This is a genomic window from Mesorhizobium sp. WSM3224, assembly GCF_000427725.1.
Classification (GTDB): domain Bacteria; phylum Pseudomonadota; class Alphaproteobacteria; order Rhizobiales; family Rhizobiaceae; genus Mesorhizobium.
Genome location: NZ_ATYO01000009.1, coordinates 64,192 through 119,659 on the forward strand (window position 1 = coordinate 64,192; position 55,468 = coordinate 119,659).

Genomic DNA, 55,468 nt, shown 5'->3' on the forward strand with positions numbered 1-55,468 from the left:
TATGTCACTGCCGCCGGCGACCGCGACCATGTAGTGGATCGCCGGTATTTTCCTGCCCATGATGGCGATCGTCGTGCAGTAGATCGGATGCGCGTGGACGACGGCGTTGACCTCGGGCCGCGCCTTCATGATGTCGAGATGGAAGCGCCATTCGCTGGATGGCGGCAGGCGCCCGTCGACCTCGCCACCCCAGCCCATGAAGACGATGTCCTGCGGCTCCAGCGTCTCGTAGGGCGTGCTGGTCGGCGAGATCAGCATGCCGTCGCCATGGCGCAGGCTGACGTTGCCGGACGTGCCCTGGTTGATGCCCAGCGCGTTCATCTCGATGCAGGCGTCGATGATTGCCTGGCGCGCCTCCAGGTCCGAAAGGGTCATGCGATATTCCAATCCTTGTCCGGCCCGTTTCCTGGCCAAAATCGTTACCAGGCCGTATAGCCGCCATCGATCGACAGGATCGCGCCGGTGACGTAGCTCGACGCCGGCGACGCAAGGAACAGAATCGCCGAGGCGATCTCCTGCGGCTCGCCCAGCCGGCCCATCGGCGTCATGTCGATCCAGGTGTTGAAGAGTTCGGGCCGCTCACGCATCTTCAGCGTCATCTCGGTGCCGACATAACCCGGCGCCAGCGCGTTGACGCGAACGCCGGATTTCGCCCATTCGACCGCAAGCGCCTTGGTCATCATGTGCACGGCGCCCTTGCTCACCATGTAGGACGGCGCCGTCTGCGGACGGTTGACGATCAGCCCCGACATCGAGCCGAGATTGACGATGGAACCCTTCTTGCGGGCGACCATTGCGCGGCCGAAGGCGCGCGAGGCCCAGTAGACGCCGTTGACGTTGACATCCATCACCAGGCGCCATTCCTCGTCCGGCGTGTCGAGCGCGGTGTTGAGGCGCGCGATGCCGGCGCTGTTGACCAGAATATCGACCTTGCCGAAATCGTCGGCGATCCGGGCGGCCATCGCCTCGACGGCTTGCGGATCCGTGACGTCGAGCACGCGGCCATCGACGCTTGCGACACCAGCGGCCTTGAGCGCCCCGGCAGCGGCTTTCAGCCCATCCGTATTCATGTCGAGCAGGACGATGCGCGCGCCGCACGTGCCGAGCGCCTTGGCGGCCTCGAGACCGATCCCGCTGGCGCCGCCGGTGACGACGGCAACCTCGCCCGTCAGGTCGAATTGCGACCGGTAATCCATGCACGTTCTCCATCAGGACGGACTTGAGCGCGGGCAAAACTCCGCCCTCGCCGCCGAAGCAGCGCCGCAAGCCGACCGGTCCTGATAATGCCTCCGGGGTCAGGCTCCTCCCGACCCCATGACGAGGACGTTACAGAAGCTTCCGGGGTCCGTCAATCTGGTTATAACCAGAAAACAGAATCTTTTTCGATGAGCACCGCTCAGGTGCGATCGACGCCGTTCACGGTCGCCGACGGCTGTTCGACCGCCATGTGGATGCGGGCGACGGAGGAGTTGTAGAAAGCCTCGTAATATTCGAGCGCGGCGCCGTCAGCGTCGTAGGCGATCGACTCGATCTCGATCAGCGGGGTGTTGGCGGCGACGCCCATCACATCGGCCTCTTCCTTGGTCGGAAGCGCAGCGCGCAGCCAGCGGTCGGCGCGCTTGACCGTCAGGCCGAAGACGGCGCGGATGGTGCCGAAGATGGACTGGTTTTCCGACAGGATGTTCTCAAGCCCCGGCACCCGGTGCCCAGGCAGGCTGATGCGCGTCATGGTGATCGGCGCGCCGTCGGTCATGTAGACGCGGCTGATCCGGACCACGCTGCCATTGGCGGGAATGCCGAAGACCTTGGACTCCTTGTCGCTCGGCGGACAGCGATAGATCTCCAGCGTGCGCGTCGAGACCTTGTGGCCCTTGGCGGTCAGGTCGTCGAACACGCCGAGATTGGCGGTCATGAAGTCGACATGCTCGCGCGGTGCCGCGACGAACATGCCTTTGCGCGGCATCTTGATGATGCGGCCCTCGTTGGAGAGCGAGCCGATCGCCGCGCGCACGACGGGGCGCGAGACGCCGAAGAAATCGCAAAGCGCCTGCTCCGAGGGGATGCGCGAATTGGCAGCCAGCAGGCCGGTGTTGATCGCTTCCTCGACCTGGTTGCGCAACTGGACCCAGAGCGGCGCCGCCTCGTCGCGGTTGAGCTGGACCTTTGAGCCGATCGAGCGGAAAGCCTCCGCCGCCCCGGCATCTTCCTGGTCGTAACGAGGACGCCCGCGCATTCTGGTTGCTTGTTCCATCATCGGTCCCGCCGCAAAATCATTTGCCGCGACTCAAAAGCGGCAGCGCCTCCCTAGCGGAGGCCGTCCGCCATTTTCACGCTCTCTGGCAAGTTTCGCAACCACAGCATGGCGATGGTCCCAAGAAGCGGCCCCGGAACCAGCAGCAGGAAGGCCCAGCGCCAGCCGCCGATGAAATCGGCGAAGCGCGGCGTCAGCCAGATGGCGAGCACCGTCAGCGCGAATCCGGCGCCGAGCTGCACCGACAGCGCGGTGCCGACGAAGCGGCGGTCGGCAAGCTCGGTGACGGCGGTGGAGAACTGCGCCGAATCGCCGACCACCGAAATGCCCCAGACGATGGCGACGAGCATGAACAGCCAGAGCGGTCCGGAGAAGAGAAAGCCCATCAGCAGCGCGCAGCTTCCCGAGACGATCATCATGCCGGCTGTGGTGGCGGTGCGGCCGACACGGTCCGACAGATAGCCTCCGAGCAGACACCCCAAAATGCCGGACGCGACGACGAAGAAGGTCGAGAGCGAGGCAGCCGCCGCTGTTCCGATCAACTGCGCTTCAAAAGCAGCGCGAGTATACGCAAGCAGCCAGGCCCACATGGCGTAGAGCTCCCACATGTGGCCGAGATAGCCGAGATTGGCGAGCAGCAGCGGACGCTCGCGAAACACCTGGCCGATGCGCGAAGGCTCGAACACCGCCTTGCCGAAGGGATAAGGGCCCTCCTTGGCGAATAGGAGAAAAAACAGCGCGCCGATGGCGGTGGCCACGCTGGCGGCGGCAACCACCGGACGCCAGTCCAGCGCGGTCGAGACGGCCCGGAAGAGATGCGGCAGCGCCGAGCCGATGGTAAGCGCGCCGATGACCGCGCCGAGCGCCAGCCCCCTGTCGCGCGTGAACCAGGTGGCCACCAGCTTCAGTGCCGGCGGATAGACGCCGGCCAGTGCAGCGCCGGTGACGATCCGCGCGGCGATCACGCCGCCCGGCCCAGGATGGAGCAGCAGCGTTGCATTGGCGAGCGCGGCGACAAGTGCCGCGGCCGCCATCAGCCGACTAAGCCGCACCAGATCGGGAAGATTGACCAGACTTGCAGCCAGCGCACCGATGACAAAGCCGACCTGAACGCCATTGGTCAGCCAGGCCTCGGCGCCCGCGCCGAGCGCGAGTTCCTGCTTCAGTTCGGGAAGAATCGCCGTCGCCGAAAACCAGGTGGTCAGCGACAGAACGACCGCCAGGCAAAGCAGCGACAGCACGCGCCAGCGTTCGCTGTCGGCCGCCATGCCAAGCCGGCCGTCATCTATCGTGCTCATGCGCCTTGCAGCGGAACGGTGAACACCGTGGCCGTGCCGGTGAGGCAAAGCTCGCCCTGGCCGTTGCGCACGCTGGTCTCGATCTTGCAGATCGGCTTGTCGGGGCGCACTTCCTTGACCTCCACGCGACCGGTGATTTCCTCATCAACGCCGACGGCCTTGACGAACTTCCAGGCCACTTCGAGGAACACGGTTCCGGGGCCGGGCAGATCTTCCGCGACCAGCGCGTTGAGGATTCCGGACGTGACGCCACCCTGGACGATCAGCTTGCCGAACACCGACTTCTCGGCCAGCGCGCGGTCGTAATGCAGCGGATTGCGATCGCCGGTGATATCGGTGAAGGCCTCGATGTCGCTCATCCTCGTGCGCCGTGTGCGCTCGGCGAAGGCGCCGACCTGCGGACGACCTTTCACCACACCAACCCAACCGTCCTTCGTTCCGGTGCTCATTGCGGCTTCTCCTCTGCTCTGGGTTCGACTGGTTTGAAGGCGGGCAGGACACGGCCGCCGATGGAGGTCGGCGCAAGAAGCAGCATGTCCCCGACCTGTAGCGGCCGTGTGCCGGGCAAGATGAAGCTCAGTATCGTCGGGCCTTCGGCGAGCTCGACCAGGCCGACCACGTAGGGTGCCGCCGGCAGCCAGCCGGGATGACCGGGCTTGTGCACCTCCGAAAAGGATTTGAGCCGCCCCCTGCCCGATGCGTCTTTCCAAACCAGACGCTTGCTCCAGCAGTGCGGGCAGATCGGGCGCGGATAGAAGACGGCCTTGCCGCAATCCTCGCAGTGTTGGATTTTCAGCCGGCCCTCGGCGGCGGCATCCCAGAACGGCTTGGTCAGCGCGGTGATCGTCGGGCCAGGGGTTTTCAGCATGTTGAGATCGACGGACATCAGGCGGCTCCCAGCACGATCGCGGTTGCCTCGCTCATCGTCGCGCCATTGCCGGTGACGAGTGCGAGTTCGGCCTTGCCGATCTGGCGTTCACCAGCCTCGCCGCGCAGCTGGCGCACCGCCTCGACGACATGGGTCATGCCGCCGGCAAGGTCCGGCTGGCCGAAGCCGAGCTGGCCGCCATGCGTGTTGAGCGGCTTGTCGCCCTTGTGCGAAAGATCGTGGTCGCGCAGCCACGCGCCGAACCCGCCCGGCGCGCACAGACCGGCGTCCTCGATCGTCGTCGCGACCATGATCGTGTAGCAATCGTAGAGCGACAGAAGGTCCATCTCGCGGGCTTGCGTGCCGGATTGCGCGAAGGCCCGCGCCATGGCGCTCTTCAACGGACCGGAGGTTAGGCTCGGCGCCTGGCTGACCGCGCGGTGCGTGACCTTCTCGCCGGCGCCGAGCAGGTGCACAGGGCGTTTGGCCATTGAGCGCGCGCGTTCGGCCGAGGTGACGACGACCGCTTCGCCGCCGGCCACCGGCATGACGATTTCGAGAAGATGCAGCGGCGAGGCGATCATCGGTGAGGCCAGCACCGCCTCCACATCGGCCGGCTTGCCGAAGAAGATCGCGTCGGGATTGAGCTGCGCATTGGCGCGCGCCGCGGCGGCGATCATGGCGAAGTCCCGCGCGGTCGAACCGTATTCAGCCATATGCGCCTGCATCAGCAACGCGTAGGAGATGTTGGCACCCGAGGCGCCGAACGGCACGTCGAACTCGCGGATCGGATTGCGGTTGGGCGAGCGCGGTGCAGCCTCCTCGCGGTTGTTGGCAAGCACGCACAAAACCGCCTCGCACATACCGGCCTCGATCGCCGCGGAAGCACGCCAGACCATGCCGGCGCCGGACGCGCCGCCGAGGTCGACGACATTGGCCATTGTCGGCGCCAGGCCGAGATATTCGGCGATGGTCGCCGGGACGTGCTGCGGCGTTTCGCCGACCTGCGGCCCGACCAGCAGTCCGTCGATCGCCGCCGGCTCCAGCCCGGCATCGAGCACGGCCAGACGCGAAACCTCGGCGATCATTTCCAGCGTCGTCACGCCGCTGGTCAGGCGTTGCGGCTTCAGCTCACCGATGCCGACGATTGATCCCCTGGCTCCGCTCATGCCGCCTTGCTCCGATCGAGCACGCGGTATTCTTCCAGGCATGCCGGATTGGCGAGCGAGGCCATGTTCTTGACCGGCTTGCCTTCGAGCGTGGTCCGGGCGGCGCCCTCCACGCGCTTGCCATTCAGCGTATAGGGCACGGCCTGCACCGCGTGGATGCGATGCGGCACGTGGCGTGGCGAGGCGCCCTCGCGGATCGCCCGGCGGATTTGCGCGGCAAGCCCGGGGGTCAGTTCAAAACCATCGTTCAGCTTGACGCAAAGCACGATCTCCTCGTCGCCTTCGACTGGCGCGCCGAAGACCAGGCAGTCCTCGATCTCGGCAAAACCTTCGCAGGCGGCATAAATCTCGGCCGTGCCGATGCGCACGCCGCCGGGTTTCAACGTGGTGTCCGAACGGCCATGGATGACGGCGGAACCATAAGGGGTCATCTCGGCGACATCGCCATGCGTCCAGATCTCGCTGCGCGCCGCGAAATAGGTGGCGTGATAGCGGGCATCGCCGTCCTTGCCCCAGAAAGTCAGCGGCATCGACGGGAATGGCTCGGTGCAGACAAGATCGCCTTGCCGGCCGATGACCGGCGCGTTGCGCTCGTCCATCACTCCCACCGCGAGGCCGAGCCCTTTCACGGTCAGTTCGCCTCGGCGAACGGCGTGGATCGGTGACCCCAGCAGGAAGCAGCCGATGATCTCGGTGCCACCCGAGATCGAGGCGAAGATCATGTCCTTTTTCACATGCTCGTAGACCCAGTCGAACTGGCCGGGAGAAACCGGCGCGCCAGCCGAAAGCAGCGAGCGCAGCGATGACAGGTCGTGCAAGCGGCCTGGCGCGTAGCCTTCGGCGGCAAGCGTCGCCAGATATTTCGGGCTGGTGCCGAAATGCGTGACGCGGGCACGCTCGGCCATTTTCCATAGCGGACTGGGGTCGAGGCCATCAGCCGATTTCAGGATCGGCGCACCGTCATAGAGCACCACCGTCGCGCCACAGGCGAGGCCGGAGATCAGCCAGTGATACATCATCCAGGCGGTGTTGGTGTACCAGCTCATGACGTCGCCCGGACGAACGTCGCCATGCAGCAGGTGCTCCTTCAGTTGCTGGAGCAGCACCCCGCCGGTGCGGTGGACGATCGCCTTCGGCGCGCCTGTCGTGCCGGAGGTGTAGAGCACGTAGCCCGGATGATCGAAGGGCACGCGTTGGAAAGCTAGAGCGCCCTCGCTCCCGAACTCCTCGAAGCGCACCGTCGGCGACGAGAAATCCGATCCGGTGCTTCCGTCACCGGTCAGCACCAGCACGCTGATCGTCGGCATCGCCGCGATGATCTCGGCCAGTCGGTGCGAGATGTCGTGCTCCTTGCCCGCATAGCGGTAGCGCGATGCCGCGAAGAGCACCTTGACATCGATCTGGCCGAGGCGGTCGACGATTGCGGCGGCGCCGAAATCCGGCGAGCAGGACGACCAGACGGCGCCGATCGACAGCGCCGCCAGGAGCGCAACGAGACCTTCGACGCGATTGGGCAGGATGCCGCCGACGCAATCGCCCTTGCCGACACCGGTCGCGCGCAGGCCATGCGCCGTCCGGGCGACGAGCCGGCGCAATTCGCCAAGCGTGATCGAACGGTAATGGCCGCTCTCGTCGGCCTCGATGACCGCGACTTTTGCCTCATCGCCGCCGCGCAGCAGGTTTTCCGCGAGATTGAGCGTTGCTTCTGGCAGGAAGCGGCTCCCGGTCATCGGCGCATTGTCGTCGCGCAGGAAGGAGATCGCGCCGGGTTCGCCGATGACGTCGGCGAAATCCCACACCGCGCGCCAGAACGCGCCGGGATCACCGATGGACCAGCGATGCAGCGTCTCGTAGTCGCGCGGGTCGAAGCCATTGGCTATCGAAAAACGCGCAAGGTTGGACGATTGGAACGCGGCCGGCGCCGGCGTCCAAAGCACGGATGACATGGATTTCCTCCCGCAACGCAGGCCCGGCTCGATGCCGCGACCTTGCCTGCCGATGCGTTTCATGATTATTGGTTATAACCAGAATGTCAAGCAGCGATCGCGTCTAAGCGAGCCGCGGTTCCGAAGGAGCAGACCATGGATGCCGTGCATATCGTTGCCGCCAAGCGGACACCCATCGGCAAGCTGAACGGCGCGTTTTCCGACCTTTCGGCGGCGGAGCTGGGCGGGCAGCTCATAGCGGCGATGCTTGCCGACGCGCAGCTGGCGCCCCATGCCGTCAGCGAGGTGATCATGGGCCAGGTGCTGACCGGCGGCGCCGGGCAGAACCCGGCCAGGCAGGCTGCTCTCAAAGCCGGTCTGCCGGTCAGCGTGCCGGCCATGACCGTGAACAAAGTGTGCGGTGCCGGCCAGAAATCAATTCATCTCGCCGCGCAGGCCATTTGCTGCGGCGATGCCGATTGCGTGATCGCCGGCGGACAGGATTCGATGACCTCGGCGCCGCACTTCATCCACGGTGTCCGCGGCGGCATTCGTATGGGCGACCGTATCGTCGAAGATTCCATGATCACCGACGGGCTGTGGGACGCCTTCCATCAGGTGCATATGGGCGTAACCGCCGAAGCGCTGGCGCAGCGCTACCAGATCACCCGCGAGGAACAGGACCGTTTCGCGCTGCGCTCGCAGGAGAAGGCGGACGCCGCCATCCGGGCCGGAAGGTTCGACGAAGAGATCGTCCCCGTGTCGATCAGGACCAGGCAAGGCGACGTCGTCATCGAGCGTGACCAGCACCCAAACCCCGCGACCAGCCTCGAAGGACTTGCCCGGCTGAAGCCGGTCTTCGATCCGGCGGGAACGATCACGGCCGGCAACTCCTCCGGTCTCAACGACGGCGCGGCGGCCGTACTGGTGATGTCGGAGAGGCGGATGAAGGCATTCGGGCTAAAGCCCCTCGCCCGCATCGCGTCCTATGCTTCGGCGGGTGTCGAGCCGATGGACATGGGACTGGGACCCGTCGCGGCATCACGCCTGGCTCTGGAGAAGGCCGGCTGGCAGGCGTCCGAGCTTGACGTCATGGAGATCAACGAAGCCTTCGCCGCACAGGCCATCGCGGTCAACCGCGAGATGGGCTGGAACGGGGAAATCATCAACATCAGCGGCGGCGCCATCGCGCTCGGTCATCCGCTGGCCGGATCCGGCTGCCGCATCGTGGTGACGCTGCTCCACGAGATGACGAGGCGCAAGGCCCGCAAGGGCCTGGCCTCACTGTGCATCGGCGGCGGCCAGGGCGTGGCGATCTGCCTGGAGCGATGAGGCTGAATCTCAGCGCAGTTTTAGGCTGGGAGAACTGGGCAGCTCTTGGCCACGCCGCCTACTGACGTCATACTCTGACGAGGCGTGTCGATCGGCTTTAGAGCAATTCCAGGAAAAGTGTGAGCGGTTTTCCGTCTGGAATTGCGTCAAAACAAAGAGATAGAGCGGTTCGCCGTTTCCGTGAAACGGTGAACCGCTCTAGCCTGGTGAACTGGCCGCCGAACGTGGCCTCTGGCCTGTTAGCGTCTTACTTCGTTGAGCCTGCCAGAAGCCCCGCAATCAGATACCTATTGAGGAAGACCACCAGGAGGCAAGGCACGACGATGGCGATCGAGCCACCGGCCATTATGAGCCCATAGTCGACGAAGTTCTTGCCGGCGAATTCGGGAATGAGAACGGTCAGCGGCTTTGCATTCTTGGGCGAGAAGACCAGCGGCACGACATATTGCCCCCACGCGCCGAGGAAGGTGAGGATCGCCGCCGCGGTCAGACCGGGCGCGGCGATAGGGGCGATGATCGAGAAGATGATGCGCAGATGGCTCGCGCCATCCATTCGCGCCGCTTCTTCCAGCGAGCGCGGCAGTGTGTCCATCACACCCTTCAGCAGCCACAGGCTAAGCGGCAGGAATGCCGACACATAGATCAGCGTTACGCCGAGATACGCATCGATCTGGCGAAGCGACACCATCAGTCGGAACAGCGGGATGAGCACGGCATAACCCGGCACCGCCATCGTCGCCACGACGGCGAAGAACAACAGGTCGCGGCCGGGGAATTCGAGCCGAGCAAAGGCGTATGCGCCAAGCAGCGACATCAATACGCAGATCACAGTGGCTACGCTGGAGGTCACCACGCTGTTGAACAGGGCAAGGCGGAAATCGCCGGCCACGTCGACGCCGCCAATGCGCTCGTTGACCACGCCGAGAAGGCGGAAATAATGCTCAAGCGTCGGGGCCTGTGGAAACAGGTGGATCGGCCGGGCGTTGAATTCGATAGTTGGTGTCAGGCTTGAGGCAAGTGTCCAGTAGATCGGCAGCAGCGACCACAGAAGCAGCAGCGTGATCCCTACCCAGACCGAGAGGCGGCTATACCAAGGCTCGGTCATCAATCGAGCCTCGTATTGCGGTGGATGCGTAGCACGTAACCCAGCGAGATGGTGAGCGACACGAGAGTGACCATCAGTGACAGCGCCATGCCGTAGGAGAAATTGAACTTCTTGAACGCCTCAAGGTAGATCTGCAGCAGGATCGGCCGCGTCTCGACACTGTTGCGCGCCAGCACGATCGCTTCGTCGAAAAGGTTGAATGCCTGCACGGTGGCGTTGGTCATCGCCACGGCAATTGCGCCACGCGTCAACGGCAAGGTGATTGAACGGAACATGCCGAGACGCGTTGCGCCGTCCATCCGCGCTGCCTCGTACAGTTCCGACGGGATGCTCTGCATCGCGGCCAGCACGATGACGATGGTCAGCGGCATCATGCGCCAGACATGCACGGTCGAGACAGCCAGCATGGCGCTGGTCGCGTCGTTGAACCAAAGGTGACCATCGTAGTCGAAACCCAGCATCACCAGCAGGCCGTTGAGCAGCCCGGGGCCGGGCGAGAATATCCATTGCCAGATGACGCCGCTCACCACGCCGGGCATTGCCCATGGAAGCACAATGGCAGCCAGCACCCAACGGCGACCTCGCTTCAATTGGTTGATCAGCGCGGCTGCCAGAACGCCGAGCACCGTCTCGGCAGCGACTGCGATGCCGACATATTTGAATGTGTTCAGCCAGGACTGCGTAACTTCCCTGTCGCCCAGCATGCGGGTGTAGTTCGAAAGGCCGATGAAGGGCGTTCCCGGCTGCATCGGGTTAACGCGGTGCAGACTGTCCCAACCGGTACTGACGAGAGGATAGAAGACGAGCCCGCCCATCGTCAGCAGAATGGGCAACACCAAGAGGAGGGCGGTCATGACGCCAGTGTTGCGGCCGGCGTCATGACCGTGCCGCGGGAGGATGAGATCTGCTTGCGACGTCACTGCTTCATTGCTTCGGTCACAGCCTGTGCGATGCGCTGCACGGCCTGGTCCACCGTGATTTCGCCCTTGGCGGCGCTGTTGATCGAGGTGTTAACGGCGAGCGAGAATTGAGGATACCAGGTCGGCGCGCCCGACGGGAACAGCGCTTCGACTGTCGGCGCCTGTTCGACAAGCGCCTCGCCGCTGACCAGCTTGCCTGCATTCTGCAACTCGGCCAGTGCGGATGTCCGCGTCGGCAGAACGCCGTTTCCATAATTGTGGATTTGATATTCCTTGGAGGTCATCCACTTGATGAATTCCTTGGCCGCTTCCGGGTTCTGGGCATTCTTTGGAATTCCCAGCCCTTCCAGCAGGCCGAAGCTGCGCGTCTTGCCTGAGATGGTGGCCACCGGGATCGCCTGGACCTGGCCGCCGACCGTCGACTGTGCGGGATCGTTGAACTGCCCCAGGCGGCCAGGCTCGCCGCTGATCATGATGCTGGTCAGGCCCTTGGCAAAGAGCGTTTCATTGATTTCGCTGTCCTTCAGGACAGTCGCGGACGGATCGACCAGCCCTTCCTTCAAAAGCATCAGTTCGAACGCCATCGCCTTGTAGCCGGCAGAGTCCGGCGAGACGAATTGCGGCTTCATATCCTTGTCGAAGAGATCGCCGCCGAAAGCCTTCGTAAGCAGATACCAACTGGTGGAAGCGCCCTCGGTTGGGGAGAGCGGCAGGCCGATCGGATATTTGACGTTGCCCTTGGCTTTGATGGCCTTGGCCGCTGCCACCAGCTCGTCCAGCGTCTTCGGAACGGCTTTCACGCCGGCATCGTCGAAATGCTTCTTGTTGATCAGCATGACGCGGAAATCGTTGGTGTAGGGAATGGCCAGAACTTGGCTGTTGACTGTGAAGATGGTGGAGCCCTTGATGTCCTCCAATGTCGCGGCGTCGATCGTGTCGTTGAGCGGTGTGTACCAGCCGGTGGCCGAAAACTGGCCGGTCCAGGACCAGTCGAACTCGGTCACGTCCGCAGGCGCGGTGCCGGCCAACAAGGCGGTCGAAACCTTCACCGACACATCGTCCCAGGAGGCCGTCTGGAGGTCGAGCTTGATGCCGGTGGCCTTCTCGAAGTCTGCCGCCATATTCGCATCCTGCGGCGATGGAAGCAGCACTGAGATCGACTGGCCGGCGAAGGGCTTGGCGTCCTCAGCCAAGGCGATCCCGCTGGCCGAGGTTATCAAAATGGCAGTGAAGGCAAGGATCAGTTCCGATTTTGGCAGGCGCATGATTTTCTCTCCGTGTCTTTGTTGAACGGGCGAAATTGTCCTTCTACTTGGTTCTCCTCACGCCCCCGCCGAGGCGGTAGATATGGACGCTATCGCTGGAAATCCTGATATTCTTGCCGATTTCATCGCAAGTTTTCAGCTTTTTAAGCGCAATGAGCCGCTAGTCGGCTCATTGTCGTTGCTAGGCGCGGAAGCGTCGCCGATAGTCCTTGGGCGTGCAGTGCACTTGGCGCTGGAAAGCATCGTAGAAGCGGCTGAGTGAGCCGTGCCCGCTCTCGAACGCAACCTCGATGATCGCCATGTCGGTGCCCGCCAATAGCTTCAGCGCATGATTGAGCCGTCGCTGGCGCAGATATTGAGCGATGGATTGCCCAAGAACCTTATGGAACATCGCGGTTGCGTTGGTTGGGTGAAGTCCGCCAATGCGAGCCACATCCGTGACGCTGATCGGCTTGGCGAAATCACTGTTGATGAAAGTGGTCATCTGCTGCACGCGGCCGATCACCCGACGGTCGGCGACCTGCGTCGCGCTACGCCTGTGCTCACCCTCGAAAGCGCCCTCGGCGACATCCGCCCGCCGCTGGTCGACTGCCAGCCGGCGAACGCGCAGGCGAACTTCGTCGCGCAACAGGTCAGCCATCTGTTCGGTGGTCACGTCCCAATCGCGCGCCCAGCGTCTGACCATCAGTGTATCTGCCGGGTCGACCGACGAAGCTGTCAAAACGTGACCCGCCATCAGGTCGTTCTTGAAATCGCTGGAGACGGCAAGCGACAACAGATCGGCAAAGGGCACATAGACGCAAACGAGTTCCGTGCCGTCGAGGGCAGCAACGACCTGATGTGGAGATGCGGCCCAGAAGCAATAGATGGCGCTCTCCTGCAACCTGATCTGCTTGCCGTTGATCAGATAGGTCATGCCGCCGCGCGTGATGACGTTGAGTTCCACATGGTCATGCCAGTGAGCCGCGGGCATGGGCTCCACGACGTGGGTTTCAGCCAGGAATTCATCGGGCTTCAGGAAACGGTTTCCGGTCTCATGCGGATCTAGCTGACGCGTGGCTGCCTCCTCGGTCTAGGCCGATTCACTTGCCGGGTTCCCGGTGAGATCACTTAGAAACCGGAAAAAACACCTTCAATCAAGCAAGCATTTTCTGGTTTCACATGGCAATGGATTTTCCACACCCGTCGACGTTGACCCATTGAATGGATGGCCGCAGTGACGAAGATCTGCCTTATCGGCGCTGGTAGCACCGTATTCGCCCGCAATATCCTGAGCGATGTCCTGTCCAACAAGGACCTCGCGCATTGCGAGATCGCGCTTCAGGATATCAACCCCGAGCGCCTAACCACCTCCGAAGTGATGACGCGCCGCATCTGCGAGGCGCTCGGCATCGCGGACCGTGTGAAGTTGGTGTGCACCGTCGATCGCGCCGCCGCCCTGAAGGATGCCGATTTCGTGATCCTGATGATGCAGGTGGGCGGCTACAAGCCGGCGACCGTTACCGACTTTGAGGTTCCCAAGACCCTTGGCTTGAGACAGACTATTGCCGATACGCTTGGCATCGGCGGTATCTTCCGCGCCCTTCGCACCATCCCCGTGATCTTCCAGATCGCCGATGACATGCGCCGCTACTGCCCGCAGGCGCTGATGATGAACTACGTGAACCCGATGGCGATGATCAGTTGGGCGATGGCAGAGGCCTATCCGGACATTCGCTATGTCGGCCTTTGCCATTCGGTGCAGGACACATCGCAGTTTCTGGCGCGCGTGCTGGGCGAAGACCCTGCCGATATCGACTATCAATGCGCCGGGCTCAACCACGTCGCCTTCTTCCTCAAGTTCGAAAAGCGGCTCGCCAATGGCGGGCGCGAGGATCTCTATCCCAGGCTGCAAAAGATCGCGCGCGACGGGACATTCCCGCCTGACGATGCGGTGCGCTTCGAGGTCATGAAACGGTTCGGCCATTTCGTGACTGAAAGCTCGATCCATTTTTCGGAGTACACGCCGTGGTTCATCAAGCGCGGGCGCGAGGACCTGTTAGAGCAGTTCCGGCTGCCGCTCGACGAATACATCACGCGTTGCGAGCGCCAGATCGCCGAGTGGCACGAATTGCGCCACGAGTTGGAGGACGAGAGCCGGCCTATCGAGGTCACGCCCAGTCGGGAATATGCGGCGGCGATCATCCATTCCTGTGTGACCGGCCAGCCGAGCCTCATCTACGGCAACGTGCGCAACAACGGCTTGATCGAAAACCTGCCGCCAAACGCCGCCGTGGAAGTTGCCTGCCATGTCGACCGCAACGGGATCCAGCCCATTCGGGTCGGGCGCATCCCGGTGCAGCTCGCGGCCATCATGCGCAGCAACATCAATGTGCAGGAACTGGCGGTCACGGCGGCGATCAGCGGCAAGCGCGAGCACATCTACCACGCCGCCGCGATGGACCCACACACCGCCGCCGAGCTATCGCTAGCCGAGATAGCGGCGCTGGTGGACGCCCTGGTCACGGCGCATGGTGACCTGTTGCCTGCCTATGCCAGGGCAGCCGCATGAGCGCCTTCGACCTGACAGGCAAGGTCGCGCTTGTCACCGGCGCCCAGCGCGGCATCGGCCTTGGCATCGCGACCGAGCTGGCGCACGCAGGCGCGCATGCCCTGCTGACCGGTATCATGGACGAGGACGGAGAGTGCGCCGCCGACAAGCTGCGCCGGGCCGGCTATCTTGCGTCCTACCGGCACATGGATACGCGGGAGGAGGCGCAAGTCTCGCAGACGGTGGCCGCTATTCACGCGGAAATGGGGCGCATCGACATCGCCGTCGCCAATGCCGCGATCTATCCCAATACGCCAATCGCCGCGATCTCGCCCTTTGAATGGGACGACGTGATGGCCGTCAATTTGAGGGGTGCCTTCCTGCTTGCCAAGACCTGCCTGCCTTATTTCCAAAGGCAGCGCAGTGGTCGGGTCATATTCCTCTCGTCGATCACGGGCACGCGCGTGTCGTCGCCGGGTTATGCCCATTATGCGGCGAGCAAGGCGGGCGTTCTGGGCTTCATGCGCACGGCTGCGCTCGAATTCGCGCCTTGGAATGTTACGTTGAACGCCGTGGAGCCAGGCAATATCCTGACCGAGGGCGTGGTGGAGCATCAACCGCAAAGTTTCGTCGACGCGCAGCGCGCCGCAGTGCCTCTGCGACGGCTCGGCACGCCGCATGATGTAGCGCACGCCGTGCGGTTCCTTGCGTCCGACGAGGCTTCCTACATCACCGGGCAAAGCATCGTCGTCGATGGCGGCCAGACCTTGCCTGAAATGGCGACCGCGATCCTGCCGGAGGCAGCACAGTGACGGGCGTTGTCGTCCAGAACCTTTCGAAATCGTTCGGTTCTGTCGGCGTCCTGCACAATGTCAGCGTGGAAGCGCGTGAAGGCGAGTTCATGGCCCTGGTCGGCCCTTCCGGCTGCGGCAAGTCAACGCTGCTGCGCTGCATAGCGGGGCTCGAAGCGATCAGTGGCGGGACGATTTCCATTGGCGGGCGCATCGTCAACAATCTGGATCCCAAAGAGCGCGGCGCGGCGATGGTGTTCCAGAACTACGCACTCTATCCGCACATGACTGTGCGCCAGAACATGGCGTTCTCGCTGAAACTGCGCGGCGGCAGCGCCGACGAGATCGCCATAGGCGTGTCGGACGCGGCAAGAATACTTGGGCTGACGGATTATCTCGACCGCTATCCGCGCCAGCTTTCCGGCGGCCAGCGCCAGCGCGTGGCGATGGGGCGCGCAATCGTGCGCAAGCCTTCCGTCTTCTTGTTCGACGAACCGCTGTCCAATCTCGATGCCGCGTTGCGCGTGCAGATGCGCGCCGAGATTCGGGCCTTGCACAAGCGCCTCGGCATCACCTCGATCTACGTCACACACGATCAGGTGGAAGCCATGACAATGGCCGACCGGATAGTCGTTATGCGCAACGGCGTTGTGGAACAGGCTGGCCCGCCGCTGGAACTCTATGACCGCCCCCGCAACGAGTTTGTCGCGACCTTTATCGGGTCGCCGGCGATGAACCTGCTCGAGGGCCAACTTGCGCAAGGCGTCTTCGCATTGGCAGATGGACAGCGCATCAACGTGCCAAATGCTAAATCGGTGGTGGCCCGCGCCAAGCTCGGTCTGCGCCCCGAACACATCGCGATTGCGGACAACGCTGCTGCCAATTCAATCCGCGCCACGGTCGAGACCTGCGAGTCCACCGGCGCGACGTCCTACCTCGCCTGCAAGCTCGCTGGCGCGCAAGTGATCGTGACTGTGCCGCATCGGATCATGCTGGAGACAGGCCAGCAGACGCATCTGACCATCGCGCCGGAAAACATGCATGTATTCGACGCAGCAACGGGAAGTAGCGTCGAGGTAGTGCTTTAGCGCACAGGAATGGGTCGGTGGGCTTGCCGTCGACCAAGCTGCCGAACAATCGCCTGACGACAGATGGGCAGCTGCCGTCGCCGACAAGTTCCCACTGGTGCCAAGCGAGTTATCGAATCGAAGTTGTGCTGTGAAGTATGCAGCCTCCCTGGAACAGGTTTGTTCGCGAATATGTTGATGCCACCTCGCATGGTTTCTAGTAGCCAGTATGAGGCGGATACCAGACATTAAACCGCTGATTGTCGACGCTCGGGTCGTATCATCCCGTCCAGATGGTCGATCGGAGAACAGCCTGCATATGCTCCGCGAGGTCCAGTTCGCCTCGCGCCTCGATCTCTAAAAGATATCGGACCTTGGCAAGGCGATCCCCTTCACAAACCGCAGCAAAGCTGCAGATAGCGAGCAGCGCCCTCTCCTCCTCCCGGCTGGCTATGGCGGCGCCGCATCTGCTGCCGCCTACTTTGTGTAAGACTTCGCCGAAGGACGAGTATGCTGTCTTGTGCACGTCGATCAGCGCTCGCAATTCATTAGACGGTTCTGGATCCTGGCCCGGAGAATCTTTGCCGAGTGCAGTTGCAGTAACCGTTGAGGCGACGACTGCGCTGCCAGAGTGGAAGAGCAAGGCGCGGCGATTTATCCTGGACATGGCGAACTCTCCATCTGCTTCGAGAGCTATCGAAACGGCGGCGTAGCGCCGTCAGACCGTAACATGCCGGTTCGCGCATTCCTGTCAGGATTGTTCGGTCCCCTTCGTGCACCTCGTCGGTCCCCTTCGTGCACCTCGCTAGCGGGATAATGTCCGCTTCAAGGCTGCGGCAAAGTTTACCTCAAAGGCCGATATGAGGCGCTGAACCGCTGGGCCTGACAGTGTGGCCACAGCCCGGGCGGTACTCACAAGGGCATACGGGGAATATGCGGTAAGGTGTTCAGGCGGCCTGCCACCCGAAACTCTCAAGGGTGGCCTACGATCCGCCAGCCTCGAAAACCTGATGCGACAAGCGCACGCGATGCTGACCATTATGGCAGCGGAACCGGCGCGTCGGCGAGCGTTCTGAGATAGGCAATCACATTCAGCCGGTCCGCCTCTTCGGGCACGCCTCGGACGTCCATGTTGACGCCGGGCGTGGTCAGCGTGGGACCGGCGAGGAAGATGTTCAAATCCTCATAAGTCCATGTTCCCTCCCAGCCCAACAGGGTCTTGGAGTAACGCTCGAACTTCGTCGAAGCCTTATCGCGTCCGACGACGTTCCAAAGGTTCGGCCCGATGGTGGAACTATCCTTCGGACGCACGACATGGCAGGGGGCGCAGGTAGTAGCAAAAAAAGCCGCGCCCTTGGTGGGGTCGCCTTTCACCAGCCGAGCGGAAATCGGCTCCGGCTTCAGGATGACGACCCCATGCGCCAAAAGGTAGACGGCGATGTCCTCATGGTCGTCGTGTTTTGCGAGATGATAGGCCGTGATGATACTCGGCCGTTCGTTTGGGTCGCCCTGGATCCAGATGGCGTTGACGTCGGCGCCGGCCTCGACAAACACCTTCACACAGTCGAGGCAGCCGTTGGCAGCGGCGAGGATCAACATGGGCTCGCCCCGCGTCTTGCCGTTCGCGTCCGCACCGTGCGCAAGCAGCAGCCGGATCATGTCGGCGGCGTTCTTCAGCACTGCGACCGTCATCGGCAGGCCGAGGACCGCTTCCTTGTTGACACCGGCACCACGCTTGATCAGCAGTTCCGCCGCCTCGACGTGGCCGCTGCGCACCGCTAAGAAGAGCGGCGTTGCCCCCTTCTCCTGCTCCTCGATGTCAGCGCCGGCATCAAGCGCCGCCGTGATTGCCGTGAGGTCGCCGCTCTTGGTCGCGTCGTGAAGCGCACCGCCATGCACTATTGTGACGGTACCTAGCACGATCAGCAAGCTTCCGAGCAAACGCCGCATTTCGGCATCCCTCTGCCGATACGGATGGAGATGCACCCGATATGCCCTCATCCATGATTGCTTTCAGATTACATTAGCACGAGCTAAAGGTATAGTGACGCTGACGACATCAGTCGCCGCTCGGGACCCATTCTGGTGCACGCGGTCGGAACAGGACAGATGACGTGCTTTGCAGGCGTGATAGCCACGGCTGCGGCACTTGAGGGAGGCGCGGCGTTAGCCCACGGCCCGGATCGGAATTGGGGCTATCCGTCAGCTTGCTGCCACGGTGATCCGGTCACTGGCGACTGCGGGAAAATTCCCGCCGCCACTGTGACGCCCCGCCCAGATGGCTACGTGATTATCCTGCGTCCGGGCGACCATCAAAAAGTCACTCATCAGAACCGCTACTTCGTGCCATACGATGTCGTCATCCCCTCGGGGGACGGCAACTTCCACATCTGCCTGCATCCCACGGAAGAAGACGAAAACTGCTTCTTCGCGCCAAACGACGCGATGTAGGTGGCGACCCCGACAGAGAACAGGTTGGGCTCCTCACACCTCCCGGAAATCCTTCAGCGACGCATGGCGAAGCTTCTCCTCACCCTTGAGGAACTTGACCGCCCTACCAATCCCGGCTTGAGCCATTGGGCCTTCTCTTTCGCGAGCCCTTTCGGAGGAGGTGCGCCGGTCTTGCCGGCCTCCCGCTCCACCCCGATGATGTCCATTTCCTTCTCGACGTAGCACTTGATCTTGCGCCAATTCATGGTCGAGCCGCTGCGAGAGGCTGTCGAGGCGTTTCGAGATGATGCCTTCAAGACCAGCTTCGCAAGCCAAGTGGCAAACGGCTTCGCCAGTGCCAGGCAGAGCCTCGCTGAACTGGATATGGCCGCCGGCAGGGATCAGCCAAAGTCCGTTCTGCCGCCCCGTGCACTCGGCCGTACCGCTTGATAGCCTCCTGCTCGCTCCCGTCGAGAGGCGCGACCAACTCACCCTTGCCGAGTATCTCCCGGAGCGGTTCGGGGACCTTGCGCCGATAGCGCCACGTCTGGCCGCGTTTCAAAACCAGTCTCATTCGATTTGTACCCCTTGGTGTACCTGAAAGTGTACAGCGGGGATGGCTGCAGCCCTTGCAATCCTTGGCTTTCAAGGTGTCTCGGGTGGGAAGTGGTGCCCCTAGCCGGGATCGAACCAGCACTCCTTGCGGAACTCGATTTTGAGTCGAGCGCGTCTACCAATTCCGCCATAGGGGCTCAGGCCGGGCGGCCTGGATGGGCGCGGACTATACGGTTGGACCGCCTTTCGTCAACTGGGCTGTTGCGGATTTGCCGACGCCACTTCGGCCGAACAGCGTCTTGCGGTTTCGCAAACACCGCCGCCATTGTGCGCCGCGAGAAATCTTTCTAGAGAGGCGAAAGTTTCAGTCGCCTGTCCAAAAACCACGGCTGCGGCGCTTTGGGTGCTTGTTTCGTGCTTGCCGGTGGCCGAAAACCGCTGCGCCGTTCCAGGCGATATGCACTAGGAGAGCCGATGCTTCGCGGACTTTACGACTGGACCCTGTCGCTGGCGGCGCGCAAATCCGCTGAATGGTGGCTGGCCTTCATCGCTTTCGTCGAAAGCTCGGTCTTCCTTGTGCCGGCCGACGTGCTCTTTCTGCCGATGGCGCTGGCCAAACCGCAGCGCGCCTATCGCTATGCGTTGATTGCCACTGCCGCCTCGGTGCTGGGGGGTATCGCCGGCTGGTTCATTGGCCATTACGCCTATGAGGCAGTCGCCAAGCCGATCCTCGAATTCTACGGCAAATATGACGAGTTCGAGCAGTTGCGCATCTCGTCCGGCGTCGGCTTCATTATCCTGATGCTGATAACCTCGGGCGCGGCGCATCTGCCGCCGATCAAGGTGGTGACGATCCTGTCCGGCGTCATCGGCGTCAATCTCTTGCTCTTCATCGGCCTTGCGATCGTGGCGCGCGGCGCCCGTTTCCTGCTGCTTGCCTGGCTGCTGCGCCGCTATGGCGAGGAGATCAAGGAGTTCATCGAAAAGCGCCTGGGATTGATCGTCGGCGCCGGCGCCGCTGCCCTGATTTTGCTCTATATCCTCGTCAGATACGCCCACGGATAACGACGCAACAACGGATCCCCATCGATGACAGCGACCATGACTGCCGACACCGGACGCCAGCGCACGCGCGCGGCGCTCTTTCTCGCCGTCGCGATGGCCGCGACCGTAGGCTCGGCGCTGGCCTTCCAATATATCGGCGGCTACATCCCCTGCCATCTCTGCCTGGAGCAGCGCACCCCCTACTATATCGGCGTGCCGCTGATGGTGCTGGCGGCGATCGCCTCGATGCTGCGCGCGCCGGCCTGGGTGACGCGCGGGCTGCTGGCGATCGGCGGCTTGCTCATGCTCTACGGCCTCTATCTCGGCGTCTATCATTCCGGCGTCGAATGGGCCTGGTGGCAGGGCCCGGCCGACTGCACCGCCGGCGCCGGCCCGGTCGACACCGGCGGCAAGGGCGTTCTCGACGCGCTCGACAAGTTCGTGCCGCCCTCCTGCGACAAGGCCGCGCTTCGCATCCTCGGCCTGTCGCTCGCCGGCTGGAACGCCATCGTCAGCCTCGTCCTCGCCACCGTCGCCTTCCGCAGCGCCTTGGCACGTGACTGAACCAGATTGAGCAGCACGACGCAGAGTTCGGACAAAATTCGGCAGGCTTGGTCGGATGGCGCGGCTTTCGACATCCGAGCCAGGTCGACCCCCACTCCGTCTCGGCTTCGCCGAGCCGCCACGCCACTCATGAGTGCTTCGGCCGGCGAAGGCCGGAAGCGCAAAAAAATCGCTTCAGGCGGCCAGCGTCCCGAATTCTCGAACGATCTCAGGGTTCCAGCTCGACATCCCAGTACAGATAATCCATCCAGCTTTCATGCAGATGGTTGGGCGGAAACAGCCGGCCGTTATTGTGCAGGTCGTGCACCGTCGGCTGATAAGGCTTCTGCAGCGGCCACATCTTGGCCTGCGCCGGCATCATGCCACCCTTGCGAAGATTGCAGGGCGAGCAGGCTGCGACGACGTTTTCCCAGGTCGTCGCCCCGCCGCGATGGCGCGGGATGACGTGGTCGAACGTCAAATCCTCCGGCGTGCCGCAATACTGGCACTGGAAGCGGTCGCGCAGGAAGACGTTGAAGCGGGTGAAGGCGGGATGCCGCGACGGCTTCACATAGGCCTTCAGGCTGACGACGCTCGGCAGCTTCATCGAGAAGGTCGGCGAGGAGACGGCGTGCTCGTATTCGGCGACGATGTTGACCCGGTCGAGGAAGACAGCCTTGATGGCGTCCTGCCACGACCAGAGCGACAGGGGGTAATAGCTGAGCGGACGGTAGTCCGCGTTCAGCACCAGCGCGGGAAGCCCATCCGGAGATACGGCAACCGTCACGTCCTTCGCCTCCTTGCTTCTAGAACCGAACGGCGCGGATACTGTAAGCCCGACATGACAGGGATGTGAAGCGGATTGTCTCTCGCTGAAACCCCTAAAAGCGCGTGATTTTCAGGCTTTTTTGGCCATTTCGACTGAAGGCGCCGCATCTTTGCCCTTCAATTCCCGGTAATAGGCCCAAAAAAGCCGCGACGCGACACCCCGCCAGGGGCTCCATGATTCGGCCAGCCGGATCAGCATTTTCTCCGGCGGACGCGGGTCGATGCCGAGCGCATGGCCGACCGCCGTCTGCAGCGCGACGTCACGCGCGGGGAACACGTCGGGGTGGCCGGCGGCAAACAGCAGGTAGCATTCGGCCGTCCATGGGCCGATGCCGGGCACGGCGACCATCGCCGCGATCGCCTCGCCTGCGTCGAGCCTACACAGGTGATCGAGGTCGAGCCCGCCGGCAACGGCCTCGGCGACGGCGAGCAGCCCGCGCTGTTTGGGCCGCGACAGCCCGGCCTCGCGAAATATGTCCTCGCCGGCGGCAAGGATCGCTTCCGGCGTCAGCGGATCGACCAGCTTGACCAACCGCCCGAAGATGGCGTCGGCGCTCGCGCGGGAAACTTGCTGTGAAACGATAATGGAAGCGAGGCTCGTGAACCCTGGTTCCGACAGCCTCAGCGGCACCTCGCCCGCCCTGCCGCGCACGGTCTCCAGCCGCGGATCGATCCGGCAGAGCGCGTCGAGCCCTGCCGCAATGTCGTCGAGCGAGGCGATGCGTTGCACGTTGCTTGTTCCCAGAGCGCCCGCGAAGTGGCAATTGATGGCTAGTTACCAACTCGCAAAAGCGCATGACAACCCGAATGCCGCCTCAGAGATGACGCTCCTGACATTCCGCTTCGCGCCGAGCCCCAATGGCGAATTGCATCTGGGCCATGCCTATTCGGCCCTGCTCAACCAGCAGATGGCGGCACGGGCCGGCGGGCGGCTGCTTTTGCGCATCGAGGACATCGACGTCATACGGTGCACACCGGAGTTCGAAGCCGGCATTTTCCGTGACCTCGAATGGCTGGGGTTGCACTGGGAACGGCCGGTGCGCCGCCAGTCCGAGCATTTTGCCCAATACCAGGCGGTGCTTGACCGGTTGATCGCCGAGGACCTCGTCTATCCGGCCTTCATGAGCCGGGGCGAGATCCGCGCCTTCATTGCCGAGACCGGAAACCGCGGCCGCGGCTGGCCGCGCGATCCGGACGGCGTGCCGCTCTACCCGCCGCTCGACAAGGCCCTGCCGGCCTCGGAACGCAAGCGGCGGATCGCCGAAAACATGCCTTTCGCCTGGCGGCTCGATGTCGAGGCGGCGATGGCGCGCGCCCCAGGTGCCCTGTCATGGACCGAATTCACCGACGAGACGATGTCTGCGACGCGAGCGATCGAAGCACAACCGCAGGATTGGGGCGATGTCATCGTCGCCCGCCGCGACGTCCCGACCAGCTACCATCTCGCCGTCGTTGTCGACGACGCGCTGCAAGGCGTCAGCCATGTCGTGCGCGGGCGGGACCTCTATTCGGCGACCGGGGTGCAGCGGCTGCTGCAGGAGTTGCTCGGCCTGCCGGTGCCACGCTATTTCCACCACCGCCTGATCCTCGGCCCTGACGGCAGGAAGCTGTCCAAGAGCTTCAAGGATACCGGCGTTGCCGCGCTGAGGCAGGCCGGCATGTCGCCGCAGGACGTCGCGCGATTGGTCGGACTATGACTAAAACCGCGCCATGCCGGCCTTGATCAGCGCCAGCACGCTGATGAAGGCAAAGGCCCCGCCGAGCCCCCAGGCAACCGCCATCTTGAGATCGCCCAGGCTGACGCCATGCTTGCTGGCGACCACCACCGCGACAAAAAAGCCGAAGATGAACAGCAGCGTGTTGCCGGTCGGGCCGAAGCCGCTCTCCTTCATGACCGCGTCGAGCGCCGTGCCGAAAAAGAAGCCGAAGCCGGCAATGATCGCGAAAGCGAACAAAAGCCAAGTCGTGTCGAGATGCACAGGCATGTCCCACCATGGCGCGGCGATGCGCCATGCCCCTCTTGGCACGGTTGTTGAATTCAATTTAGCTTATGGATCAACCGTTTCGTTTTGCTTGCGCGATTGAACGGCATTAGAGCAATAGCCGTCATCAACCGTTCACCCCGGCAGCCTCCCCCATGCAGAGCATCAAGCGGTTCATTCCCGCCTCCTTCGTCGTTCTGTGGGCGACGGGCTTCATCGGCGCGCGCTACGCCATGCCCTGGGCGGAACCCTTTACCTTCCTTGCCATTCGCTTCGTGATAGCGGCGATCCTGTTTGCCGGCCTCGTCGTGCTGCTTGGCTCGCGCAAGGCCACGCGCGAAGAAGCGCTGCACGCGACGGTGGCCGGCGTCCTCATGCACGGCGTCTATCTCGGCGCCGTCTTCTGGGCGATCCACAAGGGCATGCCGGCCGGCCTCTCTGCGCTGATCGTCGGCCTGCAGCCGCTGATCACGGCCGTGCTTGCCGGAAAGTTCCTGGGCGAAGCGATCCTGCCGCGCCATTGGGCCGGCCTTGCGGTCGGGCTGCTCGGCGTCGTCATCGTGCTCTGGCCAAAGCTGGGCATGATTGGCGGCGGCGTCACGCCGGCGACGCTGACCGCCTCGCTTGTCTCGGTGCTCGGCATGAGCGCCGGCACCATCTGGCAGAAGCGCTACGCCTCCGGCGGCGATCTGGTGTCGGCGACGATGTGGCAGTATGTCGGCGGCTCCGCCGTGATGATCCTAGGCTCGCTCGCCTTCGAGACGCGCGCCATCACCGTCAATGGCGAGCTGATCTTCGCTTTTGCTTGGCTGGTCCTGGTGCTGTCGATCGGCGCCATATTTCTGTTGATGGTAATGATCAGGGACGGCGAGATGTCGAAGGTCGCCTCGCTGTTCTACCTCGTGCCGGCCGTTACCGCGATCATCGCCTGGGCGCTTTTCAACGAGCAGCTCAACCTGCTGCAGATCGCCGGCATGGCGATCGCCACGCTCGGCGTCGCCCTGGCCACAGCGCGGCCTAAGGTCCTATCCGAGAATATCTCCGCCTGAGATGTGTTGAGATTCAGGTCAGGCCGAGCCGGAGTCGAAGACGGGCGCGAAGCGACCAAACTGGGCGGCTTCCGAGAACCGGAGCGGAGCGTACTGAAGTACGTGAGCACCGGCCTACGCCGGCCGTAGCCTTCATAGGACGGAGACATGTATGAGTGCTTCGGCCGGCGAAGGCCGGAAGCGCAGGAGGCCGCCATTTGCAGGCCGGCCTCACCTGAATATCGACACATCTCAACCAACTCTCGCGCGCGCCTCCAGATAGCGGCTGATCGCGGCGTTGAGCTCGCCGCCGAGAATGAAGATGGCCGAGATGATGTAGAGGAACACCACCGCGATCATGATCGAGGCGAGCCCGGCATAGGTCGTCACATAAGAGGAGAAGTGGTCGAGATAGGCGGCGAAGACGGTCGAGCCGGCCAGCCATGCGACCAGCGTGAAGACGATGCCCGGTATGATCGAGACGAAGCGGCGCTCGCCGGCCGGCAGCCAGATATGCACGGCGAACAGCCCGATGACGATGACCGTCGAGGCGATCACGTAGCGCCATATGGTGATCGTGCCCATGTACGGCTTGATCCATTCCAGATGCGCTTCCGCGAGTCGCGCCAAGAGCGGCGCAAACACCAGAAGCACGCTGACGGCAAGGAAGCAGGCGGTCGCAATCAGGACGAAGATGATGCTTTGCACCCTGCGGTGGATGATGCCGCGCGTCTCGGTGACCCGATAGGCGCGGTTGAGTGACGTGCGCAGCGCCTCGATGCCGTTCGAGGCGAAATAGGCCGCAAGCAGCACGCCATAGGTCAAAAGGTCGGTGCGCCGCACGGTGAGCACGTTCAGCACCTCATGCGCGATCGGCTTGGCGATCTGCTCCGGCCATGTGTCGAAGACCAGGTGCACCGCCGTGTCGGCGAAGGCGCGCGCGCCGAGGAAGCTGGCGAGCGTGGTGGCGAAGATCAGGAACGGAAACAGCGCCATCAGCGAGGTGATCGCCAGATGGCTGGCCATCGCCCAGCCGTCATCGGTGTTGAAATGGCCGATCGCATCGTAGAGCACGCGCTTGAGGGCAACGATATTCCGCAGCAAGGGCCCGCGCTCCGCTCGATTGTGTCGACGCCGCGAATATGGGAAGTGATTGCGGCAAATGGCAACCCCAGGTCTCACAACGCGCCCCGCCGCCAAAGAGTTGCGCACCGTCATCGTCACCGGAGCCTCCTCCGGCATCGGCGCCTATTGCGCGCGGGCGTTGAAGGCGGAAGGCTGGCGGGTGTTCGCCACGGCGCGCAAGCCGGCCGACATCTCGGCCCTTGAGGCGGACGGCATAGAGGCCTTCTACCTCGACTATCGCGAACCCCAGTCCATCGCATCACTGGTCGAGGCGGTGCTTGAACGCACCGGTGGCACGCTTGATGCGCTGTTCAACAATGGCGCCCACGCCCAGCCCGGCGCCGTCGAGGACCTGCCGGTCGCAGCACTTCGCGAGCAGTTCGAAGCCAATTTCTTCGGCTGGCATGATCTGACCCGCCGCGTCGTGCCGATCATGCGCCGCCAGGGACATGGCCGTCTCGTCCATTGTTCCTCGATCCTCGGACTGGCGCCTGTCCGCTTCCGTGGCGCCTATTCGGCATCCAAACACGCCGTCGAAGGCCTGATGCTGTGCATGCGCCAGGAGCTCGAAGGCAGCGGCATCCACCTCTCGCTCATCGAACCGGGACCGGTGACATCGAAGATCGCCAGTAACGGCCTGCCTTGGTTCCTCAGGAATATCGACGTCGAGAATTCCGTCCACCGCGCCGATTATCAAGCGCAGCTCGCCCGGCTTCAGGCCGGCGGCAGCGTGTCGAAGCTGAAACCGGGACCGGAGATCGTGCACAGGGCGCTCCGCCACGCGCTTCTGTCACAGCGCCCGCGCCCGCACTATGTGGTAACGGTGCCGGCTAAGATCGGCGCGGTGCTGAAACGCATACTGCCGGCATCCCTGCTGTACCGCCTGCTCGCCAGGCGCGCCTGACCGAAACCGAACCGGAGCCAGCCAGATGGTCATCGTCCTCAAGATCCTCGCCGTCATTGCGATGGCCGCGGTAGTGATCGTGCTGGTTCGCGGCCTGATCAACATGATGCGCGGCGGCTCCGGCATGACCTCGAACAAGCTGATGCAGACGCGCATCGTGCTGCAGGCCGTGGCATTGGCGCTGCTGTTGCTGGTGGTCTATTTCACGCGCAAATAGCGGTCTCAGGGGGACGGCGTGGTCAAGCTCAACAAGATCTACACCCGCACCGGCGACGACGGCACCACCGGGCTCGGCACCGGAGAGCGGCGGCTGAAATCAGACCTTCGCGTCGACGCCTATGGCACCATCGATGAGGCCAATGCCTGCATCGGCATGGCCCGCCTCCACACAGCCGCCGAGCACCCCGCGATCGACGCCATGCTGTCGCGCATCCAGAACGATCTGTTCGATCTGGGAGCTGATCTCGCCGTGCCTGACGACGGCAAGCCGCTGGAATATGAGCCGCTGCGCATCGTCGCCGCCCAGACCGCCCGCGTCGAACAGGACATCGACCTCCTCAACAAGGGCCTGCAGCCACTGAAATCCTTCGTGCTGAACGGCGGCACTCCGGCGGCGGCCGCGCTCCATCTCGCCCGCACCGTGGCGCGCCGCGCCGAGCGCCTCATGGTGGCGCTGGCCCAGGATCCGGCCGAGCGCGTCAACAGCGAGGCGCTGAGATACATCAACCGCGTCTCGGATTTCCTGTTCGTCGCCGCCCGCGCGGTCAATGACAATGGAAAGGCCGACGTGCTATGGGTTCCCGGCAAGAACCGCTGAATCCGAAGGCGGGAGGGTCCGATGTTCATCCCGCTTTACGACACCAACAGGCTGCGCCACATCCGCCTGCAATATGTGACGATCGGGCTGATCGTGGTGAATGCGCTGGTCTACCTGGCGACCACGCTTGGCGGTGAAAACTTCACCAATGCCGCGGTTCTCGGTCTCGGCTTCATCCCGTCGGTGGTTCATGACAAGGTCGAGCTGTCGCCCGAATTCGTCGTCATCCCCGAGAGCCTCAGCTACCTCACCTATTCCTTCCTGCATGCCGATATCTTCCATCTCGGCGGCAACATGCTGTTCCTATGGGTGTTCGGCGACAATGTCGAGGATGCGCTCGGCCACATACGCTATCTGATCTTCTATCTGCTCTGCGCCGTCGCCGGCGCCTTCTTCCAAGGGCTGGTGGCCTGGGATTCGCAGGTGCCGTTGATCGGCGCCTCGGGCGCCATTGCCGGCGTCGTCGCCGCCTATCTGATCCTTTATCCGCGGGTGAAAGTCTGGGTGCTGGCTTTTGCCCGCATTCCGCTGCGCATCCCGGCCTTCATCCCGCTGATCCTGTGGATCCTGTTCCAGGTCGTGATGTTTGCCGCCGGCGGCGAGGACCAGATCTCCTGGGCCTGCCATATCGGCGGCATCATCGCCGGTTCGATCCTGGTGCTGGTGCTGCGCAGCCGCGGCGTGCCGCTGCTGGCCGGCGCCGACGGCGAGCCCGACCCTACGCCGAATGTCCAGCAGCCGCCGGTTCCCGTCGAGCCGGCCGCAAGCGACGGCACTCCGGCGCAGCCGGCGTCGCAATGGGGCCGTGGAGCAGCGACGTCCAGGGACTGAACCGATTTGGGTGCGTCGTGGGATATTGACGCGCCGATTTGCCGCCACTACGGAAACGGCACCGTTGGGCGGATATTCCGTCCGTAATGTCGGCTTTCGACAACTCTGACAGGGCGCACGCTGCTATAGCGCCCCGACTATCTCAGGAGAGGTGACAGTAAAATGAAGATCCTTGTGCCCGTGAAGCGGGTTGTGGACGCCAACGTCAAGGTCCGGGTGAAAGCCGACGGGCTGGGCGTCGAGCTTGCCAACGTCAAGATGGCGCTGAACCCGTTCGACGAGATCGCGGTCGAGGAAGCGATCCGCATCAAGGAAGCCGGCAAGGCTGAAGAAATCATCGTCGTTTCGGTCGGTCCGCAGCAGGCGCAGGAAACCCTGCGCACCGCGCTCGCCATGGGCGCCGACCGCGCCATCCTGGTCAAGACCGACGAGCAGACCGAGCCGCTCGGCGTCGCCAAGGTGCTGAAGGGCGTCGTCGAGGCCGAGAAGCCCGGCCTCGTCATCCTCGGCAAGCAGGCGATCGACGACGATTCGAACCAGACCGGTCAAATGCTGGCCGCGCTGCTGGGCTGGGCGCAGGGCACCTTCGCCTCCAAGATCGTGCTCGAAGGCGACAAGGCCAAGGTGACGCGCGAAGTCGACGGCGGCCTGCAGACCGTCGAGCTGAAGATGCCAGCGATCGTGACGGCGGATTTGCGCCTGAACCAGCCGCGCTATGCCTCGCTGCCCAACATCATGAAGGCCAAGAAGAAGCAACTCGACGAAAAGAGCCCGGCCGACTACGGCGCCGACGTCAAGCCGCGCCTCAAAGTGGTCAAGACCGAGGAGCCAAGCGGCCGCAAGGCGGGCGTTAAGGTGAAGTCGGTGGCCGAACTGGTCGAGAAGCTGAAGAACGAAGCCGGCGTGCTCTGAGGAAATCCGATGAGGCCGGCCTGCAAACGGCTGGCTTCTGCGCTTCCGGTGCTCACGTACGGATGTACGCTCCGCTCCGGTTCTCGAAACCAACCATTTTCGGCTCGGCCTGACCGGATTTCAGGGAGCCTCGAAGACGAAAGTCAGGGATAAGACAATGGCAATTCTCCTCATCGCGGAACACGACAACGCAACCCTTTCCGACCAGACCGCCAAGGCGCTGTCGGCGGCCCTGCAGATCGGCTCTGATGTCGACGTGCTGGTGGCCGGCAAGGGCGCCAAGGGCGCGGCCGACGCCGCCGCCAGGCTGAAAGGCGTGCGCAAGGTGCTGCTCGCCGAAGCCGACGAGCTTGCCGAGCGCCTAGCCGAGCCGCTGGCGGCGCTGGTCGTTTCGCTCGCCGGCTCCTATGACACGATCGTCGCGCCGGCCACCTCGTCGGGCAAGAACGTCGCCCCGCGCGTGGCAGCACTCCTCGACGTCGCCCAGGTCTCGGAGATCATCGAGGTCGTTTCGCCCGACACGTTCAAGCGGCCGATCTATGCCGGCAACGCCATCCAGACCGTGCAGTCGACCGACGCCAAGAAGGTCATCACGGTGCGCACCGCCTCCTTCCAGGCCGCGCCCGAAGGCGGCTCGGCCTCGGTCGAAGCGGCGAACGCCGCCGCCAACCCCGGCCTCTCGTCCTTCGTCGAGAACAAGCTCTCGGAGAACGATCGTCCGGAGCTGACCTCGGCCAAGATCATCATCTCGGGCGGCCGCGCGCTCGGTTCCTCGGAGAAATTCCAGGAGGTCATCCTGCCGGTCGCCGACAAGCTCGGTGCAGCCGTTGGCGCCTCGCGCGCCGCGGTCGATGCCGGCTACGCGCCGAACGACTGGCAGGTCGGCCAGACTGGCAAGGTGGTCGCCCCCGATCTCTACATCGCCGTCGGCATCTCCGGCGCCATCCAGCACCTGGCCGGCATGAAGGATAGCAAGGTCATCGTCGCCATCAACAAGGACGAGGAAGCCCCGATCTTCCAGGTCGCCGACTACGGCCTGGTCGGCGATCTATTCGTCATCCTGCCGGAGTTGCAAAAGGCGCTTTGACGCGGCCGGTTCCGGCATATTAAAATCCGAAGGGTGGGGTAGACGAAGTCGCCCCGCCCTTTTAGTTTGCGCTGCACAAAAAGCGGGCCATCAAGGCCCGAAGCTGTCCGGCGGTTTTTGCATCCGGATGGCGGGAAAGAAACAAATAGGAGCGTTTCCGCACTTCAAAGAAGCGGAATGCTCCAGACGGGATCGGGGTATGAGCAAGATCGAGACGATCGGCATCGTCGGCGCGGGTCAGATGGGTGGCGGCATCGCCCATGTCTCGGCGCTGGGCGGCTACAAGGTCCTGATCCACGACGTGTCGCCCGACCGGATCGAGAAGGGCATCGCCACCATCAGCGGCAACATGGCTCGTCAGGTGGGCTCCGGCAAGCTCGAGGAAAAGGCGCGCAACGACGCGATGGCGCGCATCTCGGCAGCTCCGGCCATGGCCGACCTCGCCGCCGCCGATCTGGTGATCGAAGCGGCGACCGAGGACGAGACGGTCAAGCGCAAGATCTATGCGCAGCTCTGTCCGCAGCTCAATCCGGAAGCGATCCTGGCCACCAACACCTCGTCGATCTCGATCACCCGGCTGGCGGCGCAGACGGACCGGCCGGAACGCTTCATCGGCATACATTTCATGAACCCGGTGCCGGTGATGAAGCTGGTCGAACTGGTGCGCGGCATCGCCACCGAGGACCAGACCTTCGAGGCGGCCAAGAGTTACGTGAACCACCTCGACAAGACGATCACCGTCTCGGAGGATTTCCCGGCCTTCATCGTCAACCGCATCCTTTTGCCGATGATCAACGAGGCGATCTACACGCTCTACGAAGGCGTCGGCACGGTCGATGCCATCGACACCGCCATGCGGCTCGGCGCCAACCATCCGATGGGGCCGTTGCAGCTCGCCGACTTCATCGGCCTCGACACCTGCCTGTCGATCATGCAGGTGCTGCATGATGGCCTGTCGGATTCGAAATACCGCCCCTGCCCGCTGCTGGTGAAATATGTCGAGGCCGGCTGGCTCGGCCGCAAGACCGGGCGCGGCTTCTACGACTATCGCGGCGAGCATCCGGTGCCGACGCGCTGATCTTTTTCAGTTGAACGCCTAGAACAATTCCAGGAAAAGTGTGAGCGGTCAGGCTCGGCGGCTTGGCCGTAGCCTTCCGTCCGGAATTGTGTCAAAACAAAGAGATAGAGCGGGTCGCGTGAATCCTTTTTCACGCGACCCGCTTTAAGACGCCGCGGCGAGCGGCGGATGCGCCGCGCCGCCTTTCGAAATTTCGCCGGGCGGAACTTCGTCGGGCGCTGCGGAAACGCAGCCGCGGCCAGCCGCCTTGGCGGCGTAGCAAGCGGCGTCGGCGCGGGCGATGATCTCGTCCACTTCGCCGCAGCCGGCGCGGATCGGCGCGAGGCCGATGCTGGCACCTATCGAATGCGGGCGCCCGTCCCAGGCGAAGTTGAGGCTGCGGATGGCCTCGATGATCGAGCGCGCGGCGATCGGCCCGCGCGCCGCGGCGCCCGACTTGAGGATGACGGCGAACTCGTCGCCGCCGAGCCGCGCGACGATGTCTTCCGGACCGAGCACATTGCGCAGGGTGTCGGCCACGCGCTTGAGCAGCGCATCGCCCGCGGCGTGGCCGCCGGTGTCGTTGACTGCCTTGAAGTGGTCGAGGTCGACGAACATGAACTGATGCTCGCCGCCATTGAGGCGGCATTGGTCGACCAGCTCCTCCATCGTGAGGATGAAGCTTGAACGGTTGGCGAGCCCGGTCAGCGCGTCATGGGCGGCCGCGTAGGCCAGCTGGCGCTGCAGTGCGCGCGCGTCGGTGAAATCCTGGAAGACGATGACCAGGCCGCAGAACTCGTCGCGGTCGTTCATGATCGGCGACACCACCTGACGGATGCTGCAGCGCGTGTCGTCGCGCCGCACGAGGACCGCGCGCGTGTTCTGGTCGCAGTGAGGCTGTTCGCTCGCCGAAGGGCGCGTCAGCCCGATTCGCTGCCCGCTTTCCTCATCGACCGCCCAGTAGACATGGCCGAGCACCTTTCCCAAGGCCTCGTCGACTTCAACGCCGGTGAGCTTTTCCGCGACCGGGTTCATGAAGGTGACGCGGTTGGCGGCGTCGGTGCAGATCACCGCGTCGCCGATCGACTGCAGCGTCACCTTGAGACGCTCCTTCTCGTCGGCCAGCATGGCTGCCGAAACCATCAGCCGCGCCTCGGCCTCCTTGCGCTCGGTGATGTCGGTCAGGCTGCCGATGGCCCGGATCAGCCGGCCGTCCGCGTCGCGCTCGATCATCTTGCCGCGGTCGAGGATCCAGACCCAGTGGCCGTCCTTGTGACGCATCCGGAACTCAGCCTCGAAGAAAGGCGTCTCGCCGGCAAGATGCGCGCGATCCGCCTCGGCGACGCGTTCCCGATCGTCGGGATGGATCAGCGTCAGCCAGCGGTCGGGATCGCCGTCGAGCTCGCCATCGGCATAGCCCAGCATCTTCACCCAGGTTTCGGAGTAGGTCGTGCCGCCCTTGCGCATGTCGAGGCTCCAGACGCCCTGTCCGGCACTGGTGAGCGCGAAATTCCACCGGGTCTCGGCCTCGGCAATGCGCGCCTCTGCCTGTTTGCGAGCATCGATGTCCTCGATCTGCGACACGAGATAAAGCGGCTTGCCGGTGTCCTCGTCGCGGATGACCGAGCCGGCGAGCTGCGCCCAGACCGGGGTTCCGTCTTTCCTGAGATAGCGCTTTTCGAAATGGTAGGAGCTGATCCTGCCTTCGCTCACGCTCAGCATCGTCTCGCGGCCGATCAGCAGATCGTCTGGATGCGTGATCTGCGGGAAGGTCAGCGCCTCGATCTCCGCGCGGCTGTAGCCCAGCATGGCGGCGAAGGCAGGGTTGGCCTGCTGGATGCGACCGTCGAGCCCGACAATGGCGACGCCGATCGCCGAATCTTCCATGGCGCGGCGGAAGCGCTGCTCGCTCTCGGCGATCTGCCGGCGGTCATCGACGATGCGGTGAATGAAGAACGCGGACAAGAACAATGTCGCGGCGGTGATGGCGACCGATATCTGCAGGCAGAGCTGCAGCGTGACGGCACCGAACTCAAGGCCCGGCAACAGGATCGACACGACGGTGGCAACAAGGCCGACCGCCAGCAAACCCTGCGCAGCATGCCTGTCGGCACGAAGCCCTTTCCAGTTCGTCCACGCCACGAAGCGATCCCACCCAACACGCAACTGCACGTGCCACGACCCTGGCGGATCGGTTTTAAGGAATGGTTGCTTGGACGGTCGCGATCAACCTGCTAACCGGCAAACAATTGCCGGCATGATTAAGGGACTGTTTCGAAAATCCCTCCGGCGTCTACCAGCGCACGAAGAGCCGCCCGCCGATGGCCCCGAGCAGCGTGAGGAAGGCGATCGCGATCGTATACCAGGTGGCGACGAAGAGCGGCGAGTCGTCGAAGCAATGCGCGGCGTAGAAGGTCGCCGCGAGCCCGCCCGCGAGCAGGCCGGCGACCGCGCCGGCGAGCACGGGCCGCGTTGGCGCGCCGTAACGCAGCATGCCCAGGAAGATCGCCAGCGGGCCGATGCCGATCAGCGGGATGAAGCTCATGCAGATCATCATGTTCGAGCCGACGAACCGCTTGCCCCAGTCGGCCTCTGGCACGACAAAAAGCTCCAGAACCACCGCCAGCACGACCAGAAGCGGCGCCGCAGCCATCCAGGCCGTCGCCCGCCTGGTCGAAGCACCTGGCATCGACAGCCCGCGGATCAGCGCGAAGGCGCTGGCCGCAAGCACCAGCGTGAACACGAATTTCGACATGAAGCGCATCGTGTGCATGGCCAGCATGATGTCGGGACGCGGTCCGATGGTCGCAAAGAAAACTGCCGCCGCGATCGCCACGGCCACGCCGACGGCCAGCCACCAGGCCTTGCCGAGCGGCATCGCCTTCTCGCGGGCATCGGCGTCGAGCGCCTTGATGAGATCCTCGGTCCTCATGTCACTGTCGTCCAAATCTTTTGGCAATCGCGGCGAGGCCGCGATGCAGCGACACGCGCACCGCCGTCTCGCTGATGCCGAGCTTGATCGCCGTCTCGCCGATCGAATGGCCGTCGACCGAAATCGAAGAGACCACCGAACGTTGCGCCGGCGGCAGGCCGTCGAGCGCCCGGTTGATGTCGCGGTCGCTGACCGTTTCCGCCTCCGGCTCGGCAAAGGTTTCGGCGATCTCGTCGATCTCGACCTCGATGCGCCGCCCGCGCCGGCGAAACGCGTCGATCAGCTTGAATCGGGCGATCGCATAGATCCACGGCAACACCGGCGCGTCCGACCGCCAGGTGTGGCGTTTCACATGAATGGCCAGCAAGGTTTCCTGCACGACATCCTCGGGGTCGACCCCGCCCTGAACGATCTTGCGCCGGACAAAGCCGCGAACGAGCGCGGCTATCCGGTGCAGAAAGTCGGCGTAAGCCTTTTCGTCTCCCGCGATCGCGGCCCTGAGTAGCCCGGAGAGCTCGGCCTCATCCTTGCCGGTCACAAGAGTTTACCCCCGAAGTTCGCGTCTCGGCCCTGGTTTGTTACGTGGCCGACGAAATAATGTCCAAGCCAAACTACCGCAAAATCACGAAAGTTTGCGGCACGGCGACGGATTGAAGCAGCTTCGCAATGTTGACTATGGTATTCAGGTATTGGTAGGTGCAGCCGTACCCAAGCTCCTGTCTCCAGATTTGAGGACGATGCCCATGAAGATTGCCCTTTCCACGCTCGCCGGCGCCGCGCTGGCGCTCGGCCTGATCGCCGGCCCGGCCGTGGCCGCGGATCGAGGCATCGTCGTCTACAACGCCCAGCATGAGAGCCTCGCCAAGGAATGGGCGAAGGGCTTCACCAAGGAAACCGGCATCAAGGTCACGCTGCGAAATGGCGGCGACAGCGATTTCTCCAATCAGATCGTCGCCGAGGGCGCGGCCTCGCCGGCCGATGTGTTCCTGACCGAGAATTCTCCCGCCATGGCGCTGGTCGAGGCGGCCGGATTGTTCGCCCCGGTCGATGCCGACACCCTCGCCCAGGTTCCGCAGGACTACCAGCCGTCGAGCGGCAAGTGGGTCGGCGTCGCCGCCCGCAGCACCGTCTTTGCCTACAACAAGGACAAGCTCAAGGAAGACCAGTTGCCCAAGTCGCTGCTCGATCTCTCCGATCCGAGCTGGAAGGGTCGCTGGGCCGCCTCGCCGTCGGGCGCCGACTTCCAGGCCATCGTCAGCGCCATGCTGCAGCTGAAGGGCGAGGCGGCGACCGCCGGCTGGCTGAAGGCGATGAAGGAGAACTACACCGCCTACAAGGGCAACTCAACGGTGATGAAGGCGGTCAATGCCGGCGAGATCGATGGCGGCGTGATCTATCACTATTACTATTTCGGCGATCAGGCCAAGACCGGCGAGAACAGTGGGAATGTCGGCCTGCACTATTTCAAGAACCAGGACCCGGGCGCCTTCGTTTCGGTGTCGGGCGGCGGTGTGCTGGCTTCCAGCAAGCATTCGAAGGAAGCCCAGGCATTCCTGAAGTGGGTGACCGGCAAGGGCGGCCAGGACGTGCTGAAGACCGGCACATCGTATGAATATGCGGTCGGCAAGGGTGCCGAGTCCAACCCGAAGCTGGTGCCGCTGGCTGGCCTGCAGGCGCCGAAAGTCGATCCGGCGACGCTGAATTCCAAGAAGGTCATCGACCTGATGACGCAAGCCGGCTTGCTTTAGTTCGCGTTCGTCCTAAAAGGGCAAACGACCGTGCTCCCGCGGGAATTTGCTTCCGTGGGAGCGCTTTTGTTTTGGAGATGGCCTCGTCGATGACGATCATCTGCGTTTGCGGCCGCGCCCGCGGTTCATCACGTCGCTTCCAGGCGGCCTATTGCGACTGATGGCGTCCGCGATCCACCTCACGCGTTCCGGGCTGCCGGCGGCCGGGATGAAGAAGCGCCGGTCCACATCGTGGATCACGCTCGCCGCGGCTCTGATCTCCCTGATCGCGCTGCTGCCTCTCGCCTTCATCGTCTGGATCGCGATCCAGACCGGCTGGGATACCGTGGCGGCGCTGATCTTGCGCCCGCGCGTCGGCGAACTGCTGGTCAACACCGCACTCCTCGTCATCGTCACCGTGCCGATCGCCATCGCGCTGTCGGTGGCGCTGGCCTGGCTGACCGAGCGCAGCGACCTGCCGGGCAACCGGCTGTGGTCGTGGCTGTCGGTCGCGCCGCTCGCCATCCCCGCTTTCGTGCATTCCTATGCCTGGATCAGCCTTGTCCCAGGCCTGCACGGGCTCTGGGCCGGCGTTCTTGTCTCCGTCATCGCCTATTTCCCGTTCCTCTATCTGCCGATCGCCGCCGCGTTGCGCCGCCTCGACCCGGCGCTGGAGGATGCCGCCGCGGCGCTCGGTCTTGGCCCTTGGCGGGTTTTCTTGCGCGTCGTGCTGCCGCAGCTCAGACTCGCCATCTGCGGCGGCGCTCTGCTCGTCGGCCTGCATCTGATGGCCGAATACGGCCTCTATGTCTTCATCCGCTTCGACACCTTCACCACCGCGATCGTCGACCAGTTCCAGTCGACCTTCAACGGCCCGGCCGCCAACATGCTGGCCGCCGTGCTTGTGGCCTGCTGCCTTCTCCTGCTCGCCCTCGAGGTGATGATCCGCGGGGAGGAGCGCTATGCCCGGGTCGGTTCCGGTGCCGCGCGCAAGCAGCAACGCGCTCGCCTTGGCCGCGCCACCCTGCCGTGCCTGCTTTTGCCGGCGGGCGTCGCGCTGCTGTCGCTCGGTGTGCCCTTCGTCACCATAGGCCGCTGGCTGCTCGCCGGCGGGGCCGATGTATGGCGTTGGGATGAGATCGGCCTGGCGCTCGGCCAGACGCTGTTCCTCGCCATCGCCGGCGCGGTGCTTGCAACGATTGCCGCCATGCCGATGGCCTGGATTTCGATCCGCGCGCCGGGGCGGCTGCAGCGCCTGCTCGAGAGCTGCAACTACATCGTCGGCGCCTTGCCGGGCGTGGTCATCGCGCTGGCGCTGGTGACGATCACCGTGCGCGTCGCGCTGCCGCTCTACCAGACGCTGTTCACCATCCTGTTCGGTTACGCGCTGATGTTCCTGCCGCGCGCGCTGATAAGCCTGCGCGCCTCGATCGCGCAGGCGCCGGTGGAATTGGAACGCGCCGCTTCCAGCCTCGGCCGGCCGCCGGTCAAGGCGCTGTGGTCGACGACCATCCGCCTGTCGGCGCCGGGTGCGGCCGCCGGCATGGCGATGGTGGCGCTCGGCATCACCAACGAGCTTACCGCCACCCAGATGCTGGCGCCCAACGGCACCCGCACGCTGGCGATGGCCTTCTGGTCCTATAGCGGCGAGATCGACTACGCCTCCGCGGCTCCTTACGCGCTGATCATGGTGGCGATGTCCTTGCCGATGACCTGGCTGCTTTACGTCCAGTCGAAGCGGATGGCCGGACGATGAGCTTTCTCGAACTCAGCGGCGTCGCGAAAAGCTACGGCCCGGTGAAGGCGCTCGCCGGCGTCGACCTTACCGTCGAAAGCGGCAGCCGCACCGCGATCGTCGGCCCCTCCGGCTGCGGCAAGACCACCTTGCTCAGGCTGATTGCCGGCTTCGAGGCGCCGGACCGCGGCCGCATCGCGCTCGACGGCAAGGTGCTCGCCAATGGCGGGGCCGCGGTGCCGGCACACCGGCGCGGCATCGGCGTGGTGGCCCAGGATGGCGCCCTGTTCCCGCATCTCAGCATCGCCGACAACATCGGTTTCGGCATGGCGCGCGGCGAAGACAAGCGCATGGAGCGCATCGTCGAGCTCGCCTATATCGTCGGGCTGGACAAGGCGGTCCTGAAACGCCGGCCGCACGAGCTTTCCGGCGGCCAGCAGCAGCGCGTCGCGCTTGCCCGCGCCATGGCGATGAAGCCGAGGCTGATGCTGCTCGACGAGCCCTTCTCGGCCCTCGACACCGGACTTCGTGCTTCCATGCGCAAGGCAGTTGCCGAGCTTCTGGAAGAGGCGGGCATCACCACCATCCTGGTCACGCACGATCAAGCCGAGGCGCTGTCCTTCGCCAGCCAGGTCGCGGTGATGCGCGACGGCCTGTTCTCACAGGTCGGCACGCCGCGCGAGCTCTACTTCCAACCCAGGGACAGAATGGTCGCCGAGTTCCTCGGCGAAGCCATCATCGTACCCGCCAGGATCGCGGACGGCTTTGCCGTATCGCGGCTCGGCCGCATCGCCGTCGATACGAAGGAACGGCGCGATGTCGCGCGCATCATGCTCCGGCCCGAGCAGGTTCTGCTCAAGCTGACGTCTCGCGAAGGCATGTCGGGCACCCCGGACATGCTGTTCGGCGAAGTGACGGACTGCGAGTTCGCGGGCTCGGTCTGCACCGTCGCCGTGCGGCTGCTCAACAGTCCCGATCCGCCCGATGCGGCTGCGATCGGCAACACGCCGCTCGTCCTGCGCCGGACAGGCATGGACGCGCCGGCGATCGGCGAGATCGTACGCCTAACTGTCACCGGCAAGGCGCATGTCTTTGCTTGATCTTCGTCTTGAAAATAATGCAGTTTTGCATTATTTTGGCATCTGGAGGCCATATCATGACGACATTGACGGTTACGGCACGGGGCCAGGTCACGTTCCGGAAGGACGTGCTCAAACACCTCGGCATCCAGCCCGGCGACAAGATCAGGCTTGATCTTCTACCCGGTGGGCGAGCAGAGCTGAAATCCGACCAGGGCAAGGGCTCCTGGCAAGAGCTGAGCGGGATGCTCAAAAACAAAACGAACGGCGCACGGCTTTCGATCGAGGAGATCAACGATGCGATCGCCGACGCCGGCGCTTCGGCCGGGATGCGTGGAATCGAGCGCAAGTGAAGCTCAGCCTCGATACCAACGTGCTGTTGCGCCTTATCGTCGGAGATGACGCAGCGCAGCAACGGACAGCAGCCGAGACCCTGGAAGGGGCCGAGTTGGTCGCGATCAGTGTTCAAGCGCTCTGCGAGTTTGTTTGGGTGCTGGATAGAAGTTACCGGGTTGCGCGGCCTGATATATCCGCCTCGATCCGCCGCATTCTCGACATGCGCAACGTCGTGGCAAACCGACCGACGATCGAAGCGGGCCTTGCTGTACTCGACGCTGGTGGAGATTTCGCGGATGGCGTGATCGCGTTCGACGGTCAGTGGCTCGGTGGCGAAACCTTCGTGTCTTTCGATAGGAAAGCGGTAAAGCTCATCGAAGGGCAGGGAACGGCCACACTGTTGCTCGGGTGATTTCTACCGCACGCGCTGCCCCGTCGCCGGCGACCAGAGCGGCCATTGCTCCAGGAAATCGCAGCTGTGGATGACGACGCGCCGGCCGTCGATCAGGATGATCGAATAGGCGGGCGGCGCCTGCTCGACCATTTCGTCGCCAACGAGGTCGAGCATGAAGCGGGCATGCAGACCGCGCTGCACCGAGAACGGAATGCCGGCGACCGTACCGGCGATGTCGCGGTGGACATGGCCGAAGAAGATGTAGCGGACATTGCCGTGGCGGTTCAGCACATCGATCAGCCGCTGCGGCTGCTCGAGGCCGAGCGGGTCGAGCAGCGTCAGGCCAAGCTCGACCGGCGGATGGTGTAAGAAGATGTAAGCCGCTCTGCCGGCAGCCTCCGCGAGTTTCGCATCGAGCCAGGCCAGCCGGTCGTCGCACAACTCGCCGGTGACGCGGCCTTCGGCCAGGCTGTCGAGGAAAACGAGTCTCCCTTCCGGCGTATCGAAGACCGACTGCACGAAACCGTTGCCGTCGGTCCCGTTTTCCGGGAAGGCGGCGATGAGGTTGGCGCGCCGGTCGTGGTTTCCGGGCAGCAGCCGGTAAGGCACGGCAAGGCGGCTCAGCGCCGCCTTCAGGTCGGCATAGGCTTGCGTCTCGCCGGCATCGGTCAGATCGCCGGTGAAGATGCAGAGCGTCGCATCGCCATGGCGGGCATTGATGTGGTCGATGCAGCGGTCGAGCCGCTCATGCAGATCGGCGCCATAGCGGAGTTCACCCCGACGGCCGAGATGGACGTCGGTAACCTGGATGATCTTCATGCCATGAACCCTCAACCAAATTTCGCAAAGTCGGCGGCGAAGAAAACGCCTTACAGCGCCGGCTCCGGCACCGAAGCCTTGAACACATCGAGCCTGCCGCCTGTCTCCGCGGAGAAGAAATGCAGGTCCTGCTCGGCGAACTGCAGGCCGACCGTGCTGCCCGGTTCGGGGTGGACGGTCTCGGACGTCGCGATGGAGAACGGCGCGCCGTCGAGATCGACATAGACGACCCGGCCGGCGCCCAGCTCCTCGATGAGGTCGACAGTCGCCGCGAGCGCCCCGGCCGTGCCCGGCGCCACCATGCGCACCGCCTCCGGCCGAATGCCGACCGCGACTTTCGCGCCCACGGCAAGCCCGGTGCGCGACACGTTGAGTTTGCGGCTGTCGCCGAGCAGCGAAAGCCCGTCGAGCGTGACGGTGCCTTCGAGCATGTTCATCGCCGGCGCGCCGACGAAGGTGGCGACGAAGCGGCTCGCCGGCCGGCTGTAGACTTCCGCCGGCGTGCCCACCTGCTCGACACGGCCGCCATTCATCACCACCAGCCGGTCGGCCAGCGTCATCGCCTCGACCTGGTCATGCGTGACGAAGACCGAGGTGGCGCTGAGGCGCCGGTGCAGCTTGCGGATCTCGGAGCGCATCTGCACGCGCAGCTTGGCGTCGAGGTTGGAGAGCGGCTCATCGAAGAGGAACACCTTCGGCTCGCGGATCATCGCGCGGCCCATGGCGACGCGCTGGCGCTGGCCGCCGGACAGCGCCATCGGCTTGCGGTCGAGCAAGTGTTCCAGTTCCAGGACCCGCGCCACCGCCTGGATGCGCTGGGCGCGTTCGGCCGACGGAACGCCGGCCACCTTCAGCGAATAGCCGATGTTCTGGGCCACGCTCATATGCGGGTAGAGCGCGTAGTTCTGGAACACCATGGCGCAGCCGCGCTCGCGCGGCTCGAGCTTGTTGACCACTACGCCGTCAATCGCGATCGTACCGTCGGAAATCTCTTCCAGCCCGGCGATCATCCTGAGCAGCGTGGACTTGCCGCAGCCTGAAGGCCCGAGGATGACGACGAACTCGCCCGAGGCGAAGTCGAGGTCGACACCGTGCACGACCGGCGTCTTGGCGTAGTTCTTCTTGACGCCACGAATGGTGATGGAGGCCATTTTTTGTCTCCCTATTTTTCGGTGGCGATCAGGCCGCGCACGAACCAGCGCTGCATCAGCACCACGACGATCAGCGGCGGCAGCATGACGATCAGCGTGCCGGCCATGGCGATATGCCATTCCGGCGCGCCGCCGACATTGGGTATGAGCTGCTTCAACTCGGTCACCGCCATCGCGTGCGACTGGTCGGTGGTGATGAGCAACGGCCACAGATACTGGTTCCAGGCCCACAGGAACATGATGGTGCCGAGCGCCGCCATGTTGTTGCGCGACAGCGGCAAGAGGATATCGACGAAGAAGCGCATCGCGCCGGCACCGTCCATGCGCGCGGCCTCGGTCAATTCGTCCGGCACGGTCAGGAAGAACTGGCGGTAAAGGAACGTGCCGGTGGCGGTGGCGACCAGCGGCAGGATCAGGCCGCTATAGGAATTGAGCAGTCCCAGGCTGAGCGACACCTGCATGCCCGACAGCTTTTCGATCAGCCAGGAGAGGCCGGTCAGGTCCATGATCGCCTGATAGGGCTCGAGAACGTTGGCGACCACCGCGTAGGTCGGCACGATGCGCACTTCGAGCGGCAGCATCAGCGTGATGAAGATCAGCCAGAAGATCAGCATGCGGCCGGGATAGCGGAAATAGACGATCGAGAAGGCGGTCAGCGCCGAGATGATCACTTTGCCGGCGGCGACGCCAAACGCCATGATGAAGGAGTTGAGCAGCTTCGGGCCGAGATCGGCCGTCGTCCAGGCCGTCTTGATGTTGACCCAGAAATCGCTGCCCGGCAGCAGCGACATCGGCACGTCGTTGACGTCCTTCAGATTGTGCGAGGCGGCGATCGCCACGATGGCGAACGGCGCCACGCAGAATACAAAGCCGACGAACAGGATGAGATGCGTGAGAAAGTTGAGGATCGGTGTGCGCTCGACCATGGCCCGCCTCAACGATAATGCACGCGCCGCTCGATGAAGCGGAACTGAACGATGGTAAGGGCGATGATGAGCAGCATCAGGATGATGCTCTGCGCGGCGGCTCCCGAGTAATCCAGGCCTTTGAAGCCGTCGGAATAGATCTTGTAGACCATCAGATTGGTGGCGTTCGCCGGTCCGCCCGATGTCATGATGTCGACGATGCCGAAGGAATCCTGAAAACTCTCGGTGATGTTGATGACCAGCAGGAAGAAGATCGTCGGCGTGATCAGCGGGAACTGGATGTCCCAGAAACGCCTGATGACGCCGGAGCCGTCCATCGCGGCCGCTTCGATCAGCGAGCGCGGGATGGCCTGGAACGCGGCGAGGAAGAAGATGAAATTGTAGCCGACATATTTCCACGAGAAAGCGACGATGATCGAGGCCATGGCATCGGAGCCGTCGAGGCCGGGATCCCAGACGCCGGGCCAGACCTGGTTGACGACGGCCATGAAGCCGGCTTCCGGCGCCAGGATGAAGCGAAATGCCAGCGCCAGCGCGGGCGCGGCGATGCCATAAGGCCAGATCAGCACCACGCGATACAGCCATGAGCCGGCAAGCTGCCGGTCGGTCAAGGCGGCGAGCACAAGCGCGATGGACATCGCCAGGCCGGTGCTGATGCCGGCGAAGACAAGGCTGGCGCTGATCGAGTTCCAGTAGTCGGCGTTGGACAGGATCGAGCGGAAATTATCGAGGCCTACCCAGATGTTGCCGCCGCCCCAGGGCTGCTGCAGCGTGAGCGACCAGTAAACCGCCTGGCCGGCAGGCCAGTAGAAGAAAGTGAAGATCAGGATCAGTTGGGGCACCGCGAACAGGATGCCGATCGTCCATCTGCCGAAAGTGACGCGTTTTTCCATCGATCCGCCGATGCCGTTGAACCGTCAGAGCATGATGCCGAAAAGTGTGAAGCGGTTTTCGGGTGACATCATGCTCTATCTCTTTGATTTAGAGATCTGGCCGCCTTCTTCTCAACCTAGATGTGAAATGGCCGCCCGTCGATTCTCGGCGGGCGGCCGTTCCAGTATCCGGGATCAGGGCAGGGTCTTACCCGGATAGGTCTGCTGGAAGCGCGCGAGGATCGCGTCGCCGTTCTTGACCAGTGCGTCGAGGCCTTCCTGCACGCTGACCTTGTTGGCGAAGATCGCCTGCATCTGCGTGCCGAACTCGGCGCGGATCTGGGTGAAGTTGCCGAGGCGAACGCCGCGGGTGATCTCGGTCGGCTCCGACGCGGTCAGGCTCTCGATCGCCACTTCACGGCCCTTGTAGGGCGCCTTGTCGTAGAAGCCCTGGGATTTCATGAACTCGAAGCCCGACTTGGTCACCGGAATGTAGCCGGTGTTGGTCGACCAGAACAAAGCGGTCTTGGGGTCGTGGATGAAGTTGAGGAACGCGGCCGCGCCCTTGTATTCGGCGTCCGACTTGCCGGAGAGCACCCACAGCGATGCGCCGCCGACCAGCGAATTCTTGCGCTCGGTGCCGGCATAGACCGGCAGCTCGGCGACGTCCCAGTTCATGCCTTCCTTCTGGGTGCGGCCGACCGTGCCATGGTCGCCGACCGAGGTCAGGATGAGCTGACAGGTGCCGGTGGCGAAGGCCTGCACCATATCCTGGCCGAGATCCTTCGACTTGATCTTGATCAGGCCGGCGTCATACCACTTCTTGAGATCGGTGACGTACTGGACGAACTTGGTCTTGTTGACTTCGAGACGCGCGTCGAGACCGTCATAGCCGTTGTTCTTGGTGGCGACCGGCTGGTTATGCAGCGCCGAGAACTGCTCCATCAGCTGCCAGCTTTCATTGGCCGAGATGTTGATCGCCATCGGGCAATCATAGCCGGCGTCCTTCAGCGCCTTGAGGTCGGCGGCGACATCTTCCCAGGTCTTCGGCGCCTCGGTCTTGCCGATCTTGGCGAAGGCGTCCTTGTTCCAGTACATCAGCGGCGTGGACGAGTTGAACGGGAAGGACAGCATCTCGCCCTTCGAGGTCGCGTAATAGCGGGCGATGCCGGGGAAATAGTCGCTGTAGTCGATCTTGTAGCCGTTCTCCTCCATCAGCTTGTCGGCAGGCTTGTAAGCGCCCGACAGCATCATGGTGGCGGTGCCGACGTCATAGACCTGGACGACGGTGGGCTGCTTGCCGGCGCGGAAGGCGGCGATCGTGTTCTGCAGCGTGGCGTCGTAATTGCCCTGGCTGGTGCAGACGACCTCGTAGTCCTTCTGGGAATCGTTGAAGTTCTTGCACAGCGTATCGACGACGCGGGCGAGATCGCCCGAAAGACCGAACCAGAAATCGAATTTGACCGGCTCTGCAAAAGCAGGAACCGCAAGCGCGGTGCTGAGCGCGCCGGCGGCAAGGGCAGCAAAGCCCCGCTGGATGATCGTCATGGTTTTTCCCTCTTGAGTGGTAGTGTGACAAGGGTTTTGCGCAAGTCCTTGCCCGCTCTCATAGAGAAGGTATGTGACAGTTCTGTTGTGGCCCCTGGACCGGTAAGCAGCCCCTGTGGATAGCCAGTCTCTCCTCCCCTGGCAGCGGTCGCGCTGGCATGAAAACGTCACACCGGCGCTCTAGGAAGCTAGGGCGCGCCGACGCGGCGAAAAGATCTTCCGTGATTAACCGGCTAACTGGATGAGAAGAGACATGCTGGTCCCGCAGCTCACGCACGTGCCTGTCGCAGTACGCAACGCAATGCGGGACGGGCCACGCGACAGCGCCACCCATCTGCGTCACGCGGCCGCCATTCCCGCCCTCGGCGAGATCGAGATCGGCGGCCGGGCGTCGCGCCAGTGCGCCGGCGAGAGCTTGACCGTCATGGCCTGGAACGTCGAGCGGCTCCGTCATGTCGATGCCATCGCCGAAACGATCGCCGGCCAGGTGCCGGACGTCGTCTTGCTGTCCGAGGTCGACAAGGGCATGGCGCGCTCCGGCAACGGCCATCTGTTGAGCCGGCTTGCGGAACGGCTCGGCCACTCCTTCGCCTACGGCGTCGAATTCCTGGAGCTCGGCACCGGCAACGAAACGGAGCAGGCGTCAAATGGCGGCGCCGAGAACATCGAGGGCTTCCATGGCAATGCCGTAACCAGCGCCGTTCCGCTGCTGCGGCCTTTTCTTGTTCGCCTGGATGCGGCCGGCGCGTGGTTCCTGCCGGAGCACGGCCAGCCGCGTATCGGCGGCCGCATGGCGCTCGGCGGCCAGGTGATGGTCGGCGACCGCAGGGTGACCGTCGTTTCGGCGCATCTCGAGAACCGCACCGCGCCCGCCGGCCGTGCCGACCAGACACGCCACCTGCTCGACGCCATCGACAGATATGACGCGCAAGCGCCGGTCCTGATCGGCGGCGACTTCAACACGCTGACCGCAACCTATCCGGAACGCAATGACGACCCTGCGGCGTGGCTAAAGCGCATTGCCGCGGAGCCGGACCGTCTGATGCGCCCCGACCGCCACGAGCCCCTCTTCGCGATCATGGCCGAACGCGGTTACGACTGGCGCGACGCCAACGCGTTCGACAAGCCGACGCAGCGGCGCGCGGCCGGCGACGCCACGCCCGCAGGCCATATCGACTGGTTCTTCACGCGCGGCCTTGCGGCAAGCGCGCCGGCGACGCTGCCGGCGGTCTTGCCGGACGGCAGCCCGAGCGCCGACCACGAGGCGCTGGTGGTTACGGTGCGGGTGAAGTGACGGCCTCTCGGATCGACACGATCCCAATCGACACAATCCCAATCGACCCGGGCTAATCGATCCGAACAAATCGATCCGGCGCATAACCCTCCCGGCAATACAACCTGGAAAGCACGCAACGGTTGCGGGCGGCATAATCGATTCTTCAGTCGTCCGGCCCTAATCAATCAAGTTGCCTTGATTGATGCGGGTAGATCAGGTGAAGCAAGATGCTGACCGTCTATAATTGTATCGTGAATGAACACGATCTGAGACTGGTCGCACTGGCCGCGCTCATTTGCGGGATCTCATGTTTTTCCGCCGTCAACCTGCTTCGTCATGTCAACCAATCGACCAGTCGAAACCGTCACGCGTGGCTGCTGATTGCTGCGGCATCGACCGGTTTCGGCATCTGGGCGACGCACTTCATCGCCATGATCGCCTTCACGCCGGGAATACCCAACGCTTACAACGCCGAGCTTTCGGTGGCTTCGCTGGCGATGTCGGTCATTCTGACCGCGGCCGGCATGTGGATCGCGACCGTGCGCGGCGGCATCGACCACTACCTCGTTGGCGGCGCCGTGCTCGGTATCGGCATCGCAGCGATGCATTATACCGGCATGGCGGCCTTCGAGGTCGAAGGCCGGATCGTCTGGAACCAGCTGCTGGTCGCCGCCTCGCTGGCCTCGGGCATAATTCTTGCCGCGCTGTCCCTGCTTGTCGTGCTTCGCCGGCCGTCGATGCTGGCGACGGTCGCCGGCGCTATCCTGCTGACGCTGGCGATCTGCACGCTGCATTTCATCGCCATGGCTGCCGTCTCGATCTATCCGGATTCCTCGATCGAGGTCTCGAAATTCACGATCGCGCCGATGTCGCAGGCCTTCGCCGCCGCCGCGGCGAGCCTGGTCATCCTGGTGCTGGCGGCCGCGGCGCTGTGGATCGACCTGCGCTTTCGCCGTCACCGGATCGAAGCGGAACGCATGCACGGCCTCGCCAATGCCGCCGTCGAAGGCCTCATCGTCTGCGACGGCGACCGCATCGTCAGCGCCAATGACAGCATCGCAGCCCTGAGCGGCATCGCCGCCGCGGTGCTGAACACCATGACGCTGGGCGACCTGTTCGGGGAGCGGATTGCTTCGGCCGTCGCCGTCGGCAACGGACAGGCGCAGGAAGCCGGCCTCCGCGGCCAGGGCGACAGCCCGGTTCCGGTGGAGCTGATCGCCAGAAGCATCGACTATTGCGGCAGGCCGCATCTGGTCGTCGCCGTCCGCGACATCCGCGAGCGCAGGAAGGCCGAGCAGGAGATCATGCGCCTCGCGCATTACGACCCGCTCACCGGGCTTGCCAACCGCCGCAGCTTCACCGGCCGGTTGGAAGCCGAGATCGCCGCGGCCGCTCCAGGCGGCAAAGATGCCGGCAAGGGCGGCCAGCTGGCGCTCATGCTTCTCGATCTCGACCGCTTCAAGGAAGTGAACGACATCTACGGCCACGCCGCCGGCGATGCCGTGTTGCAGAAGGTAGCGCACTGCGCCTCTGGCGTGCTGCGCCACGGCCAGATGCTGGCCCGGCTCGGCGGCGACGAATTCGCCATCATCGCTCCCAACCTTCCCGATCCGCAGGCGGCAGGCCGTATCGCCGAAGCATTGCTTTCGGCGCTCCGCCAGGAAAACCGGCTATCGCCCGGCGGCATGGTATCGGCCAGCATCGGTATCGCGCTTTGCCCGCTCGATGCCGACGAGCCGGCTGCGCTGGTCAGCCATGCCGACACCGCGCTCTATCGCGCCAAGGCCGAAGGCAAGGACAGCTTCCGCTATTTCGAGGCCTCGATGGGCGCCGAGGCGCGCGATCGGCGCATCATGGAGCAGGACCTGCGCCAGGCGGTGGCGCGCGGCGAGTTCCGGCTCGTCTACCAGCCGCAGAAGGAAATCAGCAGCGGCAGGATGGTAGGCTTCGAGGCCTTGATCCGCTGGCAGCATCCGCAACGCGGCGACATCCCGCCTTCGGTGTTCATCCCCGTGGCCGAGGACAGCGGCTCGATCGCTCAGATCGGCGAATGGGTGCTGGCGACGGCCTGCGAGGAGGCCGCGAGCTGGAAGAACCCGCTGACGGTCGCCGTCAACGTCTCGGCGGTGCAGCTCCACAGTCCCGATTTCAGCCGCAAGGTGCATGAGGTGCTGCTTCGTTCGGGCCTGGCGGCCGGCAGGCTCGAGCTTGAGATCACCGAGACGGCGCTGGTCAAGGACATGCCGCGGGCACTGGCCACCTTGCGCCAGATCAAGGCGCTCGGCGTGCGCGTAGCGATGGACGATTTCGGCACCGGCTATTCGTCCTTGTCCAACCTGCGCGCCTTCCCTTTCGACAAGATCAAGATCGACGGATCCTTCATCAAATCGGTCGACCGCAACGATCAGGTCGCGACCATCGTGCGCGCCGTGCTTGGCCTTGGGCGCGGCCTCGGCCTGCCGGTACTGGCCGAAGGCGTCGAAACGCTGGACGAGCTGCGCTTTCTCGATGCCGAGGATTGCGACATCGGCCAGGGATATTTTCTAGGCAGACCCGGCCCGATCGAGGCGTTCGGCGAGCTGACGGGTGCTCCGGAAGCCAGTGACGGCATCAAGGCCGGCGGCGTCAGGGGCGGCGGCAGCATCCTGATGCTCGAGCCCGCCGCGGCCGCGCGCTCGGTCTAATGCATGTCGCCCAGAAGTGTGCAGCGGTTCTGGGACAACGACATGCATAAAAACAAAGACTTAAAGCGTGTCGCCTGAATCCGTTTCAGCGCGACACGCTTTAAGCAATTCCAGGAAAAGTGCGTAGCGGTTTTCCGTCCGGAATTGCGTCAATACAAAAGACTACACGATCAGGGTTCGAGCGCCGCTTCCACCAGCCGCTTGGCGTCGGGGCTCGACCATTCGGCCGGGCCGTTCATATGCGCGATCAGGCAGCCATCCGCGTCGATCAGCATGGTGACCGGGAGTCCAAGCGCCAGCCCGCGGGTCTTGGCCTCGTTGAACAGGGCGATCGTCGGATCCCGGTAATAGCCGAGCGTCTCGACGCCGATGTCCTTGAGGAACTTCTTCGGCTTCGTGTCGTCGCCGGTGTCCACATTGACCGCCACGACCTCGAAGGCATTGCTGCCCTTGTCCTTCTGCAGCGCGTCGAGCGCCGGCATCTCGGCGCGGCACGGCGCGCACCATGTTGCCCAGAGATTGAGCAGCACCGTCTTGCCGGCATGGTCGGCAAGCGTCATCGGCTTGCCGTCTGGGCCGTTGAAGGCCAGGCTTCTCAGCGATTGCGGCGGATCCGCCGGCTGCAGCGCCGCGACCTGGCCGACGGCTTTCGCGGCGACCTGCTTGGCCCGTGCGGCCTTGGCCGCGCAAGCGGCATCGTCCTTGCCGGCGGTAGCGGCGACCTTCTCCGGAGCATTGTTGCCAGAACCGCTCTCGCTGACATATACCGCGACCGCGCCGGCCAGCACGCCCGCCACCAGGGCGGCGAGGATGAGGCGGGTAGCCGGGAACAAAAATTTACTGCCGTCTGCCATTTTCAAAACTGCTCCGGAGCACGGGTTATAGCGATGAGCGACAAGAAGGCCAGCAACCAGATGTGGGGCGGACGTTTTGCCTCGGGTCCGGCCGCGATCATGGAAGCGATCAACGCGTCGATCGGCTTCGACCGCAAGCTCTATGCCCAGGACATAAGCGGATCGATCGCCCATAGCGAGATGTTGGCTGAAACGGGCATTATTTCGGCAGCCGATCAAGAAAAAATCGCTCACGGGCTGAACACGATTCTGAAAGAGATCGAGGCCGGCACGTTCGAATTCTCGACCAAGCTGGAAGACATCCACATGAATGTCGAGGCGCGGCTTGCCGACCTGATCGGCCCGGCGGCGGGACGCCTGCACACTGCCCGCTCGCGCAACGACCAGGTGGCGGTCGACCTGAGACTCTGGGTCAAGCAAGAATGCCAGCGCGTCGCCCGGGCGTTGAAGGACCTGATCGCCGCGTTGCTCGAACGCGCCGAGGAGCACGCGGCGAGCGTCATGCCCGGCTTCACCCATATGCAGGCCGCGCAGCCTGTGACCTTCGGCCACCATTGCATGGCCTATGTCGAGATGTTCGGCCGCGACCTCTCGCGCGTCCACGACGCCATCGAGCGCATGGATGAAAGCCCGCTGGGCGCGGCGGCCCTTGCCGGCACCAGCTTCGGCATCGATCGCCACATGACGGCGAAGGCGCTCGGTTTCCGCGAGCCGACGCGCAATTCCCTCGACAGCGTTTCGGACCGCGACTTTGCGCTCGAATTCCTGGGCCTTGCCGCGATCTGCGCGACCCACCTCTCCAGGCTCGCCGAGGAGATCATCATCTGGTCGACGCCGCAGTTCGGCTTCATCCGCCTGTCGGATTCATTCTCCACCGGCTCCTCGATCATGCCGCAGAAGAAGAACCCGGACGCCGCCGAACTGGTGCGCGGCAAGACCGGCCGCGTCTACGGCCATCTCGTCGGCCTTCTGACCGTCATGAAGGGCATGCCGTTGACCTATGGCAAGGACATGCAGGAGGACAAGGAAGCGGTCTTCGACGCCGCCGAGACGCTTGACCTGATGCTGGCTGCGACGACCGGCATGGCGCGCGACATGACCGTCAACGCCGCCGCCATGAAGAAGGCGGCCGGCGCCGGTCATGCGACCGCGACCGACCTTGCCGACTGGCTGGTGCGCAATCTCGGCCTGCCCTTCCGCGAAGCCCATCATGTCACCGGCCGCGCCGTGGCGCTCGCCGAGGAAAAGAAGGTCGGGCTGGAGAAGCTCTCGCTGGAGGACCTGCGTTCGATCCATCCCGGCATCACCGACGATATCTTCTCGGTGCTTGCCGTGCAGAATTCAGTGAAGAGCCGCACAAGCTTCGGCGGCACCGCGCCGTCGGAAGTGCGAAAGCAGATCCGCTACTGGAAAAAGCGGCTCGCCAAGGCTTAATGCATGTCGCCCAGAAGTGTGCAGCGGTTCTGGGACAACGACATGCATCAACACAATTGCCGGGATGCAATGCGCTGAAAACTCGGCTAAAAGCGGCGGCACGAGAAACAGTTTCGAACGGATGGATCGATGACCCGTGGCAGGATTTTGGTGACGCTCGCGCTGTTGGCGGCGGTTGTCACCGTCACGGCCTGCGGCAGGAAGACCGGGCTCGACACGCCTTATGAGGCGGCGGAGCAGGCGCGCAAGGATGCCGAACGCGCCAAGCAGCCGGTGCCGCCCGAGCCGGAGAAACCGGTCAAGGACAGGAAGTTCATCCTCGACCCCTTGCTCTAATGCATGTCGCCCAAAAGTGCGCAGCGGTTTTGGGAGAACGACATGCATCAAAACAAAAACTTAAAGCGCGTCGACTGGATCCGTTTCAGCGCGACGCGCTTTAAAGCCGATGGGATCGCTCGATCTCATCGTGCTCTAACTTTCCGGAACCGATCCTCGTGAACCATTTCGATTACCGCGACGGTGTGCTCCATGCCGAGGACGTCGCCATCCCCGATATCGCAGCCGAGGTCGGCACGCCGTTCTACTGCTATTCGACGGCGACGCTGACCAGGCATTTCCGCGTCTTCAAGGAAGCTTTCTCCGGCCTCGACGCGCTGGTCTGCTACGCCATGAAGGCGAACTCCAACCAGGCCGTTCTGAGGACGTTGGCCAAGCAGGGCGCAGGCGCCGACGTCGTCTCGGAAGGCGAGTTGCGCCGCGCCCTGGCCGCCGGCATCCCGGCCGACAGGATCCTGTTTTCCGGCGTCGGCAAGACGCCGCGCGAGATGGATTTCGCCCTTTCCGCCGGCATTCTCTGCTTCAACGTCGAATCCGAGCCGGAGCTGGAATTGCTGTCGGCGCGCGCCGTGGCGCTCTCCAAGGTGGCGCCCATCTCGCTGCGCATCAATCCGGATGTCGACGCCAGGACGCATAAGAAGATCTCGACCGGCAAGGCTGAGAACAAGTTCGGCATTCCCTGGCAGCGGGCACGGCAGGTCTATGCCCGTGCCGCGCACCTGCCAGGCATCAGGGTGACCGGCATCGACACCCATATCGGCAGCCAGATCACCGAGTTGCAGCCGTTCGACGATGCCTTCGCGCTGCTTGTCGAGTTGGTCGGGGCGCTGCGTGCCGACGGACACGCGATCGAGCATATCGATCTCGGCGGCGGCCTCGGCATTCCTTACCGCGTCGACAACAACCCGCCGCCGCTGCCAGACGCCTATGCCGACATCGTCAGGAAGCACGTCACCAAGCTTGGCCTGAAGGTGATGTTCGAGCCCGGCCGCCTGATCGTCGGCAATGCCGGCATCCTGGTGTCGCAGGTCATCTATGTGAAGGAAGGCGACGCGAAGAACTTCCTCGTCGTCGATGCCGCCATGAACGACCTGATCCGGCCGACGCTCTATGACGCCTTCCACGATATCAAGCCGGTGGTGCAGCAGCCGGCCTCGACGCCGCGCATGAAGGTCGATGTCGTCGGTCCGGTCTGCGAGACGGGCGACTTCATCGGTCTCGACCGCGACCTGCCGAGGCTGAAGGCCGGCGACCTGATCGCCGTTTCCACCGCCGGTGCCTATGGCGCGGTGCAGGCCGGCACATACAACACAAGGCTTTTGGTGCCGGAGGTTCTGGTCGACGGCGACCGCTTCCATGTCGTGCGGCCGCGTCAGACCTATGAGGAACTCCTGGGGCTGGATTCGATCCCGGACTGGCTGAAATAGCCTTCTCCGCTCGATGAGGCCCTATATCTTCTGCTGGATCAGCGCCTTGGCTTCGGCGATCCGACCTTCGTCGCGACGATAGAAGATCCATTGCTTGGTGCGCTTGGCGCTGAGCAGACCGGCCTGAGTCAGCACCCGCATATGTTCGCTGAGCGTCGCCTGGGTGATGCCGAGCTTTTCGGCGATCAGCAGCGCGCAGACGCCGTCCTCGACCAGGTCGCCATCGGCCTGGCGCGGAAAATGCGCGCGCGGATCCTTGAGCCAATCGAGTATCTGCAGCCTGCGCTCATTGGCGATCGCCTTGAAGATGTCGACCTCTTGCATTTAGCCATTTTGCTAAGTTACTAATTGAAGTCAACCCCGAGGAGCAGGCCATGCTGAACACCAGAACGATCACGCGCGAGCGCATCGCCGCCGTCGAGCCGCGCATCCGGCCGTATGTGCGCCACACACCGGTCATGCGCATCGACATGACGGACTTCGGCCGTCCCGCCTTCCCGGTCGATCTCAAGCTCGAATGCCTGCAGCATTCCGGCTCCTTCAAGGCGCGCGGCGCCTTCACCAACCTGCTCGAACGCCAGGTGCCCGAGGCCGGCGTGGTCGCCGCGTCCGGCGGCAATCACGGCGCCGCCGTCGCTTACGCCGCCATGAAGCTCGGGCACAAAGCCACCATCTTCGTGCCCGAGGTCAGCCCGCCGGCAAAGCTCGCGCGAATTCGCGGTTACGGCGCGGAGCTGGTGGTCGGCGGCGCACGCTACGCCGAAGCGCTGGCCGCCAGCGAAGACTTTGCGGCCAGGACCGGCGCGCTGCAGGTCCATGCCTTCAACCAGGAAGAAACGCTGCTCGGCCAGGGCACGCTCGGCCTCGAGATCGAGGCGGACTTGCCCGAAATCGACACGCTTCTGGTCGCCGTTGGCGGCGGCGGCCTGATCGGCGGCATCGCCGCCTGGTTCTCGGGCCGTATCCGCATCATCGCCATCGAGCCGGAGGGCGCGCCGACGCTTTACCGCGCTTTGGAGGCCGGTCGGCCGGTCGATGCCCCCGCCGAAGGCATTGCCGCCGACTCGCTGGCGCCCAAGCGCGTCGGCGAGATGATGTTCCCGATCGCCGAGGCCTTCGTCGAGCGCTCGATCCTGGTCAGCGACGACGACATCGTCGCAGCGCAGAAGGCGCTGTGGGATCGCGTGCGAATCATCGCCGAGCCGGGTGGCGCCGCGGCCTTCGCCGCCATGCTTTCCGGACGCTATGTGCCGTCGGACGGCGAGCGCGTGGCGGTCCTCGTCTGCGGTTCCAACACGAATCCCGCCAATTTCTGATCATAACCCGGCCAAACCACTTCACGTTTTTGGAACCCGCCTCGCCTTTGCCGTGTTTGTTGCTATCCTTCTAGCGATGACGTCCGGGCTATTGTGCCCTGGCAGGAAGGGCCGATGACGCAACGACCCATTTCCAGCGGCGAACGCGGCTTGGCCGGGCGCTTGGCGCTTAGCCGGTTGGCGACGCGCGTCTCGATGCTCTTCGAGCGCGCCTGGCCGCTTGTGCTGCCGTTGCTGGTCGTCATCAGCCTGTTCCTCAGCTTTTCATGGTTCGGCCTGTTCCCGCGCCTGCCGGACACGGCGCGCATCGGCCTTCTGATCCTGTTCACGCTGGCGGCGATCGCGGCGCTCTATCCGCTTCGCTTCTTCCGCATGCCGTCGGCCGCCGAGGTCGACAGGCGCATCGAGGCGGCGAACGAATTGCTGCACAGCCCGGTGCAGGTGCAGACCGACCGGCCGAGCGGTGCCGAGAGCATATTCTCGCAAGCCCTGTGGCGCGAGCACCAGAAGCGAATGGCCGCGAGGCTTTCGAGCCTCGGCGCCGACGGGCCGCGCACCGGCGTGCCGGACTATGACCGCTGGGGCCTGCGCGCCGTGGCGGGGCTGCTGTTCGTCACTGCCCTGGCCTTCTCCTTCGGACCTTTTGGCGGCAGGGTCGGCGACGGGTTTGTCGCCCGCGCCACGCGCGATGCGGTGCCGCCGCGCATCGACGCCTGGGTGACGCCACCCGCCTATACCGGCAAGGCGCCGCTGTTCCTGACCGCCGATGCCAATCAGGCGGTCCAGACCTTTTCCGTGCCGCAAGGCAGCGACGTTTCGCTGCGCGTCACCGGCGGTTCAGGCGAGGAAACGCTGAGCTACGCCGATGCCGGCGGCAATGCCCGCGCCATCGAGCCCGCGGCACCCAAGGGACCCGTCCCCGCCGCCGGCCAGACCGCGCCCAAAGTGCGCCAGTTCT

56 protein-coding genes and 1 tRNA gene (2 of these 57 running past the window's edge) are annotated in these 55,468 nt (G+C 64.0%); 28 read left to right on the top strand and 29 right to left on the bottom strand.

Translation table 11 applies throughout. The features are described from left to right. The 8 genes from YU3_RS0117235 to YU3_RS0117270 all read right to left on the bottom strand — a co-directional run. Nucleotides 1-375 carry the 5' portion of an L-fuculose-phosphate aldolase gene (locus YU3_RS0117235; RefSeq protein WP_027167417.1) on the bottom strand. Its footprint begins 285 nt before the window's first position, so only the first 375 of its 660 coding nucleotides appear in the window; the start codon lies at nucleotides 373-375; its stop codon lies beyond the left edge, outside the window. Between the two features lie 44 nt (nucleotides 376-419). Next, the gene (locus YU3_RS0117240; protein ID WP_027167418.1) at nucleotides 420-1,196 is read right to left on the bottom strand and encodes an SDR family oxidoreductase; all 777 of its coding nucleotides are present in this window, start codon (nucleotides 1,194-1,196) and stop codon (nucleotides 420-422) included. 200 nt (nucleotides 1,197-1,396) lie between these two features. Continuing rightward, complete coding sequence (locus YU3_RS0117245) at nucleotides 1,397-2,233, bottom strand: GntR family transcriptional regulator (RefSeq protein WP_027167419.1); 837 nt, start codon at nucleotides 2,231-2,233, stop codon at nucleotides 1,397-1,399. Between the two features lie 71 nt (nucleotides 2,234-2,304). After that, nucleotides 2,305-3,549 (bottom strand): MFS transporter, encoded by a 1,245-nt coding sequence (locus tag YU3_RS0117250; protein WP_036258754.1) that lies wholly within the window; start codon nucleotides 3,547-3,549, stop codon nucleotides 2,305-2,307. Continuing rightward, nucleotides 3,546-3,998: a MaoC family dehydratase gene (locus YU3_RS0117255; protein ID WP_027167421.1), complete on the bottom strand. Its 453-nt coding sequence runs from the start codon at nucleotides 3,996-3,998 to the stop codon at nucleotides 3,546-3,548. Before YU3_RS0117255 ends, YU3_RS0117250 begins: the two co-directional genes overlap by 4 nt. Next, a complete protein-coding gene (locus YU3_RS0117260; RefSeq protein ID WP_027167422.1) occupies nucleotides 3,995-4,435 on the bottom strand; it encodes a zinc ribbon domain-containing protein in 441 nt (146 codons plus the stop codon). Before YU3_RS0117260 ends, YU3_RS0117255 begins: the two co-directional genes overlap by 4 nt. Further along, nucleotides 4,435-5,586: a thiolase family protein gene (locus YU3_RS0117265; RefSeq protein ID WP_027167423.1), complete on the bottom strand. Its 1,152-nt coding sequence runs from the start codon at nucleotides 5,584-5,586 to the stop codon at nucleotides 4,435-4,437. Before YU3_RS0117265 ends, YU3_RS0117260 begins: the two co-directional genes overlap by 1 nt. Further along, nucleotides 5,583-7,532, bottom strand: a complete 1,950-nt coding sequence (locus YU3_RS0117270) for an acetoacetate--CoA ligase (protein WP_027167424.1) — start codon at nucleotides 7,530-7,532, stop codon at nucleotides 5,583-5,585. Before YU3_RS0117270 ends, YU3_RS0117265 begins: the two co-directional genes overlap by 4 nt. Before the next feature lie 135 nt (nucleotides 7,533-7,667). On the opposite strand from YU3_RS0117270, the gene YU3_RS0117275 reads away from it, so the two are divergent. Beyond that, a complete protein-coding gene (locus YU3_RS0117275; protein ID WP_027167425.1) occupies nucleotides 7,668-8,843 on the top strand; it encodes an acetyl-CoA C-acetyltransferase in 1,176 nt (391 codons plus the stop codon). A gap of 247 nt (nucleotides 8,844-9,090) precedes the next feature. On the opposite strand, the gene YU3_RS0117280 is transcribed toward YU3_RS0117275, so the two are convergent. The 4 genes from YU3_RS0117280 to YU3_RS0117295 all read right to left on the bottom strand — a co-directional run bounded on the left by YU3_RS0117280 (nucleotide 9,091) and on the right by YU3_RS0117295 (nucleotide 13,049). Beyond that, the gene (locus YU3_RS0117280; RefSeq protein WP_027167426.1) at nucleotides 9,091-9,948 is read right to left on the bottom strand and encodes a carbohydrate ABC transporter permease; all 858 of its coding nucleotides are present in this window, start codon (nucleotides 9,946-9,948) and stop codon (nucleotides 9,091-9,093) included. Then, nucleotides 9,948-10,802, bottom strand: coding sequence for a sugar ABC transporter permease (locus tag YU3_RS0117285; RefSeq protein ID WP_084508124.1), 855 nt, complete (start codon nucleotides 10,800-10,802; stop codon nucleotides 9,948-9,950). Before YU3_RS0117285 ends, YU3_RS0117280 begins: the two co-directional genes overlap by 1 nt. Nucleotides 10,803-10,864: 62 nt before the next feature. Further along, nucleotides 10,865-12,133 (bottom strand): sugar ABC transporter substrate-binding protein, encoded by a 1,269-nt coding sequence (locus YU3_RS0117290; protein ID WP_051333975.1) that lies wholly within the window; start codon nucleotides 12,131-12,133, stop codon nucleotides 10,865-10,867. Between the two features lie 181 nt (nucleotides 12,134-12,314). Continuing rightward, the gene (locus YU3_RS0117295; protein ID WP_198021674.1) at nucleotides 12,315-13,049 is read right to left on the bottom strand and encodes a helix-turn-helix domain-containing protein; all 735 of its coding nucleotides are present in this window, start codon (nucleotides 13,047-13,049) and stop codon (nucleotides 12,315-12,317) included. Between the two features lie 300 nt (nucleotides 13,050-13,349). On the opposite strand from YU3_RS0117295, the gene YU3_RS0117300 reads away from it, so the two are divergent. Genes YU3_RS0117300 through ugpC form a run of 3 tightly spaced genes read left to right on the top strand, consistent with a single transcriptional unit; the run spans nucleotide 13,350 to nucleotide 16,542 of the window. Further along, nucleotides 13,350-14,684, top strand: a complete 1,335-nt coding sequence (locus tag YU3_RS0117300; RefSeq protein WP_027167430.1) for an alpha-glucosidase/alpha-galactosidase — start codon at nucleotides 13,350-13,352, stop codon at nucleotides 14,682-14,684. Further along, nucleotides 14,681-15,475, top strand: a complete 795-nt coding sequence (locus YU3_RS0117305) for an SDR family NAD(P)-dependent oxidoreductase (protein ID WP_027167431.1) — start codon at nucleotides 14,681-14,683, stop codon at nucleotides 15,473-15,475. The genes YU3_RS0117300 and YU3_RS0117305 overlap by 4 nt, the downstream gene beginning before the upstream one ends. Beyond that, nucleotides 15,472-16,542: a sn-glycerol-3-phosphate ABC transporter ATP-binding protein UgpC gene (ugpC, locus tag YU3_RS0117310; RefSeq protein ID WP_027167432.1), complete on the top strand. Its 1,071-nt coding sequence runs from the start codon at nucleotides 15,472-15,474 to the stop codon at nucleotides 16,540-16,542. Before YU3_RS0117305 ends, ugpC begins: the two co-directional genes overlap by 4 nt. 259 nt (nucleotides 16,543-16,801) lie before the next feature. On the opposite strand, the gene YU3_RS0117315 is transcribed toward ugpC, so the two are convergent. Further along, complete coding sequence (locus tag YU3_RS0117315; RefSeq protein ID WP_027167433.1) at nucleotides 16,802-17,188, bottom strand: hypothetical protein; 387 nt, start codon at nucleotides 17,186-17,188, stop codon at nucleotides 16,802-16,804. A 371-nt stretch (nucleotides 17,189-17,559) separates the two neighbouring features. Next, complete coding sequence (locus YU3_RS0117320) at nucleotides 17,560-18,471, bottom strand: ankyrin repeat domain-containing protein (RefSeq protein ID WP_027167434.1); 912 nt, start codon at nucleotides 18,469-18,471, stop codon at nucleotides 17,560-17,562. 159 nt (nucleotides 18,472-18,630) lie between these two features. Between YU3_RS0117320 and YU3_RS40645 the strand changes: the two genes are divergently transcribed. Further along, on the top strand, nucleotides 18,631-18,972 hold the full coding sequence (locus YU3_RS40645; protein ID WP_027167435.1) for a hypothetical protein: 342 nt from the start codon (nucleotides 18,631-18,633) through the stop codon (nucleotides 18,970-18,972). A gap of 646 nt (nucleotides 18,973-19,618) precedes the next feature. Here YU3_RS40645 and YU3_RS0117340 read toward each other — a convergent pair. Then, nucleotides 19,619-19,703, bottom strand: a tRNA-Leu gene (locus YU3_RS0117340). Nucleotides 19,704-19,980: 277 nt separating this feature from the next. Here YU3_RS0117340 and YU3_RS0117345 point away from each other — a divergent pair. Both YU3_RS0117345 and YU3_RS0117350 read left to right on the top strand, forming a co-directional pair. After that, on the top strand, nucleotides 19,981-20,571 hold the full coding sequence (locus tag YU3_RS0117345) for a YqaA family protein (RefSeq protein ID WP_027167438.1): 591 nt from the start codon (nucleotides 19,981-19,983) through the stop codon (nucleotides 20,569-20,571). Nucleotides 20,572-20,595: 24 nt separating this feature from the next. Then, complete coding sequence (locus YU3_RS0117350; RefSeq protein ID WP_027167439.1) at nucleotides 20,596-21,114, top strand: disulfide bond formation protein B; 519 nt, start codon at nucleotides 20,596-20,598, stop codon at nucleotides 21,112-21,114. A gap of 208 nt (nucleotides 21,115-21,322) precedes the next feature. Here YU3_RS0117350 and YU3_RS0117355 read toward each other — a convergent pair whose 3' ends face one another. After that, entirely contained in the window at nucleotides 21,323-21,880 is a 558-nt protein-coding gene (locus tag YU3_RS0117355) for an HNH endonuclease (RefSeq protein ID WP_027167440.1), read from the bottom strand. A 111-nt stretch (nucleotides 21,881-21,991) separates the two neighbouring features. Continuing rightward, nucleotides 21,992-22,651, bottom strand: coding sequence for a DNA-3-methyladenine glycosylase (locus YU3_RS0117360; protein WP_027167441.1), 660 nt, complete (start codon nucleotides 22,649-22,651; stop codon nucleotides 21,992-21,994). Between the two features lie 91 nt (nucleotides 22,652-22,742). Here YU3_RS0117360 and gluQRS point away from each other — a divergent pair, with 91 nt between their 5' ends. Beyond that, nucleotides 22,743-23,618: a tRNA glutamyl-Q(34) synthetase GluQRS gene (gene gluQRS / locus YU3_RS0117365; protein ID WP_027167442.1), complete on the top strand. Its 876-nt coding sequence runs from the start codon at nucleotides 22,743-22,745 to the stop codon at nucleotides 23,616-23,618. On the opposite strand, the gene YU3_RS0117370 is transcribed toward gluQRS, so the two are convergent. Continuing rightward, a complete protein-coding gene (locus YU3_RS0117370; RefSeq protein WP_245273529.1) occupies nucleotides 23,619-23,948 on the bottom strand; it encodes a hypothetical protein in 330 nt (109 codons plus the stop codon). A gap of 110 nt (nucleotides 23,949-24,058) precedes the next feature. On the opposite strand from YU3_RS0117370, the gene YU3_RS0117375 reads away from it, so the two are divergent. Next, a complete protein-coding gene (locus tag YU3_RS0117375) occupies nucleotides 24,059-24,952 on the top strand; it encodes a DMT family transporter (protein WP_027167444.1) in 894 nt (297 codons plus the stop codon). A gap of 231 nt (nucleotides 24,953-25,183) precedes the next feature. Here the strand turns inward: YU3_RS0117375 and YU3_RS0117380 are convergent, their stop codons facing one another. Continuing rightward, nucleotides 25,184-26,035, bottom strand: a complete 852-nt coding sequence (locus YU3_RS0117380; RefSeq protein WP_027167445.1) for a YihY/virulence factor BrkB family protein — start codon at nucleotides 26,033-26,035, stop codon at nucleotides 25,184-25,186. A 58-nt stretch (nucleotides 26,036-26,093) separates the two neighbouring features. On the opposite strand from YU3_RS0117380, the gene YU3_RS0117385 reads away from it, so the two are divergent. From YU3_RS0117385 to YU3_RS0117415, 7 genes are all read left to right on the top strand, one after another. Then, on the top strand, nucleotides 26,094-26,960 hold the full coding sequence (locus YU3_RS0117385) for an SDR family oxidoreductase (protein WP_051333976.1): 867 nt from the start codon (nucleotides 26,094-26,096) through the stop codon (nucleotides 26,958-26,960). Nucleotides 26,961-26,985: 25 nt separating this feature from the next. Beyond that, the gene (locus YU3_RS0117390) at nucleotides 26,986-27,177 is read left to right on the top strand and encodes a twin transmembrane helix small protein (RefSeq protein ID WP_027167447.1); all 192 of its coding nucleotides are present in this window, start codon (nucleotides 26,986-26,988) and stop codon (nucleotides 27,175-27,177) included. A gap of 18 nt (nucleotides 27,178-27,195) precedes the next feature. Then, nucleotides 27,196-27,777 (top strand): cob(I)yrinic acid a,c-diamide adenosyltransferase, encoded by a 582-nt coding sequence (locus YU3_RS0117395; RefSeq protein ID WP_027167448.1) that lies wholly within the window; start codon nucleotides 27,196-27,198, stop codon nucleotides 27,775-27,777. Nucleotides 27,778-27,798: 21 nt separating this feature from the next. Beyond that, entirely contained in the window at nucleotides 27,799-28,608 is an 810-nt protein-coding gene (locus YU3_RS0117400) for a rhomboid family intramembrane serine protease (protein ID WP_027167449.1), read from the top strand. A 162-nt stretch (nucleotides 28,609-28,770) separates the two neighbouring features. After that, nucleotides 28,771-29,520 (top strand): electron transfer flavoprotein subunit beta/FixA family protein, encoded by a 750-nt coding sequence (locus YU3_RS0117405; protein WP_027167450.1) that lies wholly within the window; start codon nucleotides 28,771-28,773, stop codon nucleotides 29,518-29,520. A gap of 157 nt (nucleotides 29,521-29,677) precedes the next feature. Continuing rightward, nucleotides 29,678-30,607, top strand: coding sequence for an electron transfer flavoprotein subunit alpha/FixB family protein (locus YU3_RS0117410; protein ID WP_027167451.1), 930 nt, complete (start codon nucleotides 29,678-29,680; stop codon nucleotides 30,605-30,607). A gap of 199 nt (nucleotides 30,608-30,806) precedes the next feature. After that, complete coding sequence (locus YU3_RS0117415) at nucleotides 30,807-31,685, top strand: 3-hydroxybutyryl-CoA dehydrogenase (protein ID WP_027167452.1); 879 nt, start codon at nucleotides 30,807-30,809, stop codon at nucleotides 31,683-31,685. A gap of 144 nt (nucleotides 31,686-31,829) precedes the next feature. Here the strand turns inward: YU3_RS0117415 and YU3_RS0117420 are convergent, their stop codons facing one another. The 3 genes from YU3_RS0117420 to YU3_RS0117430 all read right to left on the bottom strand — a co-directional run bounded on the left by YU3_RS0117420 (nucleotide 31,830) and on the right by YU3_RS0117430 (nucleotide 35,134). After that, nucleotides 31,830-33,806: a PAS domain S-box protein gene (locus YU3_RS0117420; protein ID WP_027167453.1), complete on the bottom strand. Its 1,977-nt coding sequence runs from the start codon at nucleotides 33,804-33,806 to the stop codon at nucleotides 31,830-31,832. Between the two features lie 151 nt (nucleotides 33,807-33,957). Next, nucleotides 33,958-34,596 carry an NrsF family protein gene (locus tag YU3_RS0117425; protein WP_027167454.1) on the bottom strand — a complete coding sequence of 213 codons (639 nt, stop codon included), beginning with the start codon at nucleotides 34,594-34,596 and terminating at the stop codon, nucleotides 33,958-33,960. Between the two features lies 1 nt (nucleotide 34,597). Continuing rightward, nucleotides 34,598-35,134, bottom strand: a complete 537-nt coding sequence (locus tag YU3_RS0117430) for a sigma-70 family RNA polymerase sigma factor (RefSeq protein ID WP_027167455.1) — start codon at nucleotides 35,132-35,134, stop codon at nucleotides 34,598-34,600. A gap of 205 nt (nucleotides 35,135-35,339) precedes the next feature. Between YU3_RS0117430 and YU3_RS0117435 the strand changes: the two genes are divergently transcribed. From YU3_RS0117435 to YU3_RS0117455, 5 genes are all read left to right on the top strand, one after another. Beyond that, the gene (locus YU3_RS0117435) at nucleotides 35,340-36,344 is read left to right on the top strand and encodes an iron ABC transporter substrate-binding protein (protein ID WP_027167456.1); all 1,005 of its coding nucleotides are present in this window, start codon (nucleotides 35,340-35,342) and stop codon (nucleotides 36,342-36,344) included. 208 nt (nucleotides 36,345-36,552) lie between these two features. Then, nucleotides 36,553-38,079, top strand: coding sequence for an iron ABC transporter permease (locus YU3_RS0117440; RefSeq protein WP_245273530.1), 1,527 nt, complete (start codon nucleotides 36,553-36,555; stop codon nucleotides 38,077-38,079). Next, entirely contained in the window at nucleotides 38,076-39,158 is a 1,083-nt protein-coding gene (locus YU3_RS0117445) for an ABC transporter ATP-binding protein (RefSeq protein ID WP_027167458.1), read from the top strand. Before YU3_RS0117440 ends, YU3_RS0117445 begins: the two co-directional genes overlap by 4 nt. A 56-nt stretch (nucleotides 39,159-39,214) precedes the next feature. After that, nucleotides 39,215-39,490: an AbrB/MazE/SpoVT family DNA-binding domain-containing protein gene (locus YU3_RS36715; protein WP_036258761.1), complete on the top strand. Its 276-nt coding sequence runs from the start codon at nucleotides 39,215-39,217 to the stop codon at nucleotides 39,488-39,490. Next, nucleotides 39,487-39,885: a type II toxin-antitoxin system VapC family toxin gene (locus tag YU3_RS0117455; protein ID WP_027167459.1), complete on the top strand. Its 399-nt coding sequence runs from the start codon at nucleotides 39,487-39,489 to the stop codon at nucleotides 39,883-39,885. Before YU3_RS36715 ends, YU3_RS0117455 begins: the two co-directional genes overlap by 4 nt. Before the next feature lie 3 nt (nucleotides 39,886-39,888). Here the strand turns inward: YU3_RS0117455 and YU3_RS0117460 are convergent, their stop codons facing one another. From YU3_RS0117460 to YU3_RS0117480, 5 genes are all read right to left on the bottom strand, one after another. Next, nucleotides 39,889-40,686, bottom strand: a complete 798-nt coding sequence (locus tag YU3_RS0117460; RefSeq protein ID WP_027167460.1) for a phosphodiesterase — start codon at nucleotides 40,684-40,686, stop codon at nucleotides 39,889-39,891. A gap of 50 nt (nucleotides 40,687-40,736) precedes the next feature. Next, the gene (locus tag YU3_RS0117465; RefSeq protein WP_027167461.1) at nucleotides 40,737-41,837 is read right to left on the bottom strand and encodes a sn-glycerol-3-phosphate import ATP-binding protein UgpC; all 1,101 of its coding nucleotides are present in this window, start codon (nucleotides 41,835-41,837) and stop codon (nucleotides 40,737-40,739) included. Nucleotides 41,838-41,848: 11 nt separating this feature from the next. Continuing rightward, nucleotides 41,849-42,763: an ABC transporter permease subunit gene (locus YU3_RS0117470; RefSeq protein ID WP_027167462.1), complete on the bottom strand. Its 915-nt coding sequence runs from the start codon at nucleotides 42,761-42,763 to the stop codon at nucleotides 41,849-41,851. A gap of 8 nt (nucleotides 42,764-42,771) precedes the next feature. Next, entirely contained in the window at nucleotides 42,772-43,656 is an 885-nt protein-coding gene (locus YU3_RS0117475; RefSeq protein ID WP_027167463.1) for a sugar ABC transporter permease, read from the bottom strand. 174 nt (nucleotides 43,657-43,830) lie between these two features. Next, nucleotides 43,831-45,183, bottom strand: a complete 1,353-nt coding sequence (locus YU3_RS0117480; protein ID WP_027167464.1) for an extracellular solute-binding protein — start codon at nucleotides 45,181-45,183, stop codon at nucleotides 43,831-43,833. A gap of 253 nt (nucleotides 45,184-45,436) precedes the next feature. Between YU3_RS0117480 and YU3_RS0117485 the strand changes: the two genes are divergently transcribed. Both YU3_RS0117485 and YU3_RS0117490 read left to right on the top strand, forming a co-directional pair. Continuing rightward, nucleotides 45,437-46,477: an endonuclease/exonuclease/phosphatase family protein gene (locus YU3_RS0117485; RefSeq protein WP_027167465.1), complete on the top strand. Its 1,041-nt coding sequence runs from the start codon at nucleotides 45,437-45,439 to the stop codon at nucleotides 46,475-46,477. 209 nt (nucleotides 46,478-46,686) lie between these two features. Then, on the top strand, nucleotides 46,687-49,143 hold the full coding sequence (locus YU3_RS0117490) for an EAL domain-containing protein (protein WP_027167466.1): 2,457 nt from the start codon (nucleotides 46,687-46,689) through the stop codon (nucleotides 49,141-49,143). A 170-nt stretch (nucleotides 49,144-49,313) separates the two neighbouring features. Here YU3_RS0117490 and YU3_RS0117495 read toward each other — a convergent pair whose 3' ends face one another. After that, nucleotides 49,314-49,997, bottom strand: coding sequence for a TlpA disulfide reductase family protein (locus YU3_RS0117495; protein ID WP_027167467.1), 684 nt, complete (start codon nucleotides 49,995-49,997; stop codon nucleotides 49,314-49,316). Between the two features lie 33 nt (nucleotides 49,998-50,030). Between YU3_RS0117495 and argH the strand changes: the two genes are divergently transcribed. From argH to lysA, 3 genes are all read left to right on the top strand, one after another. Then, entirely contained in the window at nucleotides 50,031-51,431 is a 1,401-nt protein-coding gene (argH, locus tag YU3_RS0117500) for an argininosuccinate lyase (protein WP_027167468.1), read from the top strand. Nucleotides 51,432-51,560: 129 nt separating this feature from the next. Next, a complete protein-coding gene (locus YU3_RS0117505) occupies nucleotides 51,561-51,767 on the top strand; it encodes a lipoprotein (protein ID WP_027167469.1) in 207 nt (68 codons plus the stop codon). A gap of 158 nt (nucleotides 51,768-51,925) precedes the next feature. Continuing rightward, a complete protein-coding gene (gene lysA / locus YU3_RS0117510) occupies nucleotides 51,926-53,194 on the top strand; it encodes a diaminopimelate decarboxylase (protein WP_027167470.1) in 1,269 nt (422 codons plus the stop codon). 21 nt (nucleotides 53,195-53,215) lie between these two features. Here lysA and YU3_RS0117515 read toward each other — a convergent pair whose 3' ends face one another. Beyond that, nucleotides 53,216-53,518: a metalloregulator ArsR/SmtB family transcription factor gene (locus YU3_RS0117515; protein WP_027167471.1), complete on the bottom strand. Its 303-nt coding sequence runs from the start codon at nucleotides 53,516-53,518 to the stop codon at nucleotides 53,216-53,218. A 50-nt stretch (nucleotides 53,519-53,568) separates the two neighbouring features. Here YU3_RS0117515 and YU3_RS0117520 point away from each other — a divergent pair, with 50 nt between their 5' ends. Beyond that, a complete protein-coding gene (locus tag YU3_RS0117520) occupies nucleotides 53,569-54,510 on the top strand; it encodes a threonine/serine dehydratase (protein WP_027167472.1) in 942 nt (313 codons plus the stop codon). 114 nt (nucleotides 54,511-54,624) lie between these two features. Then, nucleotides 54,625-55,468: the 5' portion of a TIGR02302 family protein gene (locus YU3_RS0117525; RefSeq protein WP_027167473.1), read on the top strand. The gene runs 1,751 nt beyond the window's last position; only the first 844 of its 2,595 coding nucleotides appear in the window; the start codon lies at nucleotides 54,625-54,627; its stop codon lies beyond the right edge, outside the window.

Bases quoted from the DNA above. Each gene is read 5' to 3' on its own strand.
- YU3_RS0117345 (WP_027167438.1), top strand. From the start codon at position 19,981: ATGCTTCGCGGACTTTACGACTGGACCCTGTCGCTGGCGGCGCGCAAA.
- YU3_RS0117265 (WP_027167423.1), bottom strand. From the start codon at position 5,586: ATGAGCGGAGCCAGGGGATCAATCGTCGGCATCGGTGAGCTGAAGCCG.
- YU3_RS40645 (WP_027167435.1), top strand. From the start codon at position 18,631: ATGACGTGCTTTGCAGGCGTGATAGCCACGGCTGCGGCACTTGAGGGA.
- YU3_RS0117245 (WP_027167419.1), bottom strand. From the start codon at position 2,233: ATGCGCGGGCGTCCTCGTTACGACCAGGAAGATGCCGGGGCGGCGGAG.
- YU3_RS0117415 (WP_027167452.1), top strand. From the start codon at position 30,807: ATGAGCAAGATCGAGACGATCGGCATCGTCGGCGCGGGTCAGATGGGT.
- YU3_RS0117270 (WP_027167424.1), bottom strand. From the start codon at position 7,532: ATGTCATCCGTGCTTTGGACGCCGGCGCCGGCCGCGTTCCAATCGTCC.
- YU3_RS0117390 (WP_027167447.1), top strand. From the start codon at position 26,986: ATGGTCATCGTCCTCAAGATCCTCGCCGTCATTGCGATGGCCGCGGTA.
- YU3_RS0117445 (WP_027167458.1), top strand. From the start codon at position 38,076: ATGAGCTTTCTCGAACTCAGCGGCGTCGCGAAAAGCTACGGCCCGGTG.
- YU3_RS0117515 (WP_027167471.1), bottom strand. From the start codon at position 53,518: ATGCAAGAGGTCGACATCTTCAAGGCGATCGCCAATGAGCGCAGGCTG.
- YU3_RS0117465 (WP_027167461.1), bottom strand. From the start codon at position 41,837: ATGGCCTCCATCACCATTCGTGGCGTCAAGAAGAACTACGCCAAGACG.
- YU3_RS0117475 (WP_027167463.1), bottom strand. From the start codon at position 43,656: ATGGAAAAACGCGTCACTTTCGGCAGATGGACGATCGGCATCCTGTTC.
- YU3_RS0117320 (WP_027167434.1), bottom strand. From the start codon at position 18,471: ATGCGGCGTTTGCTCGGAAGCTTGCTGATCGTGCTAGGTACCGTCACA.
- argH (WP_027167468.1), top strand. From the start codon at position 50,031: ATGAGCGACAAGAAGGCCAGCAACCAGATGTGGGGCGGACGTTTTGCC.
- YU3_RS0117255 (WP_027167421.1), bottom strand. From the start codon at position 3,998: ATGAGCACCGGAACGAAGGACGGTTGGGTTGGTGTGGTGAAAGGTCGT.
- YU3_RS0117470 (WP_027167462.1), bottom strand. From the start codon at position 42,763: ATGGTCGAGCGCACACCGATCCTCAACTTTCTCACGCATCTCATCCTG.
- YU3_RS0117405 (WP_027167450.1), top strand. From the start codon at position 28,771: ATGAAGATCCTTGTGCCCGTGAAGCGGGTTGTGGACGCCAACGTCAAG.
- YU3_RS0117285 (WP_084508124.1), bottom strand. From the start codon at position 10,802: ATGACCGCCCTCCTCTTGGTGTTGCCCATTCTGCTGACGATGGGCGGG.
- YU3_RS36715 (WP_036258761.1), top strand. From the start codon at position 39,215: ATGACGACATTGACGGTTACGGCACGGGGCCAGGTCACGTTCCGGAAG.
- YU3_RS0117275 (WP_027167425.1), top strand. From the start codon at position 7,668: ATGGATGCCGTGCATATCGTTGCCGCCAAGCGGACACCCATCGGCAAG.
- YU3_RS0117315 (WP_027167433.1), bottom strand. From the start codon at position 17,188: ATGTCCAGGATAAATCGCCGCGCCTTGCTCTTCCACTCTGGCAGCGCA.
- YU3_RS0117250 (WP_036258754.1), bottom strand. From the start codon at position 3,549: ATGAGCACGATAGATGACGGCCGGCTTGGCATGGCGGCCGACAGCGAA.
- YU3_RS0117295 (WP_198021674.1), bottom strand. From the start codon at position 13,049: ATGACCTATCTGATCAACGGCAAGCAGATCAGGTTGCAGGAGAGCGCC.
- YU3_RS0117490 (WP_027167466.1), top strand. From the start codon at position 46,687: ATGCTGACCGTCTATAATTGTATCGTGAATGAACACGATCTGAGACTG.
- YU3_RS0117260 (WP_027167422.1), bottom strand. From the start codon at position 4,435: ATGTCCGTCGATCTCAACATGCTGAAAACCCCTGGCCCGACGATCACC.
- YU3_RS0117460 (WP_027167460.1), bottom strand. From the start codon at position 40,686: ATGAAGATCATCCAGGTTACCGACGTCCATCTCGGCCGTCGGGGTGAA.
- YU3_RS0117280 (WP_027167426.1), bottom strand. From the start codon at position 9,948: ATGACCGAGCCTTGGTATAGCCGCCTCTCGGTCTGGGTAGGGATCACG.
- YU3_RS0117385 (WP_051333976.1), top strand. From the start codon at position 26,094: ATGGCAACCCCAGGTCTCACAACGCGCCCCGCCGCCAAAGAGTTGCGC.
- YU3_RS0117520 (WP_027167472.1), top strand. From the start codon at position 53,569: ATGCTGAACACCAGAACGATCACGCGCGAGCGCATCGCCGCCGTCGAG.
- YU3_RS0117440 (WP_245273530.1), top strand. From the start codon at position 36,553: ATGAAGAAGCGCCGGTCCACATCGTGGATCACGCTCGCCGCGGCTCTG.
- YU3_RS0117240 (WP_027167418.1), bottom strand. From the start codon at position 1,196: ATGGATTACCGGTCGCAATTCGACCTGACGGGCGAGGTTGCCGTCGTC.
- YU3_RS0117505 (WP_027167469.1), top strand. From the start codon at position 51,561: ATGACCCGTGGCAGGATTTTGGTGACGCTCGCGCTGTTGGCGGCGGTT.
- YU3_RS0117305 (WP_027167431.1), top strand. From the start codon at position 14,681: ATGAGCGCCTTCGACCTGACAGGCAAGGTCGCGCTTGTCACCGGCGCC.
- YU3_RS0117290 (WP_051333975.1), bottom strand. From the start codon at position 12,133: ATGCGCCTGCCAAAATCGGAACTGATCCTTGCCTTCACTGCCATTTTG.
- YU3_RS0117485 (WP_027167465.1), top strand. From the start codon at position 45,437: ATGCTGGTCCCGCAGCTCACGCACGTGCCTGTCGCAGTACGCAACGCA.
- YU3_RS0117425 (WP_027167454.1), bottom strand. From the start codon at position 34,596: ATGAGGACCGAGGATCTCATCAAGGCGCTCGACGCCGATGCCCGCGAG.
- gluQRS (WP_027167442.1), top strand. From the start codon at position 22,743: ATGACGCTCCTGACATTCCGCTTCGCGCCGAGCCCCAATGGCGAATTG.
- YU3_RS0117480 (WP_027167464.1), bottom strand. From the start codon at position 45,183: ATGACGATCATCCAGCGGGGCTTTGCTGCCCTTGCCGCCGGCGCGCTC.
- YU3_RS0117400 (WP_027167449.1), top strand. From the start codon at position 27,799: ATGTTCATCCCGCTTTACGACACCAACAGGCTGCGCCACATCCGCCTG.
- YU3_RS0117410 (WP_027167451.1), top strand. From the start codon at position 29,678: ATGGCAATTCTCCTCATCGCGGAACACGACAACGCAACCCTTTCCGAC.
- YU3_RS0117435 (WP_027167456.1), top strand. From the start codon at position 35,340: ATGAAGATTGCCCTTTCCACGCTCGCCGGCGCCGCGCTGGCGCTCGGC.
- YU3_RS0117495 (WP_027167467.1), bottom strand. From the start codon at position 49,997: ATGGCAGACGGCAGTAAATTTTTGTTCCCGGCTACCCGCCTCATCCTC.
- YU3_RS0117350 (WP_027167439.1), top strand. From the start codon at position 20,596: ATGACAGCGACCATGACTGCCGACACCGGACGCCAGCGCACGCGCGCG.
- YU3_RS0117375 (WP_027167444.1), top strand. From the start codon at position 24,059: ATGCAGAGCATCAAGCGGTTCATTCCCGCCTCCTTCGTCGTTCTGTGG.